Raw genomic sequence first — 57,671 nt, 5'->3', positions numbered from 1 at the left:
GGTGTTGCTGTTTGCTGAATTTCCGTCATTGGCTCTCCTGTGTTAACTGCTGCTGCCCGGACATTGATAGCAACTGGGCGAGCGCGGGCAACTGCCGCCCCGGGCGCAAATCAGCTGTGCTGGCTTATTCATACTGCGGCTAACCCAATTAATATTCAGAATATTTGCCACTCGCTTTAGCGTGGTCTGAATACTTTGCGGTACAGTAGCAGCGCCACCGTAACTGATACAACGTGCCTTCATCTCCTGCGCCAGCGCATCGGCATCCAGCCCCTGAGCCGCCAAAGCCGGATTCAAATCAATACCAGCACATAATACATGGTCATTACCGGCCAAATCTTTGACCTTGGTCGACTCACAGCAATAAATTCTCGGTTGTCCCTGCACATCCAGTAAAGATAGTTGCGCCGCACTACCCGACTCTTTTACTTCAAACATCCGGAATACCGCCCAGTGTTGGCAAGGATCCTGGACTTGCCGCATATTGCCCCAGGGCAGCGGGATACCATTACCGCGATACACTGCCTTTAATTTACCGGGGCTGTACGCATCAAAATAGTGCCAGTGCGGATAAGGTGATACTGCCGTCATCCGCCGCATCGCCACCGAAGCCGACACTTCAGCCTGCAAGTGACTGGCAATCTCGTAGCCACGTCGCTCCAGCAACTGCCGGAATGGCTGTTTCGGGCACAGCAGCGCACCGGCAAAAAAACTCGACTCAAAGTCGCGCCAGGCATGCAAAATGTCCTGCGGTGCCATGCTACTGCTGTCAGCAAACACATCGTCATGCGCCCCGCCGACTGCCATTGAACTTTTCACGCCATCTTTGTTATGCAGTACTGCATGGCCGATATGTACCGCCAATTCATATTTCAGGCGGGTTGGCCATTGCTGCAAGATACGGTGCAAATGCAAACTCTGCGGTGGCACAAAAAACGAGGTCTGAATATTATTCGAGCGCACACCCAATTCGTCGATTAACTCGCGCGGTGCTTCATCAAACCAGTGAATACTCAGCCCCAGTTGTTGCACGATGGCCAATAATTCCTCAACCGATAACGGCAACCGTTTTAAGCCGACTTCCTCGGCCGCCCGCTCCAGCTCAGGAAAATGATTCTGGTGATGCTCCTGATGCGCACGGATCAGTAGTTGCGCAAACTGCCGGCCGCTGGTGCCGGTTTGCGACAGCAGCTCCGGAATGGCAATTTGCAGAATATCGCCACTAAACAAAAAGCCCGGCTCCAGCGGCATACCATTTAAGCCGCCTTTGGTTTGTTTTGGCAGCACCAAATCCTGCTCTTCCGCTTCGCCATCTAAAAACCAGTCCAGTTCTTTTTGAAATACCTGCGCAATCACTGCCAACATTTCGACGGCCGGCACCCTTTTTCCGCGTTCAATCATCGACAGATACGACACCGAAGGTGCCGCTTCCGGATTCAGCCGCACACAACGGGTCGACAAATCTTCAATGGTTAAGTTATTGCGTTTACGCAAATTTCTTATTTTAGTGCCCAAAAAATGGGACTTTCGTAGCAGACTTTTGTTCACTTTCATTTTGTAAAATTCACACTGTAAAATTTTTATTGTGAAATTATGCTTAAAACTAATCTAGACTAGTTTTCAAGCAATAGCAAAAGCTGGCGCGAAAACCAGGATTAAGCCTTATCAGAGGCCAAGTACCGACCCTACCCGATGAGGAACAGAAGATGACAACTTTAGCTAACCCAATGCAGCAGGAGCTGCAAATCCAGCAACAGATCCAATTGATCACCGAACTGAATCAACAGCATGTGCGTCAGGTGATGGATTACTCAAAAGGTTTTCTGGATAAAACCTTTCCACTGGCCCGGGGTTCGCATAAAGACGTGGCAAGTTATGTTGTCTACTACCAGCAACTACTGGCGTTCTTTCAGGATGGCAGCACCAGTGGTTTACAAGAGCCGGCGCAATTTATCGCGCTGATTGGTCATCGTGAGACACCAGAAGCCTTACTGTTACAAAATGATGGCCGCCATGTCGAGTTAGTCCTGAATCGCCGCGGTATGCAGGGTAGTCAGGATCCGGCAGGTATTGACGATATTCAGCTGCAAACAACGGTACCCGAGTGTCATTGGTTCAGCCTAATCAGTGGCCGGCAAATCAGTTGTCGCAGCCGGGCAGAAAAAAGCTTTACTGCCAAAGATGGCAGTGACTATTTGCTGTAGTGCCCAGATCGTTAGAAGTGATAGCATCTGCCCAGGGTTGCTGGGCAGACTGTCTTCTTATCGGTTAAAGCGTAAAATATCTTTTAGAATAATAGCGGTTTCAGAGGCCAGACTATCGCGGTCAAATGCGACGGAACAGAGTCCGGTACCACGACCACATAAATTTCCGGGGATACGCGAAGAGGTGTTTGCCCCAGGTTGGTACAAGCCCGATGCCGCGAGTTGCTGCCTGACATTACTCAGCTCACTTTCGGTATTAAACTGTTGACCATAGATTCGAATTACCTCGATATCGCCGGCTGTTTTAAGCTCGCTAACAACAGACAACAATTGCGGATCGGCAATCGCATCTTGTTGACTCACCGCTTCCAGTACTTGCAAAAGCTCACTAAAATGCTGACGCGAATCTTCATAATCCTGCAGTGCCAACTTTTTAAACAACTGAGCGGCCTGCACTAAATCCGATTCTACACCTATACCCGCGACGTACAACTTAGCCAACAGATAACGGGCTGGCAGGTAAAAACCTTGCTCTGCAGTTTGTAACAAAGCGATCGCTTGCTGGTCGGCTTGCGGATTATTTTGCTGTAACAGCAATTTCGCCTTATCGTAAGCCGCCGGCAAATAGCCTGCCCGAATCGCACGTTCCAACCAGACATCTGCCTTATCTATGTCTTGCTCCAATATGAAGCCGGCACGCAACCAGTTGGACATGACGTGCATCCCCATAGGTTCACGCCAGCGTGCTGCCTGCTTAATATGGCGGCGCGCTTTTTTAACGTCCTGAGGTACGCCCTCACCGGTAGCATAAGCAGTCGCAACAATGGTGGCAGCCATGCCACTGCCATACCATGCCATTTTTTCTAACTTCACAAAATCTGTTTGACATAACTCAGATGTGCAAAAAGAGTCGGCTGGCTCAGATGTCGCGCCAACGAGCGGCAAGGCGCTGACTAGCAGCAGTATCGAAAATATCACAGGGGATTTCATCAGCTTTAGTCCGGTTTTTATCCAGAACACAAGCATAGATTTCATGTAAATAATTTACAAATTTATTGCAAAAATAGTTGAAAGCCGAAAGGCTAACTCCTGGCCGTAAGGTATGGGTAATTAACGCAGCAGCCTGCAATCGCAGGCTGCTTTGACTAAACCGATACGACTTACTCGGCAGCTTGCAAGGCTAATTGTGGCGCTTCAACACCATTGATGCTCTGCGTCAGGCGCTGCAGGTTTGCCAGCATCAGCTCTGCATTATCCAGGCGCACGGCTTGCATCAGATCCTGCAACGCAGCGACTTTGTCGCCTGCTAACAGATTCATTACTGCTCTGTTGTTCAATGCCAGCGCGCGCATTTCACGTTTCGCCGAACGCGGTACCGCTTGTAAAGCGCCAGCGCGTTGTACCGCATCGTTACAGGCAGTGGCTGCCGCTGTAAAATCAGCAGTCCGGCTATAGGCAACGCACAAACTCAGCTGCCGGAAAAACGGATCGGTATCCGCTTGCTGTGGGCTCTGCGCCTGTGCAATTCCCGCCTGGAACTGACCGGCTTTGATCAGCTCAGCACCCGGCGCGTCCTCCGGCAAGCCCATTTGGTAAGCATTACCCGCGGCAGAAGCGAGCAATGGACTTGACGACAACATTAGTACCGTCAAACCGGCGCATAATTTTGATGTTGAAAAAGTCATCTCTGGTCTCTCCTGCAAAAATTTATTTGGCGTGCCTAGTGTGTGGCACGTAATAAATTTACAAAAACCATCAATAACTGACAAACGAGAAGATCTAAAGAGATAGGTTAGAAAAATTAACCTGTACGTACCTCGAATTGAATTACACACCTAAAATAAAATAATAGTTTGATTTTTAACGCTTATTAATTAAATGGCAAATTAAATTGCTAGCATCAGTACTTATTAATCCGCACAAGTTATCTTGTAATTTAATTACAATATTCGCGAAATTTGCATACCGCACAGTGATAACACTGGCTACGGGCCCTCACAATGAGCAGGGCCCGGTAACCCGGCTTGCATTTACCGGCAACTTTGCTATGGTATGTCGCGGCCCGCTTATCGCTGCCACCCCAAGATTTACCGGAGTACGTCTGTGCTTACGACCCTGTGGTCTACCAAACTGAGTTTCGCTACCGCCTTCCAGCTCTAAGCCGGGTGCGCTTTGTCGCGCCCGGAGTACACCTTTCCCTGTTTACTGCTTTTACGTTTTTACGCTGAACTTTGCGGAGGATGCCTGTGCTGCATCGTAGTTCTTTACAAGATTTGCCGTTATCGGCAATTGAGCGCTATTTGCTGCGCGCCAGTTGGCTGCCGCTACAACCAACCCGACTGGCACAAATACTTCGCTTTCTGGAGGATTGCCCACAACGACGGGCCAGAGCTGGCAAGCCGTTACGGGCCGCGCCAGGCTGCACGGTACGTTTAATTGCATTACCGGATGGCGATGCCTGCTGGGTTACGCTAAGTGCCGATCCCAAAGCGGATAGCAGTGGTTCAGTCATCTCAATCTGGTCGCCACTGGGGCAAGCATTGCTTGGTAAAACGACCGGCGAGCAAGTACAGGTGAAGATCTTAAGACGCACCTTGCGCTTTGTTATAGGCGACTTACTCAAAGTAAGTCAGCACGGATAATTTCTTTCTCTTGGTTATTCTGAGGCTGCCTGCTGGCAGCCTCATCTGGCGCTAATCCAGCAGCAACTGTAACTCAGGCGGTAAAAAGGGTTTACCCGCTTCATTCAGCGCAGTACCCGTGATCAGCGCCTCTAACATCAACTTTTGGTCAGCACTGCGCCAGACCTGTTGTTTAAAGCCAAAGCGCAAGCGGGAAACCGGCTGATACTGCGTTGTGACGTAAAACTGGTCACCACTGGTTAGTGAGGCTTTATAATCCATCTCCGCCCGGACGACGACCAGATTGACCTTCGCTCTGGCCAACGCCGCGAAGTCGATCTGCCGGCTATGCAAAAACTCATGCCGCGCATGTTCCAGGTAATTGAAATACACCGCGTTATTGACGATACCTTGCATATCGCACTCATAATCACGCACTTTAAACTCAGTTCGATGCATCAACGGCTTCCTGTCAGCAAAAAGTTGCATGCTAACAGTCTGAGCGACGCCCGCCTAGTCAGGTCAGGCCAGTTCTGCTTCAGGCCCTAGCCACCGGCGACAGCAGGCAAAAATAACTGGGGTAATTTACGTGGCACGATATCCAACGCCGTCTTATAACCTTGCTGATACAACGTTTGCTTTTGCGCCACCGTTAATTCAAAGTTGACTGCCGACACCTCCCCGGTATTTACCACCACTGTATTGTGCCAGTACTCTGCATGCACATATTCGCGCGATACCGCGTTCATAAAGGTTTGAATCAACATCTGCATATAGGACAAAACAGGTAAATAGCGGCTGGTACGAATGGGCCGGGTTTCACTCTCACTTTTCAGGCGAAAGCAAACCAATGGCAGCCCCTGCCCTGACCAATCATAGTGCAGCGCATCTTCCGACAAAATCACGCCATCTGTCAGTACTTTATTGCGATAGCTTTTAAACGAAAAAAACAGCGGGATCGACATCGAATAGCGGATGGCGGCAGAAACCGGTAAATCCGGCGTCAGTTGCCGGCTGAATACCACCGGCCCGCCACCACTGATATCGGTGGCCAGAACGTGCAGATCCAACTGCAGATCGGCAAAAGTCCGCCCCTCCAGTTTCTCATCCAGCCATTGCTCAAAACGGTTACCATTACAGAGGCCACCCGTTCGTAATAAGGTGGTTAACGAAATGCCTTTAAACCGCCGAAAGTCGGTATTTAGCGCAAGTTGTTCAATGCGGGATAATGGCCAACCCGCGGCACAAAAGGCGGCGACAATACTGCCCCCAGATACCCCAACCAAATGCCGGTAGCGTAATCCCAGCTCTGCCAGCGCCTGCAGAATACCAATATGACAACTAAGGCGGGTACCGCCACCCGACAAAATAGGCACAATTTCCGGAAAGTTTTGTAGCGGCATTATTGCGGCTTGCAATTGGCAGGACATAATCCAAGTATGGTGAAAGCCGGCAGACTGTCCAGTGGCAAATAATTTTAATCCCTTTTAAACCTTTTCGCCTGCCGGTGCGACTAAGCCTGAAACAACAGATTAGAACACGGCATGTTACAACTTGAACCCCAGATTTTGCAGCAAGCGGCCAGCGGCGACCGCCATGCCTTTGCCCGGCTGTATCAGCACTTTGTGGGGCGGGTTTATGCTATTGCCTGGCGCTTACTGGCAAATCGCAGTCGGGCTGAAGATGCGGTGCAGGAAACCTTTTTAAAAGTATGGCAGCAATTACCGGCCTTTCGTGGCGACAGTGAATTCAGCACCTGGCTGCACCGGCTGGCGGTTAACACCACTATTGATTTGTGGCGCAAGGACAAAGGTTTACGACTGGAGGATGGCGACGCCATACCGGAAACGGTCTGCTGCCCGCAGCATAGTGACGAACAACAGCAGAAGCTGGAGCAAGCTATCCAACGCTTGCCAGCTCAGGCCAGGGCGGTATTTGTACTGTTTGCGCTGGAGGGCTATCAGCACCGGGAGATTGCGACACTGCTGCAAATTGCCGAGGGCAGTAGCAAAGCCCAGTACCACCGGGCCCGTCAACTATTGCAGGAGTATCTGAATGAACGAGACTAAACTGGATGAGTTGATTGCAACCCTGCCGCGGGACCTGGCTCCGGCGCGTGATCTGTGGCCGGCACTCGAGGCACAATTACCGCATCCGAAGCCAAAGCGCTGGCCGCTTGCCAGCGCCGCCTCCTTACTGCTGGCGTCGTTACTGTACTGGTACTGGCCGGCGACACCAGCGTTACAACTTTCTGCTCTGCAACAAGAGTTACAGTATCAACAGGCACTTACCGAACGTTTGGCGACCTTGCAACAGGTTGATAGCGCCTTTGGCGACTGGCAATGGCAGTTGCAACTGTGGCAACAGGCAGTCAGCCAGGTTAGGCAAGCCCTTAGTTTTTACCCGGATGATCCGGGGTTACAACAACAATTGGCGTCGTTATATCAACAACAATTGTCTTATGTTGATCAACTCGCCATGACATCCCCCTAACAGGAGCTCAAGATGAAACTAATCCAATATAGTACCGGCCTCTGGCTGCTCTGCTGCGCCAGCCTGGCGTTGGCCGACAACCGGCAGAGCATTGATGAAGTGCGCAGTGTCGCCGCGAACGAGCGGGTCACGCTTGAAGTACAACGTGGCAAAGTCACCATCCGCGGTAGCCAGCAAAATCAGTTTAAGGTCTCAGGTAAGCTCGACGAGCAAGCGGAAGGCTTTACGTTAGACTCCAATGCCGGTTTTACCCAGTTTGTGATGAAAATGCCAAGACAAATGCACAGTGACCGCAATCAACAAGGCGCTGAACTGGTGTTTGAGGTGCCACAGGGCGCCAGCCTGGAGTTTAAAGGTGTGAACAGTAGCATCGTAGTCGAAAATATATCGGGTGGCAGCCTGATCAGCACAGTCAATGGCGATATCAAAGCCAACAACCTCAGCGAAACTGTCGAGCTGGCAACCGTAAATGGCGCTATCGACAGCCAGGGGCTGAGCGGTCAGCTACGCCTAAAAACGGTGAACGGAAAAATTGAGGATAAAGGTGCCACAGGTCGCTTACAGGTGGAATCGATTAATGGCGAAATCGATCTGGAGAGTCAGCCCGATGAACTGATGTTGACCGTTGTTAATGGCGAAGTCGATCTGGATCTGACCCGCACCGCCAAAATTGAGATTTCCAGTGTTAATGGCAGTGTTGAGGTCGAGTTAAAGCAGCAAAATGCTCCCCGGATTAAAGGCTCTTCGGTCAGCGGTAAGTTTGAATTAAAACTCGACCCTAATCTGGATGCTTCAGTCAGCATGAAAACCTCTGCCGGCGGCAGCATCAAAAATAGCTTAACCAATGATCAGCCAAGCCGCGATAAATATGGCCCGGCCAGTAACCTGCAATTTAGCAGCGGAAATGGCAGCGGCAGTATCGACATTAGCACAGTCAGTGGCCGGCTGGAGCTGTCCAAAAACTAAGCGTTACGGCGCCAACCCGGTTATTCCACGTTGGCGCTATTAATCCTTCCTGCACACAACTAGTCCAAATAGATTATTTAATTCAGCTGCTTACACACCATTCCAGCATGATTTTAAAAACGTTTTAGCAATAAGTTATAGCGATTAGTTATAACCGTCACGCGTAAAATAAAAGCAACAACGCAGATGTCATCAGGGCTAGCGAGTAACCCAGCTTTTACTAAAATAACTGAGAAAAACCTTTTTCGGGAACTTTGTCCCCATTCTGGTGTAACCCAGATTTTTTTGTCCATATTTTGCAGATTTACAGCACTCAGTCTTTACCTTAAAACCTATTACAGATGTTACTGTGGTGTAACAGTAAGTAGTCATCTTTCCAGGGAATCCATAACAATAAATTAGGTATCACTATGCCGAATAATAATTTTAAACTCCGGACGCTGGCGTTGCTGTGCGTACCGGCGGCGTTCTTAGCGCAAACGGCTCAGGCCGATGACAGTAACGATTATCAACAGGGTCCAGTAACCCGCGTAATTGTAAAATACAAAGAAAACCAAACAGATAACCTGACTCGCGCCCTACCCGCTGTTGTCGCGCAGCAACGACGGGCAGAACGCATGCAGGCTAAAGCCGAGCGCTTTAGTCAACGCGCCGGCGAGCGGGTTAAATTTGTCCGAGAAACAGCGCTTGAGCGGCATGCGGTGTTCAGTGCCGAGCGGCGTTTATCTGCACAAGAGACTGCAGACTTGCTGAGCCAGCTGGCAGCCGATGACGAAGTTGAATTCGTTGAAGAAGATCAACTGTTGCAGGTTGCGTTAACACCAAACGATACGCAATACGCTAATCAGTGGCATTACTACGAGAGCACCGGCGGCATCCGGGCACCAGCAGCCTGGGACAGAGCAACCGGCCAGGGTGTGGTAGTCGCGGTATTAGACACAGGTTACCGGCCACACGCTGACCTTAACGCCAATATCCTACCCGGTTACGACATGATTTCTGATACCTTTATCGGTAATGATGGGAATGGCCGTGACAGCGATGCCCGAGATCCGGGCGATTGGACTAACGTTGGTGAATGTGGTGGCGGCCAACCCACGTCATTCCGCGCCTCCAGCTGGCATGGTACCCATGTCGCCGGCACCATTGCGGCTGTTAGCAATAACAATAACGGTGTGGCTGGTGTTGCCTTCAACGCCAAAGTCGTTCCGGTGCGGGTATTAGGCAAATGTGGTGGTTACACCTCTGACATCGCTGACGGTATTATCTGGGCAGCAGGTGGCACAGTATCCGGCGTACCAGCTAATGCTAACCCAGCCAGCGTAATTAATATGAGTCTTGGCGGCTCGGGTACTTGTTCAAGCACCACTCAAAACGCTATCAATCAGGCTCGCAGCCGCGGTGCTGTTGTTGTAGTGGCTGCCGGCAATAGTAATGCCAATGCCAATAACTTTAACCCGGGCAACTGTGCCGGTGTGATAAACGTTGCTGCCACCAATCGTCAGGGTGGCCGGGCTTATTACTCTAACTATGGCACCAGTATCGATGTAGCAGCACCGGGTGGCGCCATGAACTCGGCAAATGATCCCGCCGGTGTACTGTCGACTTATAACAGCGGTTCTACAACGCCAAGTACCGATAGTTACGGCTATAGTCAGGGCACCTCGATGGCAGCACCACATGTTGCCGGTGTTGCGGCACTGATCAAACAGGTTAAGCCCGCTGCCACCCCGGATGAAATTGAAACCATCCTGAAGAATACTGCGCGCAGTTTCCCTGCCAGCTGCAGCGGCTGCGGCACCGGTATTATTGATGCCAATGCTGCGGTGCAGGCTGCTCAAGGCACAAGTGGTGGCAGCGGCGGCGGTGGTACCGTGTCAAACTTATCCGCAACTACGAATAACTGGCTGCACTACACCGTGACGGTACCTGCAGGTATGAGTACCTTGACGGCAAGTATCTCCGGCGGTACCGGCGATGCGGATCTCTACGTTCGTCGCGGCGCCAGACCGACCACCACCACCTTTGATTGCCGGCCTTATCTGCAGGGCAATAATGAGAGCTGTAATTTCAGCAACCCGGCAGCAGATGTATGGCACGTTAGTATCCGCGCTTACAGCAGCTTTAGCGGTGTAACGCTGACTGTTAGCTACAATCCATAAAGCAGTCGATTTAAACAGAGCGGTGGTTTAACTACCGCTCTGTTAATCTGCAAAGCTGATTTTTCCCATCGTCACCGCTGGCATACCAGTACTGAGATGATTGAAGGTCGTCGTGGTTCCGGCTACGCACTCATTCGCCAACAGCGCAAATAATACCGCTTCTTTAGCATCCGGCAGTATTGCCAGCTCCGCTGTCGTTGTTAAACTCAGCTGTGGTAAACCCTGTTTTAGTTGCTGCATTAACAGTGGGTTGTGAATACCCCCACCACTGGCATAGAGCACGGTTGGCCGCTCAGGCTGCAACAGCTGTTGCACCAACTTGATAATGGCCTGCGCACTAAAGGCATTTAAGGTAGCCAGTACATCAACCGCCGGCAGATCCTGACACCCACTCTGTTGTTGCGCGCGCGCCAGATAAGCCAGATTAAACACCTCTGGCCCGGTAGTTTTTGGCAGACTTAGCTGAAAAAATTCCGCCGCCAACAAAGCAGCTAATAACTTTTGCTGGACGGTGCCCGTTGTTGCCAGGCGGGCATCCGCATCATACTGTAACCCCGGAAAATGTTGCCGCACATAGGCATCCATCAAGGTGTTACCAGGTCCGATATCAGTACTAAATACGCCACTCAACGTCTCACCGGCAGGCAAATACGTCAGGTTGGCAATGCCGCCGATATTTAGCAGGATCCGGTGCTCCGTCGCTGAACCAAACAGCAGATAATCACCATAAGCAGCCAGTGGCGCGCCCTCGCCGCCTGCCGCGATATGTTTTTGCCGGAAGTCACTGACAGTAATAATGCCGGTATGCACCGCCAGATGATCGCCATCGCCCAGCTGCAAGGTAGCATTACCCCATGCTGGATCCTGATGCTGCCGTTTCGGGCAGTGATAAACGGTCTGGCCATGGCTGGCAATCAGATCCACCTCTGACGCCGGCACTTGCCAGTCGTGAAGCGCCTGATTAATCATCTGCGCATGCTGCTCAGCAATCCATGGATGCAACAAGGTTAGTTGCTGCAAATCGACCTGACGTTTAGCAAATACCGCTTGCACCCGGCTGCGAAACTCATCCGAATATGGCACTGTAATAAACTGCTCGACCTTAACCGAGCTCTGCTGCCCACTGCCGTGAATGTGACAGAGCGCAATATCCAGGCCATCCAGCGAAGTACCACTCATTAAGCCGATAATCCGGCGGCTGGGTTTAGCTGCCAGCTGATATAACTTGGTAATGTGGCTGTGCATGGCTGAAGCATCCTTAATTTTTTTCTAAAATAACAACACCAAGCAGCGGTTTCGTTCGTATACTTAGGCCGTGCGCTGTTATCACTCAGTGCCAGCCCATACTACCCCAGAACCGTGAACGGAGAAAATGATGATTAGTTATGTAACCTTAGGTGTCAGTGATATTGCTGCAGCCCGGAAGTTTTATGGTGACTTGCTAGGTGAACTTGGCGCCAAAACCTTGTTAAATATGGATCGTATTACCTTTTTCGGTAAAAGCATGAAAGAACCGATGCTGGCAGTGTGCATTCCATTCAATCAGGAAGCTGCGGCACCGGGTAACGGCAATATGGTGTCAATGGCACCGGGCTCCAAAGAAGCGGTTGACGCGCTCTATCACAAAGCCATTGCACTGGGTGCCACCTGCGATGGTGCACCGGGGCAACGCATTCCGAACACCTTTTATGGCGCTTACGTGCGCGATGCCGATGGTAATAAACTCTGCTTCTGTCATTTCGGTTAAGCATGCAAATTCACGCTGATTTTAGTGCCCGCGTTGTGCTGCTGCCGGGGCAACAACAATTTGTCCCCTCACCTCTACCCGGCGTCAGCCGGGTGATGTTAGATCGGGCTGGTGAAGAAGTTGCGCGGGCAACCAGCCTGGTACGCTATGAGCCAGGTTCAGGTTTCAGTGCGCATCGCCATGATGGTGGCGAAGAAATCCTGGTGTTGGAAGGCGTGTTTTCAGATGAACATGGCCATTACCCTGCCGGCACCTACCTGCGTAATCCGCCTGGGACCACGCATCAGCCCTACTCAGAGCAGGGTTGTCTGTTACTGGTCAAACTGTGGCAATTCGCTGCTAATGATAACAGTCCGTTAGTACTCAATACTAAAGACGGTAACTGGTATCAGGGCTTAGTTCCGGGGCTGTCGGTGCAGCCTCTGCACGAGCATAATGGCGTTAATACCGCCTTAGTGCGCTGGGCGCCGAATACCCGGTTTAACCGCCATACCCATCCGGGAGGCGAGGAAATCCTGGTACTGGAAGGCCTGTTTTGTGATGAGTTTGGCGAATATCCGGCCGGTAGTTGGCTGCGTAACCCGCGTTATAGCAATCACGCGCCCTACACTGGCGCTGAAGGGGCGTTAATTTACGTAAAAACCGGCCATCTGGGCGCAAACCTGCTTGGCGACCAGTTTATTCAAACGCCACTCTAGCTGCGCTGACCAGCAGGCTAAACGGTGAGCAGCGGCTATACTTAACCACTGTTTGGCTTTGCTCCGGCAATCTATCATGCAACCCATGTTTCACCACATTCTGATTATTCTGCGGCAAACCGCCGAAGACCAATATACGCTGCAAAAAGCGCAACGTCTGGCTGCCTGCCAACCTTGTCATTTTTCTATTTTTATCGCTAACCCAGTGAAACTGCCGCGTCCGGATCCGCAACTGGTCGGGAGCTTAACAAAGCAGCAACTGAGCGAGCTATCCGCAGTAACCAGCGACTATTTGATCTCTGAAAATAAAGGTAATGCCGAAATCCACTGGTTACGTAATTATCTGAATGAGTCAGATATCAGTTTAGTGATTACGGCGCCACTTAGCGGCAGCGGCTTACTGCCAGGCTTATACGACAAACTGTGTCACTTTCTGATCAATGACTGCGAGTTACCAGTTTGGTTGGTGAAAACACCCCTACCACTCACGGAAGACAGCATCCTGGCATGTTTAGATATTGAAGATGCTTCGCTACGCAACCAACATCTAAATGAAGTGATACTGCAGGTCGCGGCGGAGCTTGCCAATGCGTTGGGAGAGCCGCTCCACCTGTTAAACTGTTTTCAGGACGAGTTAATGACGATGGATTTGAGCTATGACACTGCGCATGGTTTCAAAAAACACCCTGATGAGCTGGGTAATCATCAACGGCTGTTGCAGTCTTATCTGCTACAGGGCAATGTAGTTTCGCCCTGCCAAATTCACATCAAAGAGGGCTGCCCGGATAATGAAGTTCCGTTAGTCGCAGCCCAGTTACAAGCGGGCTTAACTTTAATTGGCAATAACCACTGCCACAGTCGTTTGTCGGCGGTATTGGGTAATACAGCACATTATCTATGTCAGCAAACACCGACCGATATGCTGGTGTTAAAACCCGGCACTGTAATTGCGGGACGACAGGTGTCCTGACCCCCCTCAGACAGCATCCTTTATAACGTTCAAAAGTGTCAGCTTTTTTTACAGTCACCGACAACAGCTGTTGTTAAATCCGGCCTCATATCGCGTGGCATCTGTCCTGCCACCACCACCACGTTCCCGGCATTGATTATGCATGATAAGTCGCCGGCACAACGCTGGCAAAAACCCACTCTAATTCAGCTCGATAATTAAACCAACAAAACTAAAAACCAGAATAAAATCGGAGCAAATAAATCTATGTCTTATCAAAAACATTTCAAGGTCGCCAGAAACCGGCTGACCCTAGCCTGTATGCTGGCACTCGGGCTACCCTGTGCGGCGGCCGAACAACTAAATATCAGCGACAGCGAGAGCACTAACCTGTGGTTTATCGAATTGAGTGATAAACCGGTAGCGGGCGGCAATAGCAAAAGTAACGTGCGCGCAGCACAAAACAAATTCAAAGATGCGGCAAGAGATGCAGATCTGAGCTTTGTTGAAAAACGCCGTTTTGAAACACTGTTTAACGGTTTCTCGGTCGAAATTTCTGCAGCAAACCGGGCTAAACTGATGCAGATCCCTGGTGTCAAAGCGATTTACCCGGTAGAGGTATTTCATGCTCCCGCAGTAGAGAGTAGCGAAGGCGGCTCAGCCGCTGATATGGCCGTTGCACTGGGCATGACGGGCGCTAATTTTGCCCAGAATAGTATGAATCTGGACGGTACTGGTATTAAGGTCGCGATTATCGACTCTGGTATTGATATCGACCATCCGGATTTCGGGGGCTCCGGTAGCAACGGTTCAACGTCTTTCCCTACTACACGAATTGCCTACGGTTATGATTTTGTTGGCGATGCCTTCAACGCCGACCCAAGCAGTGCGACTTATAATCCCGTTCCTACCCCGGATTTCAACCCAGATGACTGTGGTGGTCACGGTACCCACGTTGCGGGTATTGTTGGTGCCAACGGTCGGGTAAAGGGTGTCGCGCCCAACGTTACCCTCGGCGCCTACCGGGTATTTGGCTGTGCCGGTAGCACGTCGGCTGATATTATCATCGAGGCAATGGAGAAAGCCTATAACGATGGTATGCATATCGTAAATATGAGCCTGGGCGCGGCGTTTCAGTGGCCGCAATATCCAACCGCTCAGGCAGCAGACCGACTGGTAGAAAAAGGTGTTGTTGTTGTGGCCTCTATCGGCAACAGTGGGGCTAATGGCTTATATTCAGCCGGAGTGCCTGGTCTTGGTGAACATGTTATCGGTGTCGCTTCCTACGATAACCTTGGCTCAGCGCAACAAATTGCCACCGTCAACAACCGGGATATCCCATACAATATCATGACCTTTAGTGGCATGGCGCCAACCACAGGTTCGTCGGATGTCGTCTTTATCGGACAAGCCTGTAACACCGACCCGCTACTGGCAAACCCAGCCGGTAAAACTGCGTTAGCGGTGCGCGGGGTTTGCCCATTTGGTGAAAAGGCTGCTAATGCAATCGCGGCCGGAGCTACCTCGGTGGTTATTCACAATAATGCCGCGGGTACTTTCAGTGGCACTTTGGGCGCACCATTAGGTAACGGTTCGGTACCGGTGGTTGCCATAACGCAACAAGACGGTCTCTTTATTCGTAGCCAGGAAAACCCGGTTTTAAACTGGACTAACCGTATGGTCGTAACGCCATCTGCGACAGGCGGCCGGATTTCCAGCTTTAGTTCGTACGGTTTGTCACCGGATTTGCAACTAAAACCAGATTTAGGTGCACCTGGCGGGAGCATTTTCTCTACTTATCCGATGGAGGCTGGTGGTTTTGCTACCTTGGGCGGCACATCAATGTCATCGCCGCATGTCGCCGGTGCAGCGGCACTGTTGCTGCAAAACAATCCACAGATCCCAGCCATGTCGATGCGCAATATTCTGCAAAATAGCGCCGAACCCAAACTGTGGTCAGGCAACCCTGCACTAGGCTTCCTGGATATGGTGCATCGTCAGGGAGCTGGGATGATTAATGTTGCCTCCAGTGCCAATGCGACCACCTATATTACGCCAGGGAAAATTGCTGCCGGTGAAGGCGAAGCGGGTCCCTTTACGCAACGTTTGACAGTCAGTAACAGCGGTAGCGAAGCGGTGACCTACCAGTTATCGTCAGTTAACGCGCTGAGTACTGGCGGTGTGATTACGCCAAGCTTCTTCCAAGGCAATGCCAGTGTCAGCTTTAGTTCAGATACGCTAACCGTACCTGCAGGCGGCAGCACCACTGTGGATGTCACTATCAATCCCGCTACGACGCCAGTAAATGGTCAGTACGGCGGTTATATCGTTTTTACACCGCAAGCAGCCGGCCAGGTATATCGCGTGCCGTTCGCAGGCTTTGTTGGCGACTATCAGGGGATTCAAATCCTGACCCCTACGGCAAATGGTTTCCCCTGGCTAGCAACCTTAAACGGCAATACCTTCAGCCGCTGCCTCGAAAGCTGTACTTACTCGATGCAAGGTACTGATATGCCATGGTTCTTAATGCATTTTGATCATCACGCCCGCTATATGGAGATGAACATTCTGCATGCCGCAACTAAGCGTCCGGTCCATCCGGTATTCCACAAAACGAACGTGATGGAATATTTACCGCGGAACAGTACGGCAACCGGTTTCTTTAACTATACCTGGGACGGTACTCGCCTCCACAGCAATGGTGGCAAGGGTAAAACCATGGAAGTGCCAAACGGTGATTATGTGCTTGAGATCCGTGTCCTGAAAGCGCTCGGTGATAAAAACAACCCGGCGCATTGGGAAGTGTGGATGTCTCCGGTCATTAGTATTCAACGTTAATACGCTCGCCATACCGGGAGCCCTTGCTCCCGGTATTTTTATGCCTTTCTGGTATCGGGAGATACCCAAGACCAAGGTAACTTGTTGCTGTGTCTGAGAATAAAAATAACGCTCTAATGCCAATTGCTTGCTGTTGCTTTTTTGTGCTAGATTCTGCGCCCTTTTCCGACGAAGCTAGCCTGTGATGGATTTGTTAACTCTGACAATCGTCAATGCCTTTATCGCACTGGTGGCGACCGCTGTACTGGTATTGCAAGATAGTGCAGACCGGCAATTTCGTTATCAACGCTATTTTGTCCTGGCCGGCCTGTGCATGCTGCTAAACGCCAGTTTCAGCGCCTTAAGGTATGCCGGTTATCCTTTACCATACTGGTTGTTTCCTGCCCTTACCAACAGCTTGAGTGTCGGAGCAAGTCTGGCGTTGGCCGCTGGCATTCACCGGCATCTACAAAAACCCGGCAAACGGCTCGGCTTGCTACTGGTATTCTTACTGATTTTTGCACTACATTTTGTCGATGCCATCAGTAGCAATCTGGGATACCGGATGCTGCTCAATATCCCGATAGTACTGATAGTTAATTTATGGTGTATTGCTATGCTTTGGCAGGCCCGCCACTCGGAGCTCGGTAAAGTCTATCTGGCCTTTATGGCGACCTTTATCTTTAACATCCTGCAATTTAGTGCTCGTTCAATCTATCTGTTGTTGGAGCAAACCCAGGTTGTTACGGCGAATTACAGCAGTCTGGTACACAGTATTGGTTTTTTTTGTCTTACCGTGTTCGCCATTCTGGTCTTCTGCTGCATTATCATGCTGAGCCATCGCCAACAAAAGCTAATGCTGCAGCAGCTGTCTGAGCGGGATGCCTTGACTGGTGCCCTGAATCGCCGCACCCTGGACCTGCGACTGGCTGCTGAATTTAATCGTTGTCGGCGCAAGGGCAGCAGCCTGAGTTTGCTGCTACTGGATGCCGACCACTTCAAGAAGATTAATGATACGCTGGGGCACGCTGCAGGCGACCAAGCTGTGCAGCATATCGCCCATATCGCTGAACAACAGCTACGCGACTACGATTTACTATTCCGTTTTGGTGGCGAAGAGTTTTTACTGTGTTTACCCGATACCGAGCATCATATTGCACTGCAAATCGCCGAGCGACTACGTCAGAGTATCGAAAAACAAAGGGTACAACACACTGATCAATTTACACTGACCGTGAGCATAGGGGTAGCCAGCACTCCCGGAGCCACAGACTGGCAAAGTCTACTGACACAAGCCGACCAGGCGCTTTACATAGCAAAATCTTTGGGCCGCAATCAGGTGCAAAGCTTTTCCGCCGTGAAATCAACCCAGGTGGCGACTATCCCAAGCTAGCTAATCACAACCTAGATCCGCTATTGGTTTGGCGCATCATGCTGCCAGCATTTTCAGACAGCAAATTGTGATTAATTTTCATTATATTGGCGTAAAAGCCTATTTGAAGTTGACCGCAAGGTTATTTAGGTTATTAATTAAACAATACACTCTGTGCTGTGACGCTCATAGCTGGAGGACAACTATGCGTAAATACGCCTTATTGGCGCTGCTACTTGTGTGTCAGCCGGTCGCTGCACATTCCCCGTTACTGTTCTGTTATGAGCTACAAGAAAAATCGACTTTAAAAAACAGTCTGGGGGTTGGTTTAGAGCAGATTTTTGAGTTCCAGGCCAGGGTTGTTAGCGATGCTTTAGATAGCCTGGCAATGCCGTATCAACTGCAGCGACTACCCTGGCGTCGTTGTTTGGCAGCGGTAAGCCGGGGCGAGCTGGATGGGGCCATTGGGGTTGGCTGGACTGCTGAGCGCGATAGCGCATATCACTTTCCCAGATCACAATTGGAACTGGACCCAAGTAAGCGATTATTGCATCTGAATTATTCTATCTATACCCGATATGACAGCACATTGCAGTGGGATGGTCAGCAGTTAACCGGTATACAACATGGTTTAGCGGCACCCAAGGGCTACGTAGCAGAGCAGCGTCTACAACAACTGGGCGTATGGCGTGAACTGGATACAGCTCTCGACTCTGGTATTGATTTGGTTTTAAAGCACCGCCTTGATGGTTACGTGTTGCCGGATGAAGTGGCGGCAGCGCAACTCAAAGGCCACTCCGAGGCTGATAAGATCCGCAAGCTCGAACCGCGGTTTATGGCGCAGCCACTGTACCTGGTTTTAAGCCGGAAAAGTAGCAAGCTTGACGACGAGCGGCGGGCTCAGCTCTGGCAACAAATTGAATTATCTCGAGAAAAGTTACTAGGTCAGCACTCGCAACAATCCACTCCCGAGCAACACTAATGTCTACTACTAGCGACTGCGCAACCAAAGTCCAAGCGCCGTACTATATCCCAGCGACTTAGCACTAATCTGCCCTTCTGCATTGATAACATAATAAGTCGGAAAAGCCTGAATCTGATAATCAGTGGCCAGCTGCTGGTTACCCAAGAGTACCGGAACCTCTAGATCTAAATCAGCAACAAAGTCCGCTACCTGCTGCGCTGAATCATACTGTAGCGCAATAGCGTACACCGCCAGCCCCTCGTTATCAGCCTGCAAATACTTCAAATTCGGCATACTTAAGCGACAGATACCGCACCAGGGCGCAAAAAAATACAGTAAGGTTTGTCTGCCCTGCAGCTCCGTCGAACGAAATAGATCCCCCTCGGCAGTCATAGCGATAAAAGCCGGCGCAGTACTGGCGCTCTTCAGCAAAGTCTGCTCTTTATACCAACTGATACCAAAGAACATGCAGCCTGCCAGCAATAGCGTTAACAGCCAGGATTTCATGACTTGCCCTCGAATAGTTTTAACTCGCGACTCTAGCTTGTTTAGCAGTGACGATCCAGTGCAGCTTGCGACTAAGCTGACTTCTGTTAATGTAATGCTTAAATGATGGTCTCGGGTCTCACTAAGATGCAAACACTAAGGATTTGGCAGCAGGCGCCTCATAATGCTTTTACCGATTTGATTTATTTTCACTATACCCTCTGGTGTGTATTTCGCGAAGGTAGCGCTCATGTCTCCCCTGATGGTCAGTTTCGGATCTTACGCTCCCTGGACGGTATTCACTGGCTCAGCTCTGCCGTGATCAGTATGGCGGGCGCAGATTTACGTGATGCAAAATTTAGTCTGCTACCTGATGGCCGCTTGATGCTTTATGGCGCCGGCGCTTTGCATGACAAAAGCCAGCAGAGCCATCAGAGTTTCGCCTGGTTTTCTGATAATGGTCTGGAGTGGTCAGCACCGGTCGCGATTGGTGAACCAAATTTTTGGTTATGGCGCCTGGCATGGTTCGGGCAGCAAGCCCTTGCCGTTAGCTATCATTGTGGCCAGCCACGTCTGGTAAGGACGTATCAAACCCGGGATGCGAGGCACTTTGTACCCCTTGGTCAGGCGATTTATCAGGGCAGCTACGCTAACGAAAGCGCTATCTGCTTTGAGCCTGACGGTACCGCACTTTGTTTACTGCGTCGGGATCCCGAAAACGGCTTATTGGGTGTTGCGCGGCCACCCTATCATGACTGGCAGTGGACAGATATCGGCTGTCGGATTGGAGGTCCGGCGATGCTCCGGTTAGCGGATGGCCAGCTTCTGGTCTGTGTACGCTTATATGATCAACAGGTTCGCACCAGTCTGTGCAAGCTGGACCGGTTAACCGGAAAACTGACCGAATTACAAGTTCTGCCATCCGGTGGTGATTGCAGTTACGCCGGTATGGTCTTACGGGAAAATTGCCTCTATATCAGTTATTACTCGTCGCACGAGCAGCGCAGTGCGATCTACGTCACTCGATTGGAGCTTCGGGTCCCCGGTGGCGCCAACTTTTTACCGCAATAACTTTTTACCTGAAAGCCAGAGCCTTGAGTCAGCTTCGCTCTGAGCTTAATATAGCGGCTTTAAACTTAATAGAGTGATGTTATGACCGACGCGACTATCCGCCCCGAGTTACCAGATCGTTTATCAGTAAATCCACGCAGCAAATTTTACAACGCGGCTATCTTTGAGCACGAAGTAGGCATTAAGCTCAACGGCAAAGAGCGTTTTGACGTGGAAGAATATTGCATCAGCGAAGGCTGGGTAAAGGTCGCCTCCGCCAAGGCACTGGATCGCCGTGGCCAGCCATTATTACTGACCGTAAAAGGTACCGTAGAAGCCTTTTACCGCTAACCAGCCGTTGCTAACTGCTGCGCCAGCTCCTCCGGGCGCAGCGTTAATACCTCTACCCCGTTTTCTGTTACTGCCACGGTGTGCTCCCACTGTGCCGATAATTTCTTATCGCGGGTGACCACAGTCCAGCCATCTTTTTTGGTTTTCACCTTGGCGCTGCCCTGATTAAGCATCGGCTCAATCGTAAATACCATGCCGGGCTTTAACAGCATACCGCTGCCGGCGGCACCATAATGCAGCACCTGCGGCGCTTCGTGCATCTCACGGCCAATGCCATGCCCACAGTATTCCCGCACCACACTGTAGCCGCGGCTTAAGGCAAACTGCTCAATGGCAAAACCAATATCGCCCAGCCGGGCGCCGGGTTTAACCGCTTTAATACCCAGCCACAACGCCTGATAACAGTCGGCCACCAACTGCCGGGCTGCCGGTGCCACCTCGCCAATCAGATACATCTTGCTGGAATCGGCAATAAAGCCATGTTTTTCCAGCGTAATATCGACGTTGATAATATCGCCGTTTTTTAAGCGTTGACTGGCCGACGGCACGCCGTGACACACCACCTCATTCACCGAGGTATTTAGCACATAGGCAAAGCCATACTGGCCCTTGCTGGCCGGGCGGGCCTGTAACTCATCGACGATATAGCGCTCAGCCAGTTCATTAATTTGCAGGGTTGAAATTCCGGCCGTGATCGCAGTATCCAGCATCGCAAACACCCGGGTTAACAACCGGCCAGCCTCGCGCTGTAATGCCAGCTCGGCTGCCGTTTTAAGCTGAACGCCGCTCATCCAGGCCCCCCGCCCATTTCACATCAGCCTGCTGTAACAACATCACTACCAATTGCTGATAATTAAGGGTCGGATGCAGCTCAGCCAGCATGCCCATTTTTAGCCAAAACTCCGCCTGCGCATTAATCGAGCGCGACATAGCGCCACTGGCTTTGCGAATTTCTTCGTGTAGCTCATCAGCAATTTTTACAATACCCAAGTTCCTGACTCCTGCAGTTCGCAATATACGAATTATATATGAAGTGTATATTCATTCCTAGCGCAATAATCGCAAGCGCCTTAAGCCGCGATCCAACCGGATGCAGATCCGCGCTGCCTGCGCCAAAAGTCGCTATTATGATGTAAAGGCCGCTCTGACATCGCGCGGTCAGCCTGGGCCAGAAAAATCGTCGCCGTTATAGTAAAAGACTAAGGAGCCAGGATGCGGCCACTAAAGCGCAAAGTAATTATGCGCAAAGTAGTTATGCATAAAATAGTTATGCACAAAATACTTATGGGGAGAGCATTGATGCAGAACGTTTTGATACCAAGAGTGTTGATACTGTTAATTTGCTTACCCTTGCTGCTAGTAAGCGGCTGCAGCGCCACCATTAGCTTGCCGGCACAGGTGGCAGAGCCGCGTGAAGTGCAGTTACTGCTGCATGGTCGCCACAGCTCTATTCTGCTAACCGCTGCCGATCACAGCCGGCTGCGTTATTCCTTTGGTGACTGGGCCTGGTATGTTGCAAACGAGCAAAGCCTGGCCAGCGGCAGCCGGGCGTTATTTCTGGACAGTAAAGGCGCACTGGGCCGGCAACAGATCGCCCCAGCCAGCACCGGAGAAAACCTCGAAGCGCAAATTGGCGTTGGTATTGGTCAGCGCTGGCAATTTCAAGTTGAAGCCGCCAAAGTCGATGCCCTGATCGAAACACTGGAGCAACAATTTCAGCATAGTCAGATCGCGCCTTTTTATAGCCCTGAGCGCCATCTTAGTTTTATCCCCAGCGATAAGCCCTATACCATGCACTATAACTCCAACCATCAGGCCGCCGACTGGTTAAGAGCGCTGGGGCTTAAGGTAGAGGGTAACCCGGTATGGGGTAATTGGCAGGTTAAGAATGCGGAACCTACACAGCGTTAGCCGTTATCGTAACGCTGCACTGGCGAGCTGAATAAACTGAAAGACCTGTAAAAATTGCCGCTGCACTAATACCCGCTGCAATACGTCGACGCTAAAATTTAAATAATCGTGCACCAGCGCATTACGCAACCCAATAATTTTTCGCCATTGTAGCAGTTCATTACCGCTTAGCTTACCGAGTTGACTGAGTTTTTCAAAACTACCATAGGCATCAGCAGGTGCTGAACCACTAACGGCTTTGACCCACTGTTTAGCGACACCAATTGCCGCTTCAACCAACACTTGCAGCTGGCGTTCTGCAGCACTTTGCTCAATACGGGATAAAGGTTGCTGACTGGCGATTGTTGCCAGTTGCTCCAGCAACTCCAGGCTGGCACTACAATGTTCTTCGATATGGTCTAAATAGGCATTAAGCATAGTGCGCCTTATGGTAAAGGTGATCAATTTCCCACTTTGACAGCGTGCGGCGTTCAAACTCCAGCCGGGCAAAATCATCGCGGCAATACAGTAAGGTATTGTCGCTTACTACAGTAAAAGCCAGTGGTAGTGGCACTTGCTGCACATCAAGCACAGATAATTGAATATCCGGTAGCTCGCTTTGCCAATCCAACGCCAGTAACTCCGGCGCCAAACGACGCTCAACCGGATCGTTTTGATAGTCAGCAAACAGTACCGCCAAATCGTAGTCACTGGCGTCACCAGCAGTGCCCCGCGCACGCGAGCCGTATAGCCACAATGCCGCTATCTGAGGATTGGCGGCTGCCAGCGATACTAAACGATTAAGCACAGCGGCTTGCTGCATAAAAACACCTTAAAAATCACGCATCAGGTTTATGTATAAGTTAACATACTTTCAGCAAAATGGTGAGCAAGGCCCCAGCGAGCTAAGGCAAGGACAACCGCTATGAAATATCTGATTAAACAAAAACTGCTTAGTCTAAGCGATAGCTTTAGCATTGAAGATGAGCACGGCCGTGCGGCCTACATGGTAAAAGGTAAAGTCTTTAGTTTTAGCAGTAGCCAAACGCTGTTTAATGCCAGCGCCCAGCCACTACTAAAGATCCGCCGCAAATACCTGACGCTGTTACCCGCCTGCAGGATTGTTAATAACGATGGCAGCGAATGGCTGGTGCGCAAGCGGTTCTGGGCGTTGTTAAAAAGCCGCTTTGTGGTGGAAACGCCGCACGGGCAACTAGAGATGACCGGCAATTTCTGGCAACACGAATATGAAATCCGCCAACAGGGCCAGCTGATTGCCAGCATCTCAAAAAAATGGTTTAGCTGGTCTGATACCTATGCGGTGCAGATCCTAAAACCGGAGTGGACAGCGCAACTTTTGGCGGTAGTAATAGTGATTGACCGCTTGCAGCATAGTGATCGTAATTCGGGTGTGGGGGATTAGCGATTTAACACTAATCCAAATCCCATAACTCATCATCAGCCGCCCACAGCGCCAACAACTGCGCCTGACGACTAAGTTGTTTTGCTTTGGCGGCCAAATCGCCGCTAAGCTCCGGGCTGCCTTGCCAGGCTATACCTTTATTGGCGGCTGCGGCAAGCGTGGTCCATTTATGCGCAAAGGCGGCCATAGCATCACGGGGCTCGGGTAAATCGGTGGCGCTAAGGTGGTCAAATGGTACGGGTTGAGGCTGTGCGCCGGTGCTATCGCCGGCCAGGATCCAGTGCCCAACAAACCCCGGATCCTCCGGGTTTTCTACTGCCCATAACCCAACGTAAGGCGCGGTATACCATTCCGGCCAGTCGCAAATCATACCATGCGGGATTTGCTGGGTTTTTACGTAAGTTTCAATGGCCGCAAACTGGCTGTCACACCAGGCCCAGTCTTGTGCGTCGTCTAAATCCATCTTTAAGCTCCAGCATTGCATGAAGTTGTTACCTCTGGCTATGGTAGCAACTTCTGCTGAAATTTACTGTGCAAGCTAACGACTTTCAGAGCAGTGTTCGCTTAATTGGGCAAGTCACTCTGGGTTACAGCTGTTCCAGCATTTTGCTGTGGGTTTCTTGGATGTATGATCTCTACTAGACGCCTTGGTATCTGACCCCGAAGGTCAATACCTATGCGGTGCAGATCCTAAAACCGGAGTGGACAGCGCAACTTTTGGCAGTGGTAATATTGATCGACCGCATGCAGCATAGTGACCGTAATTCTGGTGTCAGGAACTAGCCGAAGGATAACTTAGTGGTGAAAGCCCGAATCACTCGCTAAACTCACCTAACTTTGCAGTATCTGCCCCTAAGAACAACTGCTCGCTATGACGGCTAATCTCTTTTAGCCTCGCCGCACCAGGCAGAAATAAACCGGGCTCCGTCACTTTTCTATACCTCACTTTAATAAAAGTCAAAAAAATCTTGACCAGTGAATTTAATTGAGGTAATTCTATTTTAGTGTAAACATAAATTGATTAATTATTATAGTGCTTGTTGGTTTATAGAAAAACTTAACAATTACAGATACGAAGTAGTAAAAGGCTGACGGTATCAAAATGAAATTAAAGATTGATTTTGAAAACACCTTAAAAAAGCATTTATCTTCAGGTATTAATTTATTTATAGGCTCAGGGTTTTCCGTTCATGCATCTTCAGAATTAGGCTCTCTCCCTGCTGGTAATGCGCTAAAAGGAGAATTGCTGATTGAATTTCCAAACTCCCCATCAAGTTTAGAGCTACCACAGTTATGCACTTACCTGAGCCGAAGCAAGAAAGAAGAGCTAGATTCATACTTAAGAAAAAGGTTTAACGTTACTTCCTTCGAACGTGAATACGAAAAAATTGAAAATATACAGATAAAGAATATTTTCACAACAAACATAGACAACCTGATACAGAAAATATTTAATAGCTCGAAAAAAAAATACATCAACGATGTAGATTACAATGGTGCATCCTATAATAAAAACTCTGCTATAGATCTGTACCACTTGCACGGTTCAATTTCAAATCCGGACTCAGAGCTAATATTCAGAGATCTAGACATATCAAAAATAGTAAGTTCAGAACCAGCTAGATGGACTCATCTAAGCAGGAAGATGATAGAGTTCCCCACCATATTCTGGGGATACTCCATGAATGATGCTGGAACTCTTGCAACTTTATCTGATGTATTGAAAGATAGCGGCAGGAAAGATTCTTGGATAGTCGTAAAACCTGAGCCAGGAAATGATGATCAGATATCATATTTTAAATCTCTTGGCCTGAGCATCATTGAATCAAACACATTAGATTTTCTTCGTTACTTTGACAAAATTTATCCAGAAAATACTGATGTCAAAAGTCTAGATTTAGATGAATTTAAGAATATTTTAGTCCCAAGCAACGCACAAGTTACTCATCGAGAAATCAAGGAGTTTTTTCAAGGTGCAACTCCTGTCTGGAGTGATGCGTATTCTAAAAGAGTAATTAAAACGACTTATTTTAGAAAAATTAAGGATATGCTTGATGGTGATAAGAATGTATTAATAACTGGGGCTGCTGCAACCGGAAAATCGACGCTGTTAATGCAGATGGCAACTGACTACGAAACACCCGCGTTTAAATTCTTTGTTAAAGACCTTACAAAGGAGCAGCTACATCAAATAGAAAATAAAATTGGAAGTAACGGAGCAATATTCTTCATAGATGATAGTCAGTCATCATTAGAAGCAATTTCTTTGATATCTAACAATAGTAGCTATAAATTTATAGCCGCAGAAAGAGATTATGCTTACCTATCTTCCTCAAATCATGCCTTTTTCCATAGAAACATAGACATAATAGATATAACAGATATATCTGAAGAAGATGTTCAAAGCATATATGATAGTATTCCTTATGATATAAGAAGAGTTCCCTTAATTCAGAAAAAGGAAGGGGAATCCATATTCGAATTGATTGAACAAAACTGCACGTCATCTAATATAAGAGACCGATTCACTAGTGTAATAAAGCAGTTAGATAGGATTGATAGCAAGCTAGTTGAATTGTTCGTTCTTATTTGTTATCTACATCGTTCAAGAAGTGTCGCTTCAATGGACATTCTTATTTCATATTTCCAAGATAACCAATTAAGTTACAAGGAAATTTATAGTTTAGTCGAAGGACTTGGCAGAAATTTAGCGGAACACGATGGTAGCTTATTAACTTACAATCAAGATGCGTATCTTGTCAGGTCAAATATATTGGCAGATTTAATTTCTAACCTGGCACCTGTAAACGTGCTTGCCCAAGTTTTAAGACGTTTCCATACGAATGTGAGCAGATACAGCATTCCTGTCTACGATATTTTTAAACGCAAAGCGTACGACGCACGATTATTTGAAAAAGCGTTCCCAAATATAAAAGATGGCATTGCGATCTACGATGTGATTTATAAGAAACACCCCTCGCCATTTAATCTCCAACAAAAAGCTTTATACTTAAGTAGGAGAGGTGATCATCAAGAGGCATTTAAAGTTATTGATGAAGCAGTCGCTCACTCAGGATCAAAGAACTGGGCAATTAAAAATTCGTACGCCATTATTAAATTTCGAGCCAACATTGATAGAGACATGTCTGACGAAGTAAGGCTCGTTCTAGATGATAGTTTAAATACTCTAAAAGAATGTTACTCCTCTGATATACGAAAGGTATTCCATGCAATGACGTTCGCAGATCATGCTCTTAGGTATTTTGATAAGTATGCAGATGATACAGCTTTTAGATATCTTGTTCAGGCTAAAGAATGGTTGGAAGATGAAATCAATCCTTCGAATAAGGTTCACGATGTAAAGAGATTACTAAAAAGATGCAAATCTGCGATTTTCAGATATGGGTAAGTAATGTTGCTTGAAAGCATATTCTTAAGATAGATGTAATTATATATTTCTTAACAAAACAAAGGCCGCATTCGCGGCCTTTGTCTTCTCAAAAACTTAGAAAAATTACTTCTTCTTCGCTTTTGGATTTGGCAGGTCGGTGATAGAACCTTCGTAGATCTCTGCTGCTAAGCCGATAGACTCGTTTAGCGTTGGGTGAGCGTGGATGGTTAACGCGATATCTTCGGCGTCGGCACCCATTTCTACTGCTAAGCAGATTTCACCCAGCATTTCACCGGCGTTGATACCGACAATGGCGCCACCCAGGATACGGTGGGTTTCTTTGTCGAAAATTAACTTAGTGAAGCCTTCAGTACGGGCTGAAGCAATAGCGCGGCCAGAGGCTGCCCATGGGAAGGTGGCGGTTTCTACTGCGATGCCCTTCTCTTTTGCTTCTTTCTCGGTGACACCTACCCAAGCCATTTCCGGATCGGTATAGGCGACTGATGGAATGCAGCGTGGATCGAAGAAGTGCTTTAAGCCAGAGATCACTTCAGCCGCTACGTGGCCTTCGTGTACCGCTTTGTGCGCTAACATTGGCTGGCCAATAACGTCACCGATAGCATAGATGTGTGGCACGTTGGTGCGCAGTTGCTTATCAACATTGATAAAGCCACGCTCATCGACGTTAACACCGGCTTTGGCCGCGTCTAACAGGTTGCCGTTTGGCTTACGGCCAACCGCAACTAAGATCTTGTCGTAACGTACCGGGTTAGCCGGGGCGTTTTTGCCTTCAAAGGTCACGTATAAACCATCTTTCTTGGCTTCTACTGCTGTTACCTTGGTTGACAGCATAATGTTGAAGTTTTTGCTGTTGTACTTGGTGTAGGCTTTAACGATATCGGCATCAGCGGCTGGTACTAACTGATCAGCAAATTCTACTACTGATACTTTAGAACCCAGCGCACGGTATACAGTACCCATTTCCAGGCCGATAATACCGCCACCTAATACCAGCATTTCGCCTGGGATATCTTTTAATTCCAGCGCGCCGGTAGAGTCGATTACGCGGTCATCTTTTGGAATAAATGGCAGCGCCACTGGCTCTGAACCGGCTGCAATAATAGCGTGTTCGAAGGTAATGGTAGTATCGCCAACCTGTAAGGTGTTCGCGCCGGTAAATTTACCGTAGCCGTTAACTACCTTAACTTTGCGCATTTTCGCCATGCCGCCCAGGCCGTTGGTCAGCTGACCAATGACCTTGTCTTTCCAGGCACGGATTTTATCTAAATCAATTTCCGGTGCGCCAAAGGTCACGCCGTGTGAGGCCATTTCTTTGGCATCGTCGATCACTTTTGCAACGTGCAGCAGTGCTTTAGATGGGATACAACCCACGTTTAAGCACACGCCACCTAAGGTGCTGCGTGCTTCAACCAGTGTGACTTCTAAGCCTAAGTCTGCGGCACGGAAGGCTGCAGAGTAACCGCCAGGGCCTGCGCCCAGCACTACCACTTGGGTTTTAATTTCGTTGCTCATCATTTTACCTTTTATCATCAGTAAATTTTTCCAACAGCCAAGTGTAGGGCAAGGGCTGTCAGGCGAAAAAATTGGCGGAATTTTAACATCAGAGCCGCCGCTCTGTAACCATAGATTGCATGGCTGAGTGAAAATTACGCCACTTTTCGTGGCGTAATGGCTTTTTTACATAATAATTTGCCGGATATCGGCCAGATAACTGGCTAAGGTGGCAGTAAAGCGCGCCGCCAGGGCACCGTCAATTACCCTATGGTCGTAGGATACCGATAATGGCAGCATCAGCTTAGGCTCAAACTCTTTGCCATTCCATTTTGGTTTGATGTCGGATTTCGAGACACCCAAAATGGCCACTTCCGGCGCGTTAACGATAGGGGTAAAGGCGGTACCGCCAATGCCACCCAGGCTGGAGATAGTAAAACAGCCGCCCTGCATATCGCTGGCCGTCAGTTTACCTTCGCGCGCCTTCACCGAAATGTCCTGCAGCTCGCGGGATAATTCGATAATGCCTTTTTTGTTAACATCCCGTACCACCGGCACCACCAGGCCATTTGGCGTATCAACAGCGATGCCTAAATGCACATACTTTTTCAGGATCAGGCTGGCGCCATCTTCTGATAAAGAGCTGTTAAAAGTTGGGAACTCTTCCAGCGCCTTGGCCACCGCTTTCATAATAAAGACCAGCGGGGTGTATTTAACGCCCATCTTTTTCTTATCCGCCAGCGCATTCTGCTCTTTGCGGAATTCTTCCAGGCCAGTGATATCGGCTTCGTCAAACTGGGTTACATGCGGAATGCGTACCCAGTTGCGATGCAGGTTAGCACCAGAGATTTTCTGGATCCGCGACAGCGGTTTCTCTTCTACGGCACCAAACTTGGCAAAATCGACTTTTGGCCAGGCCAGTAAGTCAAAGCCCATATTGTTACCGCCGGCAGAGGTTGCCGCAGCAGCCGGTGCAGCACCGCTTTCTACCTGCTTCACTAACTGCTTCACGTAGTTCTGCACGTCTTCTTTCACGACGCGGCCTTTACGGCCAGTGCCTGTTACCTTGGCCAGGTTAATGCCAAACTCGCGCGCTAAGCGGCGGATCACTGGCGAAGCATGGGCATAGGCACTATTAGCCACAAAGCCGTCAGCCGCTGCCGTTGTTGCTGGCGCAGCCGCTGGGCTGGCGCTAGCCGTTGGCGCGGTAGCAGTGGTAGCAGCTGCAGTGGTAGCAGCTCTACTGGCAGCGGCAGGCGCGGCCGCTTTGGCAGCACCAGCCACTTCGAACACCATAATCAGGCTGCCGGTTTTCACCTTGCTACCGGTTTGTACCTTAATTTCTTTTACCACACCGGCGAACGGCGCTGGCACTTCCATCGAGGCCTTGTCACCTTCAACGCTAAGCAGTGACTGATCGGCCGCAACGGTATCGCCAACCTTGACCATAATCTCAGTCACTTCGACTTCATCGCCACCGATATCCGGTACCTTAACGTCTTTTTGCTCTGTGCTGGCAGCAGCCGGCGCAGCCGCAGCCGGAGCACTGGCTGGAGCCGCAGCGGCCGGCGCTTTGCCGCTGCCGGCAACTTCAAACAGCATAATCAGGCTGCCGGTTTTCACCTTACTGCCGGCCTGTACTTTGATTTCTTTTACCACACCGGCGAACGGCGCTGGCACTTCCATCGAGGCCTTGTCACCTTCGACGCTGAGCAGTGACTGATCGGCTGTGACGCTATCGCCAACCTTCACCATAATCTCGGTGACTTCGACTTCATCGCCACCGATATCCGGCACCTGCACTTCTTTTACTTCTGCGCTTGTTACCTCGGCGCTGGCCGCTGCTGCGGGTGCCGGGGCGGCTGGCGTTTCGGCTGGCGCTGGCGCAGCCTTGGCTTCGGTTTTGGCTTCGGCGCCGGCACCGGCACCGGCAAACACCATAATCAGGCTACCGGTTTTAACTTTATCGCCTACCTTAACCTTAATTTCCTGTACCGTGCCGGCCACGGCAGCAGGTACTTCCATTGAAGCCTTGTCACCTTCTACGCTTAACAGCGACTGGTCGGCAGCAACAACGTCACCCACCTTTACCAGGATCTCGGTCACTTCTACTTCATCGGTACCAATATCTGGTACTTTAATTTCAATCGTCATGACAAATCCTCTTATGCGTACAGCGGGTTGGTTTTGTCGGCGTCAATGCCAAATTTCTTGATCGCTTCGGCCACTACCGCTTTTTTCAGCTCGCCTTGCTTCGCCAGTTCGTTTAGCGCTGCTACCACGATATAGCCGGCGTTAACTTCAAAATGGCGACGCAGGTTTTCGCGGCTATCCGAGCGACCGTAACCGTCGGTACCCAGTACCTTGTAGCTATTGGCCGGGATAAAGGCACGGATCTGTTCGGCGTAGTTTTTCATATAGTCGGTGGCGGCAATCGCCGGCGCCTTGTTCAGCACCTGCGCCACAAATGGCACCTTCTCGGCCGCTTCCGGATGCAGCATATTGAAACGCTCGCAATCCTGACCATCCCGCGCCAGCTCGTTAAAGGAAGTCACAGAGTACACATCTGAAGCGACATCGTAGTCTTTACTCAGAATGTCGGCCGCTTTACGCACTTCGTTCAGGATGGTACCTGAGCCCAGTAATTGCACCTTACCGCGACCACCGTTGTACGACTCCAGCTTATAGATACCCTTGCGGATACCCTCTTCGGCGCCTTTTGGCATCGCCGGATGATGGTAGCTTTCGTTCATTACGGTAATGTAGTAATAGATATTCTCCTGCTCCGGACCATACATGCGACGGATGCCGTCTTGCAGAATAACCGCCAGCTCGTAGGCATAGGTCGGATCATAAGAAATACAGTTCGGTACTGTGCCGGCCAGAATATGGCTGTGACCATCTTCGTGCTGTAAGCCTTCACCGTTTAACGTAGTACGACCGGCAGTGGCACCTAACAGGAAACCACGCGCCTGCTGATCACCGGCCAGCCAGGCCATATCGCCAACGCGCTGGAAGCCGAACATCGAATAGTAGATATAGAACGGGATCATCGGCAGATCATTGGTGCTGTAAGACGTTGCCGCCGCTACCCACGACGACATGGCACCCAGTTCGTTAATACCCTCTTGCAGTACCTGACCCGCGGTATCTTCTTTGTAGTAAGACACTACTGAGCGGTCTTCCGGCGTATAGTTCTGACCGTGCGGGTTATAGATACCAATCTGACGGAATAAGCCTTCCATACCAAAGGTACGGGCTTCGTCGGCAATAATTGGCACGATGCGCTGACCAATATGCTGATCTTTCAGCAGGATATTCAGCGCCCGCACATAAGCCAGCGTAGTGGAGATTTCGCGCTTTTGCTCTTCCAGCAGCGAATCAAAGGCCGACAGCTCTGGCAGTGTCAGAGTTTCGCTGAACTTCGGTAACCGCACCGGCGTATAGCCATGTAAGGCTTTACGGCGATCGTGCAGGTATTGCAATTCCGGCGAGCCTTCCGGCAGCTTGATATAAGGTAAATCGGCAACCTGCTCTTCGCTGATATAGTCTTCTAAACCCAGGCGGGTACGCAGTTGTTTAACATGCGTCAGGTCCATCTTCTTGACCTGGTGCGCAATGTTTTTACCTTCGGCGGCGTCACCCATGCCGTAACCTTTAACGGTTTTCGCCAGAATAACCGTTGGCTTATCGGTACAGGCCTGGGCTGCTTTAAAGGCCGCATACAGCTTCGATGGTTCATGACCGCCGCGTTTTAAGGCGAAGATCTCTTCGTCAGTCATGTCGGCAACCAGTGCCGCCGTTTCCGGGTAACGGCCAAAGAAATGCTCGCGTACATAGGCGCCATCTTTGGCTTTGTAAGTTTGGTAGTCACCGTCTACTGTTTCATTCATCAGCTGCAGCAACTTACCGGTGGTATCCTTGGCCAGCAGCTTGTCCCAACCACGGCCCCACACCACTTTGATCACGTTCCAGCCGGCGCCGCGGAATAACCCTTCCAGCTCCTGGATAATCTTACCGTTACCCATTACCGGACCATCCAGGCGCTGCAGGTTACAGTTGACCAGGAAGCACAGGTTGCCCAGTTTTTCACGGGCAGCAAACGAAATGGCGCCGCGTGATTCCGGCTCGTCCATCTCACCGTCACCGAGGAAGGCATAAACGCGCTGCGCGCTGGTGTCTTTTAAACCACGGCCATTTAAGTACTTTAAGAAACGCGCCTGATAAATGGCGGTAATTGGGCCTAAACCCATCGATACGGTCGGAAATTGCCAGAATTCCGGCATCAGTTTCGGGTGCGGGTAGCTCGACAGGCCCTTGCCATCCACTTCCTGACGGAAGTTATCCAGCTGCTCTGCGGTTAAACGGCCTTCAACAAAGGCACGGGCATAGATACCCGGTGAAATATGGCCCTGATAGTACACCAAGTCGCCGCCGTCTTTTTCGTTCGGCGCGCGGAAGAAGTGGTTAAAGCAGGTTTCATAGAAGGCGGCTGAAGACTGGAACGACGCCATATGGCCACCCAGTTCCAGATCTTTTTTCGAGCCACGCAGCACGATCATAATGGCGTTCCAGCGGATCACCGAGCGAATACGCCGCTCCAGGTTCACATCGCCCGGATAGGCCGGCTCTTGTTGCGGTGGAATGGTATTGATGTAGTTGGTGGTGACACCGGTCGGCATATCGACGCCTTCCAGCCGGGCCTGCTCCAGTACCTGCTCCAGCAAAAACTGCGCCCGCTCTACCCCTTCGGTACGCACCACCGACTCCAACGCTTCCAGCCACTCTTTGGTTTCCAGAGCGTCGATGTCAACCTTACTGACTTCAGACATATCGAGGTTTCCTTTGGTTAATCACGCCGAGGCGTGCTGCAAAAATAATTATGCCTGCTGCGACCGTCGCAACGAGCGCTCAATACGGGAGCGCTCTTTGCTCACTTCCAGCAAAGCTTCTTCTATATAAGCTAAATGCCCGTTACTGGCCTGACGGGCCAGTTCGGGCTCCCTGCTAATTACCGCCTGCATTAACCGGCGCCGATGCTCATTTAATTTGTCGGCGTAGCCGTCACGCTGTTGCAAGGCGGCTAAGTTTAAGCGGATATTCTGTTCGGTCAGCGGCGTCAGGCTTCTGACCAGATGTAACAACACGATATTGTGTGACGCTTCCGCCACCGCCAGATAAAACTGGGTCACGGCTTTGGCTTCGGCATCACTGTCCTGCAACTGCTGCTGCAGGCAGATATCCTCATACGAGGCTTTAATCTTTTTATGATCGGCTTCAGTGCCACGTAGCGCCGCGTAATAGGCGCAAATACCTTCCAGCGCGTGGCGAAATTCCAGAAAGTCGAACTGCGAGTCCGGATATTGTGCCAGCAACATAAACAGCGGATCAGTCAGCTGTTTGACCATATTGTCGCAGACGTAAGTACCACCGCCCTGGCGCCGGTTGACCAGGCCCTTGGCTTCCAGCTTTTGGATAGCTTCACGCAGCGATGGACGCGATACCGCAAAGCGCTCAGCCAGCTCGCGCTCTGAAGGTAGCTTCTGGCCGGGCTTAAAGCTGCCCTCCAGTAGTAAATGTTCCAGCTGCGCCACTATCTGATCGGATAATTTGGCAGGCTTAATTTTTAAATCAGCCATAATGGGTGGCAGAGATCCTTTATTTGCTCGCCAGGCTAGCTGCAATTTCGCGCCCGGTAAATTGGTCTTACCAATTTTCAACATTTGGGCAGCAGGCTAGCATTTTCTGCACAGCTTGTAAATAAAGCAGAATTTTTCGGGGCTGGCAAGCCCGATTTCGTTAGAGTAATTACTCAATAATTGACAAATGTTTCAATACTGAAATAAATTGGTCTGACCAATTATGTAAAATATTGCTGCGCCAACTGAGGCTAACCAAGATACTGCTTTACGTCAGCGGCAATAAAAAAGGCGCCAAACGGCGCCTTAGTATGAGAAAATTCCCGCGGCCTGTTCTAACCCAACCAACCGGTTAACGTTAAAATCGCGGTAAAGGCCAGGAAGAACAGCATATTACGTTTAGATAACTGCACCATGCTGCTGGTATCTTCAATACCATTCAGTGCTTCTTCCGGTAAAGGTTCAGCGGCACGCGCCACATCCTTTACCACCTGTTCGTTGCTGGCAGTAAAATCCAGGAAATAGCCAAGCAAGGCATTCGAGGCGCGCGAGAAATGCCCCACCAGCGCAAAACCCAAACCAAATAACCGTGCCGGGAACCAATCGGCCCAGTGCAGCATACAACTTAAGGCATCTTTTTTCGCAACTGCTGCGCTGCTGTCAGGTGTATCGGCGGCGGTTTCGGCAAAGACAACAGGCTCATCAACCGTCACCGCATCTGCTGTGCTGGCGGCACCGGTTTCAGTCTCTGCCAGCGCATCATCAGTGGCGGCAAAAGTATCACTGCTGGCAGCGACCGGTTCTGCACCTTCGGTTTGGGTCTGCTCATTCAGATGCCGTAATAAGGCATAGGTAATCACACCAAAAGCGCCTAACACCAGGAACCAGAACACCACGGCAGCGTAATAGCGGAAATTCAACCACACCAGGGTTAAACCGTTACTGCTATCGATATCGCTGCGGCTATCGTGGCGGATCTGCTGCATCGCCAGATAAGCGGCTTCTTCATCACCGCGTTCCTGCGCATTTAAATACTGCTTATACAGCTGCCGGTAATGCCAGCAACCAATCCCCACCAGTAACACTAGCGTATTCACCACCAGTGTCAGTAAACGGTTATCCAGCAGGTGCAGCAGTAATGCGACCAGTAAGCCGGGTAACAGGATCCAAAGATAACGGCCAAGCTGATGCTCAGCCAGTTTAGTCAGGCCGGAACCTGCGGTCAGTTTCAGATACGCCTGGCAATAAGGGCGGGCTTGCCAGGCGTCGCTACGCACTGCCAGCCGCTCAATAATTAATGCCAGTAACATACTTATCAGGGTCATGCCTTGTTCTCCTTTAGCGCCGTTTTATAGCGGGCCCAATCAAAAGCCGGGCCGGGGTCCGTTTTGCGACCGGGCGCGATATCGCAATGGCCAACAATCCGCTCCGCGGTGATGGCAGGGTACTGCGCCAACAAATAACGGCTTAGCTGAAGCAAGCTGCTATATTGTTGTTCAGTATAGGGTATATTGTCGGTGCCCTCTAACTCAATACCGATCGAAAAGTCATTACAGCGTTCGCGACCAGCAAACTGGCTGACACCGGCATGCCAGGCGCGTTTTTCAAACGGCACATACTGGAAGATTTGACCATCGCGCCAGATCACACAATGCGCCGCGACTCTGAGGTTGGCTAAGTCACTAAAACTCGGATGCGCGCTGCAATCCAGCTGGCCGCAAAAGAGCGCATCGACATAACTCTGCTCCGGGCGGGCAGCAAATTCACCAGCGGGTAAACTGATATTGTGGATCACCAGTAAACTGATATCGGTGGGGTCAGGGCGCTCATCAAAATGCGCGCTGGGGCGAAGGATCAGCGGTGGCTTGGCTGCAATCATCGGGAATTTTGCCGTAGCGCTCTGGTCTTAGTACACTGTAAGCCTATTGTCGATGCTGGGGATCTTTTATGCAAGCACCTGAAGTCAGTTCTTCCTTTGGTCGGATCTTTCATATCCTGGCCTGGACAGTGCTGCTGGTTGTGCTGTTCTGGTTCTTCCAGGATTATCTGGGCAAGCAACAAAACCCGAATCAGCAACTGCAAAGTAGCCGCGGTAATGGCGAAATTATTACCCAGCTAACCCGTAATCGTGCCGGCCATTATCTCGGCGTAGCGCTGATTAATGGTCAGCGCGCCGAGTTTTTACTGGATACCGGCGCAACCACAGTCGCAGTCTCAGAGCGCAGTGCGGCCTTACTCGGCATGCAAAAGGGCCAGCCAATTCGGGTCGCCACTGCCAATGGCATCAGTAACGCCTGGCGCAATGAAATTGCCGAGTTACAGCTTGGCGATATAGTGTTGTATCAGGTCCCGGCCAGCATAGTGCCCAATTTAGGCGGCACTGAGATTTTGTTAGGTATGAGTGCCCTAAAACAGTTAGAATTTCGCCAGCAAGGTAATCAACTAACCCTGATCCAACCTTTGTAGCCGTGTCGCCTTGCTCAAGTCACCTTGTTCAAGGCGCATTCAGCTTTGGCGTTGTATACCCTTTTTAAACCGGATAGTGACCATCACCATGAGTAGCTCTGTAAGCCATTTTCAGCACCCTTTGTTAGCCGACGAACTGCGCCGCGCTGTTACTGCCGCCCTGGCTGAAGATCTTGGCCAGCAAAACGCCGAGCTTGGCGATATTACCGCCTCGCTGATCCCTGCGACCCAGCAAGCCGTTGCAACCATAATCACTCGCGAAGACTGTGTGCTGTGCGGCAGCGGCTTTGTTAATGAAGTCTTTCTGCAGCTGGGTAATCAGGTCAGTATTCAGTGGCACGCCACTGATGGCGATCGCTTAAGCGCGAATAGTCTGATCTGTACCTTGCAAGGACCGGCAAGAGCACTGCTTACCGGCGAGCGTACCGCACTGAATTTTCTGCAACTATTAAGCGGCACAGCTACCACCACCGCCCATTATGTGCGCTACCTGGAAGGCAGCAACACCCGGCTGCTGGATACCCGTAAAACCCTGCCCGGCTTACGCTTTGCCCAGAAATATGCTGTCAGCTGTGGCGGTGGCCTGAATCATCGTTTTGGGCTGTTTGACGCTTTTTTAATTAAAGAAAATCATATCGCAGCGGCCGGCTCAATCAGTCAGGCAGTGCAACAGGCGCGGCAAAACTTCCCCGGCAAGCCGGTCGAAGTGGAAGTGGAAAACCTGGACGAGCTGAAACAGGCACTGACTGCCGGCGCCGATATTATTATGCTGGATAATTTCTCGACGCCGGAAATCCGCCAGGCAGTACTGCTAAATCAGGGTCGGGCCAAGCTGGAAGTATCAGGCAATATTACCAGTGAGCGGCTAGGCGAACTGGCAGCAACCGGCGTCGATTTTATCTCCAGTGGCGCTCTGACCAAACATGTCCAGGCCATCGATTTATCGATGCGCTTGCAGCAAAGAGGCTAAGGATGGGCCCGCGCTCTGCTACACTTAAACCTTGGGTGCACCGGGAGTATGGCAGATGCAGCTGACGGGTAAGGTAGTATTCTGGCAAGATAAAAAGGGCTTTGGCTTTTTGCTGTGTCAGCAAACTGAGCAGAAGCTGTTTTTTCACATCCGGGATTTTACCGACAGTAAAAGCCGCCCGGCCGAAGGCGATGAGCTGCAGTTTAGTCTTGGCACCGATAAACAGGGCCGGCCTATTGCCACTGAGCTGAGCATCCTAAGCGCCAACCCGGCGGCCCGGCAGCCTCCTTTACCACGGCTTAGCAGCGTTGATTTGGATTATACCCAGGATATGGCGCTGTATTTTCGCGCCGCCTTTTTGATGCTGGTGATTATTGCGCTGCTGTTCGGAACCCTGCCCTACCTGTTACCTATCTTGTATCTGGAAGCCAGCCTCTTTACCTATTGGTTGTATCAGGCCGATAAAAATGCTGCTGTTGCCCGGCAAACCCAACGCCTGCCGGAAGAAAGCCTGCAAATGTTTAGCCTGATTGGCGGCTGGCCCGGCGCGCTGGTGGCGCAGCAAAAACTGGCGCATAAGCGCAGCAAACCTTTGTTTCAACGGGAATTCTGGTTAGTGGTACTGGGAAACTGCCTGTTATTGTTATGGCTGATGTCGCAACATGGCCAGCAGTTCTTAAGCCGGCTGGCCTTATTCAGCTAGCTGCTACACCTTAAAAATCCAGCCGCGACGATAGCAATAAAGCATACCGATATAAGACAACAGCAAAAAGCAGATGGCGTAGGCTAACGAGCCGTTGTAGTCACCAAACAGTGGCTGAAAAGCACTGCGGTAAAGCCAGTTACCCAGCGTGGTGCCGGCAACCGGCACCATCGATAACACCCGCGCCGCCACCCCGGCCAACATAAAGAATAAAATGGCATTTACGCCAAATACCAACAGCGGCGCCGTCCAGAGCCGGTAACGTTTCATTTCTGTGAGCCACAAAAACAACCCAAGGATTAGCGCAGTGAAGCCACTACTTAGCAGCACAAAGGTTGGCGTCCACAGCATCTTATTAATTGGCAAGGCCGGATGTGCCAGCTCAGCAACCCAGATTGCCGCTAAACCCGCTAAAAATAATACCCGCAGCTTAAATGCCAGCTCCGCCTTACTCTGTAGCAGCTGCGCCATTAATACCCCGCTCAAACAGCTGGCAATGGCCGGCAGGGTGCTTAAAATCCCTTCAGGGTCAAAGGCAAAGGGGGTGGCGCTACGAAAGAACACATGGTTTGGACCCAGCACATGGTGATCGAGCCAGGCCGCCAGATTATTGCCATGCTCCCACAAGCCAACAAAGGTATGGCCGTAGTTGTCGCGGTAGGGCACGAACTGCATCAGCAAAAAATATAACAGGCATAACCCGCTTAACCACAGCACACGGCCGCGGGTCCCGCTGTATAGCACGATCAGTAAAGTACAAAAATAGACAATACCAATGCGTTGTAATACGCCGGACCAGCGCACTGTCAGCAGTTTTTGTTGCAGATAGCTGTAATTGGGATCGCGGAAATTATAGTAAAACAGCACCAGAAACAGCCCCAGTAAATACAGCTTTAGTGCCCGGATGGCGCCCTGGCGGAGCAGCTCCGCTTTGGGTAGCATTTGCCGGCCAGCCAGGCTATAGGGGATCGCCATCCCCACCATTACCAGAAAGGCCGGGAAAATCAGATCGGTGGGCGTCCAGCCATGCCACTCGGCATGTAACAACGGCGGGTAGACATACTGCCAGCTGCCCGGATTATTCACCAGTATCATCGCCAGGATCGCCAGCCCGCGCAGCGCATCCAGCGCCAGCATGCGGTTGGCCGGTTGTTTGGCTAAGATCTGCTGACAGTGTCGCAATAGCATCTTAGTTTTCCGGTTGCGCCACTAGCGTCACCGGCAAGCGGCCGGTTGCTTTGCTATGCCCCAATAACACCTCGGCTAATGCCTGATACACCGGGCTAACCCAGTTACCTTTTTCATCCTGCCAGCCGTGATAGGCATAGGTTGCCAGGGTGCGTTCGGCATAAGGGGCATACAGGCTAATTTCATAAGGCGAGCGCAGGCTGACGAAGGTTTGCGGCTTTTTCAGCGCGGCACCGTATTGCAGTAGTTGTAAAAAATACTGCTGCTGTTGTTGATAGGCTTCACCGAGATTGCGAATGCCGGATAAGTCATCCATGCCACCGATTTCCGCTAACGACTGCATTGGCGAGATAAAGCCAGCGATTACCTGATCAGCCGCAGCAATTTGCCGCTTGGCAAGATCCAGGTCCAGCCGTTGCAGGCTAATCAGTTCAATCTTGCCGGCCTCCGGTGCCAGCTGCTGCAGGTAGGTTTTTAGCAAGGTGCCTTTGCTCAGGTCAGGCATCAGCAGCACAGTGGTTTTATTGTTTAAGGTCAGCGGCAAGCTGGCCTCACCTTTTACTACCGTGACCGCAGCGCGTGCCAACGCCAATTCACTGGCGCGATGCAATGGATTCGCCAGCACACTTTGCGCCAGAGTTGTATCAGCTTTGGGCAGTTCCTTTAAACGCTGCTTGGCGGCAACGATACGTTGGTAGGATGCCAGCAGTTCCTGCTGTTGTAATTTACCGCTTTGTACTGCAGCTTCCAGCTCGTTCAGCAACGCCGCCAAATTTGCCAGCTCAGCCGGGCTTTGCAGCTTAACCGGCATCAGCGCAATGTCAGCGCCAGCGGCAAAGGTTTCAATCACCGCCTGCGGCACAGTAAAGAAATGGCTGATCCCCGCCATGTCCAGTGCATCAGTAACAATCAGGCCACGGAACTTCAGCTGCTCGCGCAGTACACCGGTCAGAATACTGCGCGATAAGGTCGCAGGCTTGATCATCTGTTCACCGGTTTTGCTGCTAAAGGTGCTACTGTCTAATGCCGGAAACTGAATATGCGCCGTCATAATCATCGCCGGCGCGGCCTGCTCAATAATTTGCGCAAACGGCAATAAATCGACACGGGCGATCTGCTCTTTACTGTGATCAACCCGCGGCATGCCAAGGTGACTATCTACATGGGTGTCGCCATGGCCAGGGAAATGTTTTAGCGACACCAGCATACCCTGCTGCTGCATCGCCTCAGTCATCGCCTTACCCAGCAGGGCGACCTGCTGCGGATCCTCACCGAAGGATCGCACATTAATCACCGGATTTTGCGGATTCACGTTCACGTCGACCGTCGGGGCAAAATTAACATTGATTCCCAGGCTCAGCAGCTCTTTTGCCATAATTTCGCCAACTTCGGTGGCGAAACGGTTACCATGCTCAGCAAAGGTGGCACCAATCGCCATATTGCCGCTAAAGGAGGTTGATTGCTGGCGCGGTAGCCGGGCAACCCGACCACCCTCCTGATCGATACCAATAAATAGTGGCAAGCCCGTACCCTGGGCAGCAGCAGCCTGTTGTAACTGCTGATTCAGCGTCACGATCTGCTCTGGATGCTGCAGGTTTTCTGCAAACAGGATCACCCCACCAATATGATGTTTGCTAATTAGCTCTGCCAGCGCCGGTGGCAATTGCGTTAAGGGGGTGCGGCAGGCACCTGGCGCTACCGGCTGCTCACAGTAGTAGCGCAGATCCAGCATTAACTTCTGTCCCAGCACCTGCTGTAATGAGGGCGTTGTTTTACTGGCGGCGGCAGTAACCAAGCCAGAGGCTGCCATACTACACATGACGATTACACTCCCGAGCCATCCGCAGATGGCAGATCTCTTGCGTTGTGACACACCCTGGTCCTTTTGCTGATTTTGTGGCCATGGCAAACATAAATTATTCATAGAAATTTCGCAAACAAGAATAGTTTAGTCTGTTCAACCAATTCGAGTTATGCTTTACTGCTGCTTAAAATAACAGCCGGCATCTGATGCCGCGCAGTTTACCTGATTCGGAACCGGCTTATGCAGCTCACCTTAGTAGATTGGCTGGTCTTTTGCAGCTATTTTTTTATCCTGGCCCTGCTTGCCTGGTGGGTTAATCAAAAGCGCGCCAGTAACAGCAGCGACTACTTTCTTGGCGCTAATACTATGCCGGCAGCCTTAGTCGCGATCTCAGTGCTGGCGACCTCTCAGTCTGCGGCCACCTTTCTTGGCGGGCCCGATATGGGGTTTCGTGGCAATCTGAGTTATCTGGCCTCTAATCTTGGCGCGATACTGGCCGCGTTTTTTGTGATCCGGTTTTTAATCCCGCGCTATTACGCCCTGAAAGTCACCACCGTCTACGAACTGCTGGAGCAGCGCTTTAGCGCCAGTGCCAAAAACCATGCTGGTCAGATGTATCTGTTTGGCCGGGTTTTTGCCAGTGGCGCCCGGCTCTTTATGGCAGCCCTCGCTGTTTCAATGTTGCTGTTTAATCATATCAACGCCGATGGCATCATTCTGTCGGTGCTACTGTTAGCCGTGATTGGTTTGTTAAGTACCATGGCCGGCGGCATCCGCTCGGTGATCTATACCGATGCGCTGCAGTGTGCGGTCTATGTTACTGCCGCACTGGTGGTGCTGGTGTATCTGTACAGTAGTTTAAACCTGCCGTGGCCAGTATTGCTGGAAGCATTACGCCATCCGATTGATCAAGACGGGTCGAAATTATTGCTGTTGGACTTTTCGGTCGATTTTAGCAGTAACGGCGTCTTTAATATCTGGTCGGCACTAACCGGCTTTGTACTGCTGAATATCGCCGCCTTTGGTATGGATCAGGATATGACGCAGCGGGTGCTGACCTGCAAAACACCACGGGAAGGCGCCAAAGCACTGCTATCTTCGGCATTACTGGTGATTCCGGTAATGCTGGTGTTTATTGTAATTGGCTTTTTGCTCTACATCTTTTACCAACGCGGCGATTTGTATCAGGGCAGTGCGCTGTTAGCCGATAGCTTTCAGGGCGAGAAGGTCACGGTCTTTATGTACTATGTATTAAACGAACTGCCCTCTGGCCTGCGTGGCTTGGTGGTGGTGGGTGTGATCGCGGCAGCGTTATCAACCATTACCTCAGGTCTGAATTCTATGGCGTCGGTGCTGGTGGCGGATCTCTATGCCCCCTGGCGGCGCAAACGGCAGCCGGCAACCAGCGAGCGGCATTTTGTGCGGGCCGGCCAACTGGCGATGTTAGGCACCGCTATAGCATTAGCGCTGATGGCGATTCTCTGCTACTACTGGCAACAGTATTCCGATATGCCACTGCTGGCCTTTGCTCTAAGTGTGATGGTGTTCTCCTATAGCGGCTTGCTGGGTGTGTTCTTTACCGCGCTCTTTACCCGGCGCGGCAACAGCCGTAGCGTGACAGCGGCATTGCTCACGGGTTTTGTCATCACCTTGCTGCTGCAACCTTATGTACTACAAAAAATCAGCCCAACGCTGGCGGCGCTGGATCTTGGCTTTACCTGGCAGCTTTGTCTGGGTAGTCTGATTGCCTTTTTAGTCTGTGTTAGTGGTGCCCCGGCCAGGCCGGTGCCAGGCACCCCCGCCCATGGCGGGTAAGAGGAAGCGTTATGTCATACCTTCTGGCCATCGATGGTGGCGGAACCAAAACGGCGGCGGTGCTGTATCACCAGCCGACAGGTCAACGCTGGCAAGCCGTGAACGGCCCGGCGCAGTTAACTAACGACTTGCAGCAGGCCCTGCTAAATGTGCGCGCCTTGATTCAGGACCTCTGCCAGCAAGCCGTCATTGCTCCGCATCAACTGACCGCGGTGATCGGTCTGGCCGGCGCCGGTAATCCGGTTTTGCACCAAGCTTTTAGTCAACAGTTAGCATTACCCTTTGCCCGCTGGCAGCTGACAACAGATGCGCGTACCTCTTTATATGGGGCCAATCACGGCCAGCCCGTTGCCGTAGTCGCTATTGGTACCGGCTCAGTCGGTATGCGGCTGCAGGCAGATGGAACTGAGCAACAAGTCGGCGGCTGGGGTTTTAATATTGGTGATGAAGGCGGTGGCGCCTGGCTGGGACGCGAGTTAGTGCGGCAGTTACTATGGTATCTGGATTGGCAAAAGCCGCTAACCCCGCTCTTGGTCGCCGTTGCCACACAATGTGGCCGCGATGCTGCTGCGCTTCTACCCTGGCTGAAGCAGGCCACGGCCAGCGACTTTGCGGCGCTGGCGCCGTTAGTTTATCAACATGCAGCTGATCCAACCGCCTTACAGCTGTTACAACGTCAGGCTACCGCCATCAACGAGCTGGCGGCTTGTTGCCTCGCCGGGCAGCCGTTACCGCTGGTACTGTTGGGTGGCTTAGCTGAGGCCTGCCGCCCTTATCTGACAGCTGAACTACAACAACGTATTCAACCGGCGGCGGGCGATGCGCTGTCGGGCGGCCTGGTGTTAGCGCAAGCGCTGGCCAACGGCACAAAAATTTGAGGACCCTATGAGTACTACCGCATTACTACAACAATTGGCCAGCCTGAGTACCGAAGCGCGTAACGCCGCCAGTTTACAGCTTGACCGGCTAAACAGCCTGGAGCTGGTGCAATTAATTAATCAGGCTGATCAGCAAGTTGCCAATAGTATTACGCCTGCTCTGCCCCAAATTGCGCTGGCGATTGATGAAATTGTTAAAGCCTTCGCCAACGGCGGGCGTTTAATTTATCTGGGAGCCGGCACCAGTGGCCGGCTCGGGATCCTGGATGCGGTGGAATGTCCACCGACTTACAGCGTACCGGATACCCAGGTCATGGGCCTGATTGCCGGTGGTGCCAATGCAATCTATAAAGCGGTAGAAGGCGCTGAAGATAATCCACAGTTAGCGGAGCAGGACTTACAGGCCATCGGCTTTAGTGCCAGAGATATTCTGGTCGGTATCGCCGCCAGTGGTCGCACGCCTTATGTGTTAGGTGGTCTGGCGTACGCGCGGCAACAAGGTGCCGTCACTGTGGCCATTAGCTGTAATGCCAGCGCGCCGATTCTGGAGCAGGCCGATATTGCGATTTGTGCCGAAGTGGGACCGGAAGTGGTCACCGGCTCAACCCGGATGAAAGCCGGCTCAGCGCAAAAAATGATTCTGAATATGCTGAGCACCGGCGCCATGGTACGCAGTGGTAAGGTCTATCAGAATTTGATGGTCGACTTGCATGCCAGTAACCAGAAATTGGTGGCCCGCGCCATCCGGATTGTGATGCAGGCCACAGACTGCGATCAACAGACGGCCGAACAGGCGCTGGCGCAGTGCCAGCAAAGCGCTAAACTGGCCATTCTGCATCTGTTAAGCGGACAGCCGGTAGCGACATGTCAGGCGCAACTGGCGGCGCAGGGAGGTTTTGTCCGTCTGGCATTGGAGGCAATGTTATGAAATGGCTACTGACGCTACTACTGCTTATCATGGCGCCGTTACTGGCGGCCAGAGATCCGATCCTCACCGGAGCGGAGCAACCTGAACGTTATTTACCGCTGCTAGCCGGTAAGAAAGTGGGTTTACTGGTTAATCAGACCTCGCGCGTCGGTGAGCAACATCTGGTCGATTTCCTGTTGCAGCAACAAGTGCAGGTGGTTGGCATCTTTGCACCGGAACATGGCTTTCGTGGCGATGCCGATGCCGGCGCTAAAGTCGAAGATAGCCGGGATGCCCGTACCGGTCTGCCGATCTGGTCGATGTATGGCGCCAGTAAAAAGCCCGATCTGAGTTTGCTGCAACAATTGGATGTGGTGATCTTCGATATTCAGGATGTCGGAGTGCGCTATTACACCTATATCAGCTCGATGCACTATATGATGGAGGCCGCCGCTGCCGCAGGTGTTGCGATGCTGGTATTGGATCGGCCTAATCCAAATGGTGCTTATCTGGATGGCCCGGTACTGGAGTTAAAATTTCAGTCTTTTGTTGGTATGCACCCCATTCCGCTGCTGCATGGCATGACAGTGGGCGAGCTGGCACAAATGATTAAAGGCGAAGCCTGGATTGCCAATGCCGATAAGCTGCAACTGACCGTGATCCCCAATGCCAATTACCAGCGCGAGCTGCCCTATGAGCTGCCCGTTCCGCCCAGCCCGAATTTACCTAACAGCCAGGCCATAAAGTTGTATCCGTCACTGGGCTTTTTTGAAGCCACGCCGATGTCGGTGGGGCGCGGTACGCCCTTCCCGTTTCAGGTGCTGGGTTATGATCAGTTTGCAACGGATGAATTTAGCTTTATGCCGGTAAGTACCCCGGGGGCAGCATTAAATCCACCGCTAAAAGATAAGCAACTCTATGGTGAAGACTTACGCCAGGTGGCGACCGATGGCCTGACGTTGGCGTATCTGATGCGCTGGCAGCAACTGTTTGCCAGCCATGCCAAGGTGTTATTCACGGCACCCGATTTTATGGATAAGCTGGCTGGCACCGATAAGCTTAGGTTACAAATCGAGCGCGGTGACAGCGAGCAACAAATCCGCGATAGCTGGCAAGGGGCGCTGCAGCGGTTTAAGCAACAGCGCCAGCCATACTTGCTTTATCCGGAATAAGCAGCGCCGGTTTATTCCGGGTCAGCTTTAAGTTTAAAGCGTGCCAATGGTGCCATTCGTGCTTTATTCAGGCTGAGTTGGCCATCGCCGAGACTGTAGTTGTCTGCCAGCGCGAGCTGAGCCAGCATCGCTTGTTCCAGCTGCATTTTCTCTTCGTTACACGCCATCATGGTGCTGGCCAGCTGACCTAAAGCCAGCCGGTAAGCCGCCGGTTGCCAGCTACCGCTAAAGCGGTTGCAGCCGGCACTACCCCAGACTTTGCCATCGGCGCTAAAATGAATAAAGGCGCCACTGTCTGCAGCAACGGCCTGCCCCGCTAATTCGATTAATTGCCAGTCACGATCAATCAAAGCTGCCACTACCGGATCCGGCGCTGTACTGGCCGCAACGTCTGTACTGACTTTTGCCAGCCGGTAATGCTCTGCCAGCTCACCGCTAATCAGTTCCGCCTCTAAATCCAGCTGCCGTAACGCATTTTCTTCAACCCGAAACCAACGCGCTTCATTGCTTTCTGAGTTGAGCCGGATTTTCCCACCACTGTCATCCCAGCTAAAGCTGCCGCTTTCGTCAAATTGATTAGCCGGCTCTTCACCCAGATAAATACTTTGCAGTTGATACTGGCCGTCTGCCGTCAGCGTAATAGTGGTTTTAATACCCTCACAACTGGCGCAAGGCAATACTCCCTGATAGGTGCCGGCCCAATCCAGGGCATTGCGGCTATTACTGCTCATTGCCGCTGCCGTGCTGGTTGAAGCTGGTCCGGCGTTGCCTGCTGGCTCAGGCGAACAGCCACTTAACAACATCGCAGTCGTAGCGACAAATAATGGTAGATAAAGCGCGCGTTTTAACATGCTCAGTTCCTTATGTCTCAGGTTCCCAGAGGATTAAGTACCTCTAACCTGGCTAAGTCTAGCAGCTGGCCGTTTAACAGTACCTGAATCACCTCGCCCTGAGCATTCACCAGTAAAAAGGTGGCCCCCTGGCGCAGTTGCGGCGAACTTTGCGTCGGGCGCAGCGGATTAACCAGTACCGGCAGATTAGTCTGGCGCTGCAACAACTTGGCGTCACCACTAAAGTGGGTATAACCGAGCCGTAACAACTGCTGGTAGCGCTGGTCATCCAGTAGTAGCGCTTCAGTTAACGGATAAGCCCGCCCCTGTTGATAGCGTAGACCACTGACATCAAACTGATGATAAGCGCCATACCCGGTCAGATCGCCCAACTCGTGGATCCGCGCATAGCGGTCGCCTTCGGTATGAAAGTTTACGCCGATATCCAATGTCGCCTCAGTATCCGCCACCCTGACTTGTAACTTGCTTAAAATCAGATCTTTTAAGCCGCCACTGTTATTAAACGGAATCGCCTCGTAATCACTCAGCGCGGCGTCACGATAACTGCCGCTGACAATGGCGTTGATCCAGGCAACATAGAGTTGAAAGTTCAGGCGTCTGGCGACCTGACGATTGTCATCATTGCGATGGCCACCCGCTTCTACCAGAACAGTGCTGATACCCATACCGGCGAAGGTATCGCCGAAGGAGCGTGGCGACCAGCTGTCGTTATAACGGCCAAGATGGTCAGGGATCTGCCGATCGAGCCAGGGTTTAACGTGCGCGATTAGCTGCATTGCACGACGACGGCTGTCGTTAATTTCCCGCGCCGCGTTATAAGCCGGTGCCAGTAAGGATATGGTCGCAGGATTGGGGGCATCACCGGCAGCATGAAAACGGTTTTGATCATGTAAATTAAAGCCATAGTGCGGCTGAATTCGACGTGCCAGTTGCATCAGCAGACGGCCCTCCGGGCTTTGCAGCGCCAGCGCATCACGATTGATATCTATGCCCTGGGCATTAACCCGGCTATTACGGGCAGCACCATCCGGGTTTAACATCGGCACGATATAAAGCGTAATCTCAGAGAACCACTGCTCGCGCCAGGCTTGCTGCTCAGGCGCTAATGTGTAGTTAAGAAAGTCGAATAGGGCCGCTGTCGCGGTATGTTCATCACCGTGCATTTGTGACCAGGCCATCACGCGCTTCTCGCCTTGTCCCAGTTGCAGCAGATAGATAGGGCGATTTTCCACCGAGCGCCCTAACTCGGTTACCTTGAGTGCCGGATCCGCCGCATACTGTTTAATTAAGGGTTCAATATCGGCAAGTTGCAGCCGTGCTTTATCCAGGCCGGGCTGCAAGTAGGGTTGATAATTTTCTATGGTCGTTGCCTGTGCCAACATCATACTCCCCAGCCAAAGTAAGATTAGTATAAATTTATTCATAAAAAACCCCTTGCTGCTGCAATACTTATTCAGACACAAATACAAAAGGTTGTAAAGACACTAGAAAATGTCACTCCGACAAGCCTTGCAGCGCTGTCGTTTCCCCTGTATAAAATCTTAACAGAAGAAACTGCTATTGCTACGGCGGCAAGCCTGTTATCGGCTCAGCACCCTGACAAATAAGGCAGACCGAACCTAATGGAGAATCCCGTGACAGACTGGCTCACCCTGTTACCGGCAATAGTCGCTATTGCTGTCGTACTGTGGCGCAAGGAAGTGATCCTGGCGTTATTGTTATCGCTTTGTACCGCTGAATTATTGATCTTTATCCAGCAAGGTCAGGGACTGGGCGCTAGTTTATTGTTAAACGGCAGTATCCAGACGTTGGAGCGAATTATTGAGGTCACCGCCGACGCCGGCAATGCCCGCATTCTGATGTTCTCATTGTTGGTGGGGGGCTTACTGGCCTATCTGCGTTACTCCGGTGGCGTGACGGCCATGGTCGATTTACTGGTCCGCAAAGGCGTCGCCCGCACCGGGCGTCAGGCTGGCTTGCTAACCTTTGGCATCAGCTTTTTTACCTTTATTGAATCGAATTTAAGCTCGCTGACTAAAGGCATCAGTACCCGCGGTCTGTTCGATAAATTCGGCATGAGCCGGGCGCGGCTGGCCTATATCATCGATAGTACCAGTTCGCCGATCTGCATTATTATTCTGCTTAATGGCTGGGGCGCTTATGTGCTGGGACTGCTTAGCACCTACGAATTATCCGTACCTGCAGTGTCGGTGCTGCTCGGCACCATTCCACTGAACTTCTATGCCCTCTTCACGCTGGCCGTGGTGCTGTACACCATTATTAGCGGTAAGGTCTATGGCCCCTTACGCCGTGCCGAACAACAGCAAAACCGGTTGGCTGATCATACTGAAATTGATACCCCGGCCAGCCATCCGTCTTATATGCTGGTACCGCTACTGACACTGGTGTTTTCGATGGTTGCCTTTATGTTGATGACCGGTAACGGCAATCTGGTGCAGGGATCAGGTTCAAAATCCGTGCTGTATGCCACTGTACTCGCTTGTCTGGTTGCCTACAGTATGATGCTGTTTAGCCGGCGTTTTCAGCACCAGCAACTGGTCAATATTGGCTTTAAAGGTATCTCGGAATTATTACCGGTGGTGACTATAGTGCTGCTGTCGATGGCACTGGGCACCAGCTTAAAAGTGCTGGGCACCGGTGCCGTGATTGCCGGCATCGTCGATCAAAACGTGCCGCATTTTTTAATCCCGGCACTGCTGTTTTTGGCGGGTTCGCTGATCTCTGTTACCACCGGTACCAGTTGGGGTACTTTTGCGATTCTGGTACCCATTGGTATGCCGATGGTGACGCTACTCGACTTACCGCCACAACTGGTGCTGGCAGCCATCCTTAGCGGTGGTATTTTTGGCGATCACTGCTCGCCAATTTCTGATAGTACTGCGGTAAGCTCGGTCGCAGCGGGCTGTGATCTGCTGGAGCATGTGAAAACTCAGCTGCCCTATGCGCTGTTTTGTGGCGTTCTGGCCTTGCTAGCCTTTGTCTTGACCGGATTTTTGATGATTTAACTCTGGCTTAGCATGATATTTCAGATCGTAGTGTCAGTTGCAAGAGCGTGCTACACTGCCCAGACCTTGAATAACCGGTAACCCGGATGGCACGAAAAACGAAAGCAGAAGCCGAGGCGACCCGAGAACAGATCCTGGATGCAGCTGAGCAGATGTTTTTTCAGTACGGTGTATCACGCACCACGCTGGAAAAAATTGCCGTTGCCGCGGGGGTCACCCGGGGCGCCATTTACTGGCATTTTGATAACAAATCGGCGCTGTTTAGCGCCATGTTAGATCGGATCCGCCTGCCATTTCAGCAAATGCTCGGCCAGCTGGATAGCGAGCAGCAAGCCGACCCTTTGGCGCAATTGCGGGATTTTCTAATTCAATCCTTAATCCTGATCACCAGCAGTGAACGGCACTTCCGGGTGCTGTCGATTGTCTTTCTGCGCTGTGAATATATTGACGAACTTAACCCGGCGGTTTCACGGCAGGAAGAGCTGGATAAAACGGCCAATGACATTATCAGTCGGGCCCTGCAACGTGCCCGCGCTGCCGGTACGCTGCAAGCTGGCGTAGAGCCGGATCAGGCAGCCTGCGCTATTCATGCGTATCTGGGTGGTTTGATCCGTAAATACTTACTGAAACCTGATTTTTGCGATTTGCAGCAAGCCGCAGCCTATATCGATTTGATGTTAAACGGCATAAAAAAGCCAGTCTGAAACCGAAGTTAACAGACTGGCAAAAGGTACAACCTTTACCAAAAGTGGCTTACGCCACTTTTGGTTTCGCAGCAAAGAACCGCATCACCACATAGTAGAAAATTGGCACTAAAAACACCGCCAGTACTGTTGCCGAGATCATCCCGCCTAATACCCCGGTACCAATCGCATTACGGCTGGCCGAACCGGCACCGCTACTGATCACCAGTGGCAACACCCCTAATGAGAATGCCATTGATGTCATAATAATCGGCCGCAACCGTAAGCGAACCGCTTCGATAATGGCGGCAGTTAACTCACGCCCCTGCTGCTGCAACTCGCGGGCAAACTCGACAATCAGAATGGCGTTTTTCGATGCCAGCCCCATGGTGGTCAGCAACCCCACCTGGAAATAGACATCATTACCCAGGCCACGCATATAGGCGGCACAGAGGGCGCCGAAAATCCCCAGCGGTACCACTAAGATCACGGCAAAAGGTACCGACCAGCTCTCATACAGTGCGGCCAGACAGAGGAAGACCACCAAAATAGACAGTGCATACAGCGCCGGCGCCTGCGAGCCGGACAGCTTTTCCTGATATGAGGTTGCCGTCCACTCAAAATCGATACCGGCAGGTAACTGACTGACCAAACGCTCCATCGTCGCCATCGCATCACCCGAGCTCACGCCCGGCGCCGGCTCACCCTGAATTTCCATCGCACCTACGCCGTTATAGCGCTCTAAGCGCAAGGGCCCATATTCCCAGCGACTGCTGGCAAAGGAGCTGAAATTCACCATCTCGCCGCTATTATTGCGCACATACCATTTGTTCAGATCTTCTGGTGTCATCCGGAACTCCGGTTCAGCCTGCACATAAACCTTTTTTACCCGGCCGCGATCAACGAAATCATTGATATAAGCCGAGCCCCAGCCAATGGCCAGTGTCTGGTTAATTTCGCTTAAGGATACCCCCAGTGCCTGAGCTTTTAGCTGATCCACCTCAATTTTTAGCTGAGCAGCATCTTCCATACCATTGGGCCGCACCTGCATTAATGTCGGTTCCTGTGCCGCCATGCCCAATAACTGATTACGGGCGTTAAGCAGGGCTTCATGGCCAAAGCCACCACGGTCCTGCAGGTACAGGTTAAAGCCGGTTGCCCGTCCCAGTTCGGCAATAGGTGGCAGGTTAAAGGCAAATACCTGCGCTTCTTTAATCGTACTAAAGAAACCATAGGCCCGGCCAATCACCGCCTGCACGCTGTCCTCCGGACCACGCTCTGACCAATCTTTCAGCCGCACAAAAGCCAAACCGACATTCTGCCCACGGCCAGCGAAGCTAAAGCCACTAACGGTGAACGCTGAAATGACTGCCGGATCCTGCTGATAGTGGGCACTGATTTTGTCCATGACCGCTTCAGTGCGCTCTAAACTGGCGCCAGCAGGTAATTGTACGATCGACAAGAAAATACCCTGGTCTTCTTCCGGCAGAAACGAGGTAGGCAGCCGTATAAACATCACCGCCATAATGGCAACAATAGCTCCGTACACTAGCATGGAGCGGCCGGGCCGCTTTAACATGGCAGCCACACCGCGCTGATAGCCTTTATTGCTGCGATCGAAGTTACGGTTAAACCAACCGAAGAAGCCCTTGTTAGATGGTGCATGACCGGCTTTCAACATGGTGGCACATAGCGCTGGAGTAAAAATTAATGCTACCAGCACCGACAGCGCCATCGCTGTCACGATAGTGATGGAGAACTGTTTATAGATGGCACCGGTCGCGCCACCAAAGAATGCCATCGGTACAAAGACAGCCGACAACACCAGACCTATACCAATCAGTGCACCGGTGATCTGCCCCATCGACTTACGGGTTGCTTCCTCCGGTGGCAAACCTTCTTCGGTCATTACCCGCTCAACGTTTTCCACCACCACGATCGCATCGTCAACCAATAAACCTATGGCCAGTACCATACCAAACATCGTCAGGGTATTAATCGAAAAGCCAAAGGCAGCCATCACGCCAAAGGTACCCAGTAACACCACTGGCACTGCCAGGGTTGGGATCAGGGTCGCGCGGAAATTCTGCAAGAACAGATACATCACCAGGAATACCAGGATCACCGCTTCAATCAGCGTTTGTACCACTGAGGTAATCGAGATTTCGACAAAGGGCGTGGTGTCATACGGAATTTCCGTCGCCAGACCTGCCGGAAAGTAAGGTTTTAACTCTTCCAACCGCTGCCGTACTGCCGCTGCCGTATCCAGAGCATTAGCACCAGTCGCTAACTCAATCGCAATACCGGTCGCTTCCTGACCGTTAAAACGGCCCATAATGGAGTAGTTTTCCCCGCCTAGCTCAACCCGGGCTACATCAGCCAATTTTACGGTGGAACCGTCGGCATTAACCCGCAGCAGAATATCGGCAAATTCTTCGGCTGAGGTTAAGCGGGTTTGCGCCAGTATCGGCGCATTAAACTGCTGACCGGGCAATGCCGGTGCGCCGCCTAACTGACCGGCGGTGACCTGATTATTCTGCACCCTAACCGCCGCCGTAACATCGGCCGGCGTCAGATTAAACTGGTTTAATTTGGCAGCATCGAGCCAAATCCGCATCGCATACTGACTACCAAACACCGTGACATTACCGACGCCCGGGGTACGGCTGAGCGGATCCCGCACGTTCGCTACCACATAGTCGGCAATATCATCGCGGCTTAAACTGCCGTCAGCCGAGATAAAGGCGACTACCATCAAGAAGGCACCATTGGATTTAGCGACCCGCACCCCTTGTTGCTGTACTTCCTGTGGCAGTAACGGAATGGCCTGCTGTAACTTGTTTTGTACCTGCACCTGCGCGATATCGGCGTTGGTGCCGGTTTCAAAGGTCAGGGTTAAACTGATATTGCCGGACGAATCACTTTGCGCCGACATATACATCAGGTTATCTAAACCGGTCATCGACTGCTCGATGACCTGGGTCACCGCATCTTCTGCTGTTTGTGCCGAAGCACCTGGATAGCTGGCAGAAATCGTGACCGCAGGCGGCGCAATACGCGGGTATTGCTCTACCGGCAGCTGCATAATCGACAAGGCACCGGCCAGCATAATAACGATGGCGATAACCCAGGCAAAAATCGGCCGGCTGATAAAGAAATTCGCCATCTGTTACTCCTGTACTGCTACAGCATTAACCTGAGCACCCGGCTGCACTTTTTGCAGGCCGGCAACGATTACCCGTTCACCCGCGGCCAGCCCATCCTGTACTACCCAGTACTGTTGATAACTGCGACCGAGCGTGATTTGCCGGGCTTCAACCTGTTGCTCGTTATTCACCACCAGGACCTGAGTCGCGCCTTTCGGCAAACGCTGTACTGCGGCTTGTGGTACCAGTACAACATTGGACTGTTCAGCCTGCGCCAGACTGGCACGGACAAACATACCAGGTAATAACAGCCTATCCGGATTCGGGAACACCGCCCTTAAAGTCACCATACCGGTGCTGGGATCAACACTGGCTTCTGAGAACTGTAACTCACCCGCAGCCGGATACTGACTGCCATCTTCCAGCGCCAACTTGACGCTGACAGCCTGTTGCTGCGTACCGGTTAATTGCCGCCGTAATTGCAGCAATTCGCTACTGGATTGCGTTAAATCAACGTAGATAGGATCAAGTTGCCGGATAGTGGCTAATACTTCGCCCTGATTCGCTGTTAACAGTGCACCTTCGGTGACCATTGAACGGCCAATCTGACCGGCGATGGGTGCGCTAATGCGGGTGTAATCCAAATTGATGCGAGCGACCTGCCGCTGTGCCGCAGCAGCTTGCACTTCCGCTTCGGCTTGCAGTAAGGTGGCGCGGGCATCGTCAACATCTTGCTGGCTGACCACTTGCGACGCTATCAGACCTTGTAACCGCTTCAGACGCTGCTCAGCGTTGGTTGCTGCCGCCTGTGCCCGGCTTAAATTAGCCTCCGCGGTGGCGAGTGCCGCCTGATAAGGCGCCGGGTCTATCTGATATAACAGTTCACCGGCAGTCACCTGCTGGCCTTCAGTAAAATGCCGTTTTTGCAAAATACCGCTGACCTGCGGCCGGATTTCTGCCTGTCTGAAATCGGTGGTCCGGCCGGGTAATTCGGTGACCAGTGCTAACGACTGAGACTGGATTTGATAGACCCCGACTTCCGGTAAACCCGGCGCGGCTTGCGCTTGCGGAGCCGGTTCACTGCAGCCACTTAACAGCCCGATTAGGATCGCGAAAACGCTGCTCTTGCGCAGAATAACTTGAAATTGCTGCATGCTTGCCCCTGAAGATTGAAGAAATTATGTCAGGCGGACTTTGCCAATCCTACCTTGCCTAACAATATACATACACGACTGTATGTTATCAAGCGCAAAAATTCTGGCATGCGTTTAATGGCGTCAGACATGGGATAAAGTGTAGCAGCGAGTCTGCTGACCCGCTGTACGACGTTTTGGTGAATTAACCTACCTGGCGGCGCTGCTCCGGTAGCCCCATACTAAGTACAAAGGGGGATGCTGCCTGCTGCGCCTGACTAAAATCGGCTTTGCTTTGCCAGTTGTGCCAGTTAACCGCAATCAGACTTTGTGCGACGGCGCCACCGAGGCTGCTGCCAGGGCCGAGTAAGATCAGATGGTCCGGCGCAAACTCTTTTACTGCTACCTCGATAGCCTTACTAAAGTGATAGGTTTGACAGACCTGATCGCCAAGGGTATAGGCTTTTAGTGCCGTGGCCTGGGCTAAACCGGCAGGCCAAATCTGGCCGCGGCCATCAATCAGCGGGAGTTGCGGCGGGTGAAACAGTTGCTCAGAAAAACGACTCATCGCCTGATCTGAGGCCGGCTGCATTAGTGGGCTATGAAAGGCGGCATGGCCGGGTAACAATAGCGGAAAACGCTCATCACAGGGCGGCAGGGCCTGCATCGCGGCTTGCACAGCCTGCTGCGCCCCCGCCAGTACCGCGTAACCACCATACACAATCGACATAAAGAGCGCACCCTGATGTTGCCATAGCTGCTCTGCTACGGCGCGTTGCTTTACGGCATCGGGCTGCCAGTCGCTATTAACCAGCGGATAGATAAACTGCGCCCCGGCCGCCTCCGCCGTCAGCTGCGCCATACCGGTGACCAGCTGCATCTGACTGTCGCCCTGCCAGACACCGGCACAGCCGAGCGCAGTATACCAACCCATCGAATTGCCGGTTACCGCCACGATCTTTACCTGTTCGCGATCAATGGCCGCAAAATCGGCGATGCCACAGCTATAAATCAGTGCTGCCGCATTCTCGGCTTTTAAATGCTCGCGACTACTAAAGGCCGGCGCCTGATCCAGTGCCGTTACCGTGCTTAACCCGAGCTGCTCCCGCACAGTATCAAATTGCTTAAGCCAGCTACGGTCGGCGGCGACCTGCTTCAGATAGCCCAGCTCAGTGCGGTTATAGCTGCCACGACCGGGGCAAACGACGACGGCGGTTTTTTTACCACTCATACTAATACCTCCGCAGTCAGTAACTGCTGCATGGCACTGCTGATTTGCGCTTTCGATGGCAGCACCTGATAGGCGGCCGCCCCCAGTGGAATAAAGCTGTCTTCAGCGGTAATACGCTGGATCTGATAAAACCCGGGCCGCGCTTCATGCAGCAGTGTAAACAGTTCTTCGCTGAGTGAACCGCGACGGCGGCATTCATCCACCAGCAGAATTTTGCGACAAGGGCCCAGCGCCTGAATAATGGCATCGATATGCAGCGGCACCAGACAGCGCAGGTCAAGTAAGCGGATGTCCGCTGCCTGCTGCGGCAATTCCGCTAACGCCTGGCGACTTAAATAATAACCATTAGCGTAGCTAATGACCGCCAGCTGCTCACCCTCGCCATAAACCGCCGGCTCGCCGAGCGCTGGCAACGGTTGCTCCGGCTCTGGGTACTGACAAAGCCATAAGCCATCGCCAGGGTGTAGCAGATCCCGCGTCATATAGAGCGCGATCGGCTCGAGCAGGATCACCAGCCGCTTTTGCTGATAGGCCAGCTCAACCGCCTGGCGTAATAGCAACACCGCATCAGCACCGTTAGACGGACAGAGCAGAATAATGCCCGGAATATCGCGAAACACCGCAAAGGAATTATCATTGTGAAAGTGGCCACCAAAGCCGCGCTGATAGGCCAGACCCGCTATACGGATCACCATCGCATTATGGTACTGGCCATTGGAGAAAAACGGCAGCGTTGCCGCTTCACCACGGATCTGATCCTCGGCATTATGCACATAGGCCAGAAACTGAATTTCCGGAATAGGCAAAAAGCCCTGCTGCGCCAGTCCAATCGCCAGCCCGAGAATACTTTGCTCATCGAGCAAGGTATTAATCACTCTGTTGGCGCCAAAAGCATGGACCAAATGCTGCGATACGCCATAAACGCCGCCTTTTTTGCCGACATCTTCGCCAAATAGCAGGGTT

Annotated in this window: 53 protein-coding genes (2 of these 53 only partly in view); 26 read left to right on the top strand and 27 right to left on the bottom strand. The window is 51.4% G+C overall.

Annotated features, from left to right (window positions below):
* Together ppk2 and AGRI_RS13330 are read right to left on the bottom strand one after the other, a co-directional pair.
* Nucleotides 1-29: the beginning of a polyphosphate kinase 2 gene (gene ppk2 / locus AGRI_RS13335; RefSeq protein WP_008985429.1), read on the bottom strand. Its footprint begins 1,078 nt before the window's first position; 29 of the gene's 1,107 nt are visible here — the first part of the coding sequence; its start codon is at nt 27-29; the stop codon falls past the left edge of the window.
* 13 nt (nt 30-42) lie between these two features.
* Complete coding sequence (locus tag AGRI_RS13330; RefSeq protein WP_040291980.1) at nt 43-1,554, bottom strand: DUF3612 domain-containing protein; 1,512 nt, start codon at nt 1,552-1,554, stop codon at nt 43-45.
* 152 nt (nt 1,555-1,706) lie between these two features.
* Between AGRI_RS13330 and AGRI_RS13325 the strand changes: the two genes are divergently transcribed.
* A complete protein-coding gene (locus tag AGRI_RS13325; protein ID WP_008985427.1) occupies nt 1,707-2,204 on the top strand; it encodes an aldolase/citrate lyase/malate synthase family protein in 498 nt (165 codons plus the stop codon).
* A 57-nt stretch (nt 2,205-2,261) separates the two neighbouring features.
* Here the strand turns inward: AGRI_RS13325 and AGRI_RS13320 are convergent, their stop codons facing one another.
* Together AGRI_RS13320 and AGRI_RS13315 are read right to left on the bottom strand one after the other, a co-directional pair.
* Entirely contained in the window at nt 2,262-3,077 is an 816-nt protein-coding gene (locus AGRI_RS13320) for a tetratricopeptide repeat protein (protein WP_162098371.1), read from the bottom strand.
* A 287-nt stretch (nt 3,078-3,364) separates the two neighbouring features.
* Nucleotides 3,365-3,889, bottom strand: coding sequence for a hypothetical protein (locus AGRI_RS13315; RefSeq protein WP_008985424.1), 525 nt, complete (start codon nt 3,887-3,889; stop codon nt 3,365-3,367).
* A 555-nt stretch (nt 3,890-4,444) separates the two neighbouring features.
* Here AGRI_RS13315 and AGRI_RS13310 point away from each other — a divergent pair.
* Nucleotides 4,445-4,846: a GreA/GreB family elongation factor gene (locus AGRI_RS13310; RefSeq protein ID WP_008985423.1), complete on the top strand. Its 402-nt coding sequence runs from the start codon at nt 4,445-4,447 to the stop codon at nt 4,844-4,846.
* A gap of 51 nt (nt 4,847-4,897) precedes the next feature.
* Here AGRI_RS13310 and AGRI_RS13305 read toward each other — a convergent pair whose 3' ends face one another.
* Nucleotides 4,898-5,284: an acyl-CoA thioesterase gene (locus tag AGRI_RS13305; protein ID WP_008985422.1), complete on the bottom strand. Its 387-nt coding sequence runs from the start codon at nt 5,282-5,284 to the stop codon at nt 4,898-4,900.
* 86 nt (nt 5,285-5,370) lie between these two features.
* Nucleotides 5,371-6,228 (bottom strand): patatin-like phospholipase family protein, encoded by an 858-nt coding sequence (locus AGRI_RS13300; protein WP_008985421.1) that lies wholly within the window; start codon nt 6,226-6,228, stop codon nt 5,371-5,373.
* Between the two features lie 141 nt (nt 6,229-6,369).
* Between AGRI_RS13300 and AGRI_RS13295 the strand changes: the two genes are divergently transcribed.
* From AGRI_RS13295 to AGRI_RS13280, 4 genes are all read left to right on the top strand, one after another.
* Complete coding sequence (locus AGRI_RS13295) at nt 6,370-6,894, top strand: RNA polymerase sigma factor (RefSeq protein ID WP_008985420.1); 525 nt, start codon at nt 6,370-6,372, stop codon at nt 6,892-6,894.
* Nucleotides 6,881-7,318, top strand: coding sequence for a hypothetical protein (locus AGRI_RS13290; protein ID WP_008985419.1), 438 nt, complete (start codon nt 6,881-6,883; stop codon nt 7,316-7,318). Before AGRI_RS13295 ends, AGRI_RS13290 begins: the two co-directional genes overlap by 14 nt.
* A gap of 12 nt (nt 7,319-7,330) precedes the next feature.
* The gene (locus AGRI_RS13285) at nt 7,331-8,284 is read left to right on the top strand and encodes a DUF4097 family beta strand repeat-containing protein (protein WP_008985418.1); all 954 of its coding nucleotides are present in this window, start codon (nt 7,331-7,333) and stop codon (nt 8,282-8,284) included.
* A gap of 410 nt (nt 8,285-8,694) precedes the next feature.
* Nucleotides 8,695-10,446 carry a S8 family peptidase gene (locus AGRI_RS13280; RefSeq protein ID WP_008985417.1) on the top strand — a complete coding sequence of 584 codons (1,752 nt, stop codon included), beginning with the start codon at nt 8,695-8,697 and terminating at the stop codon, nt 10,444-10,446.
* Between the two features lie 42 nt (nt 10,447-10,488).
* Here the strand turns inward: AGRI_RS13280 and AGRI_RS13275 are convergent, their stop codons facing one another.
* Nucleotides 10,489-11,691, bottom strand: coding sequence for an anhydro-N-acetylmuramic acid kinase (locus AGRI_RS13275; protein WP_008985416.1), 1,203 nt, complete (start codon nt 11,689-11,691; stop codon nt 10,489-10,491).
* 130 nt (nt 11,692-11,821) lie between these two features.
* Between AGRI_RS13275 and AGRI_RS13270 the strand changes: the two genes are divergently transcribed.
* From AGRI_RS13270 to AGRI_RS13245, 6 genes are all read left to right on the top strand, one after another.
* On the top strand, nt 11,822-12,193 hold the full coding sequence (locus AGRI_RS13270; RefSeq protein WP_008985415.1) for a VOC family protein: 372 nt from the start codon (nt 11,822-11,824) through the stop codon (nt 12,191-12,193).
* A 2-nt stretch (nt 12,194-12,195) separates the two neighbouring features.
* On the top strand, nt 12,196-12,891 hold the full coding sequence (locus AGRI_RS13265; protein WP_008985414.1) for a cupin domain-containing protein: 696 nt from the start codon (nt 12,196-12,198) through the stop codon (nt 12,889-12,891).
* Between the two features lie 76 nt (nt 12,892-12,967).
* Complete coding sequence (locus AGRI_RS13260; protein WP_008985413.1) at nt 12,968-13,861, top strand: universal stress protein; 894 nt, start codon at nt 12,968-12,970, stop codon at nt 13,859-13,861.
* A gap of 246 nt (nt 13,862-14,107) precedes the next feature.
* Complete coding sequence (locus AGRI_RS16730; RefSeq protein ID WP_008985412.1) at nt 14,108-16,678, top strand: S8 family serine peptidase; 2,571 nt, start codon at nt 14,108-14,110, stop codon at nt 16,676-16,678.
* A 184-nt stretch (nt 16,679-16,862) separates the two neighbouring features.
* On the top strand, nt 16,863-18,050 hold the full coding sequence (locus AGRI_RS13250) for a GGDEF domain-containing protein (RefSeq protein WP_008985411.1): 1,188 nt from the start codon (nt 16,863-16,865) through the stop codon (nt 18,048-18,050).
* A 184-nt stretch (nt 18,051-18,234) separates the two neighbouring features.
* On the top strand, nt 18,235-19,011 hold the full coding sequence (locus AGRI_RS13245) for a type 2 periplasmic-binding domain-containing protein (RefSeq protein WP_008985410.1): 777 nt from the start codon (nt 18,235-18,237) through the stop codon (nt 19,009-19,011).
* Between the two features lie 9 nt (nt 19,012-19,020).
* Here AGRI_RS13245 and AGRI_RS13240 read toward each other — a convergent pair whose 3' ends face one another.
* Nucleotides 19,021-19,500, bottom strand: coding sequence for a TlpA family protein disulfide reductase (locus tag AGRI_RS13240; protein WP_008985409.1), 480 nt, complete (start codon nt 19,498-19,500; stop codon nt 19,021-19,023).
* A gap of 126 nt (nt 19,501-19,626) precedes the next feature.
* Between AGRI_RS13240 and AGRI_RS13235 the strand changes: the two genes are divergently transcribed.
* Entirely contained in the window at nt 19,627-20,550 is a 924-nt protein-coding gene (locus tag AGRI_RS13235; protein ID WP_008985408.1) for a sialidase family protein, read from the top strand.
* An 81-nt stretch (nt 20,551-20,631) separates the two neighbouring features.
* The gene (locus AGRI_RS13230; RefSeq protein WP_008985407.1) at nt 20,632-20,880 is read left to right on the top strand and encodes a DUF3297 family protein; all 249 of its coding nucleotides are present in this window, start codon (nt 20,632-20,634) and stop codon (nt 20,878-20,880) included.
* On the opposite strand, the gene map is transcribed toward AGRI_RS13230, so the two are convergent.
* Together map and AGRI_RS13220 are read right to left on the bottom strand one after the other, a co-directional pair.
* Nucleotides 20,877-21,671, bottom strand: coding sequence for a type I methionyl aminopeptidase (gene map / locus AGRI_RS13225; RefSeq protein WP_008985406.1), 795 nt, complete (start codon nt 21,669-21,671; stop codon nt 20,877-20,879). The two genes, AGRI_RS13230 and map, sit on opposite strands and share 4 nt — an antisense overlap.
* Entirely contained in the window at nt 21,652-21,870 is a 219-nt protein-coding gene (locus AGRI_RS13220; protein ID WP_008609322.1) for a ParD-like family protein, read from the bottom strand. The genes map and AGRI_RS13220 overlap by 20 nt, the downstream gene beginning before the upstream one ends.
* Nucleotides 21,871-22,179: 309 nt before the next feature.
* Between AGRI_RS13220 and AGRI_RS13215 the strand changes: the two genes are divergently transcribed.
* Complete coding sequence (locus tag AGRI_RS13215; protein WP_008985405.1) at nt 22,180-22,791, top strand: DUF2459 domain-containing protein; 612 nt, start codon at nt 22,180-22,182, stop codon at nt 22,789-22,791.
* A 3-nt stretch (nt 22,792-22,794) separates the two neighbouring features.
* Here the strand turns inward: AGRI_RS13215 and hepT are convergent, their stop codons facing one another.
* A complete protein-coding gene (hepT, locus tag AGRI_RS13210) occupies nt 22,795-23,208 on the bottom strand; it encodes a type VII toxin-antitoxin system HepT family RNase toxin (RefSeq protein WP_040291976.1) in 414 nt (137 codons plus the stop codon).
* The gene (gene mntA / locus AGRI_RS13205) at nt 23,201-23,593 is read right to left on the bottom strand and encodes a type VII toxin-antitoxin system MntA family adenylyltransferase antitoxin (protein ID WP_040291974.1); all 393 of its coding nucleotides are present in this window, start codon (nt 23,591-23,593) and stop codon (nt 23,201-23,203) included. The genes hepT and mntA overlap by 8 nt, the downstream gene beginning before the upstream one ends.
* A gap of 102 nt (nt 23,594-23,695) precedes the next feature.
* Between mntA and AGRI_RS13200 the strand changes: the two genes are divergently transcribed.
* Nucleotides 23,696-24,193: an LURP-one-related/scramblase family protein gene (locus AGRI_RS13200; RefSeq protein ID WP_008985404.1), complete on the top strand. Its 498-nt coding sequence runs from the start codon at nt 23,696-23,698 to the stop codon at nt 24,191-24,193.
* A gap of 10 nt (nt 24,194-24,203) precedes the next feature.
* Here AGRI_RS13200 and AGRI_RS13195 read toward each other — a convergent pair whose 3' ends face one another.
* Nucleotides 24,204-24,656 carry a DUF4826 family protein gene (locus AGRI_RS13195; protein WP_008985403.1) on the bottom strand — a complete coding sequence of 151 codons (453 nt, stop codon included), beginning with the start codon at nt 24,654-24,656 and terminating at the stop codon, nt 24,204-24,206.
* A 639-nt stretch (nt 24,657-25,295) separates the two neighbouring features.
* Between AGRI_RS13195 and AGRI_RS13190 the strand changes: the two genes are divergently transcribed.
* A complete protein-coding gene (locus tag AGRI_RS13190; RefSeq protein WP_008985402.1) occupies nt 25,296-27,602 on the top strand; it encodes an SIR2 family NAD-dependent protein deacylase in 2,307 nt (768 codons plus the stop codon).
* A gap of 105 nt (nt 27,603-27,707) precedes the next feature.
* On the opposite strand, the gene lpdA is transcribed toward AGRI_RS13190, so the two are convergent.
* The 6 genes from lpdA to ampD form a co-directional block, all read right to left on the bottom strand.
* Nucleotides 27,708-29,117 (bottom strand): dihydrolipoyl dehydrogenase, encoded by a 1,410-nt coding sequence (lpdA, locus tag AGRI_RS13185; protein WP_008985401.1) that lies wholly within the window; start codon nt 29,115-29,117, stop codon nt 27,708-27,710.
* Nucleotides 29,118-29,282: 165 nt separating this feature from the next.
* Nucleotides 29,283-31,250 carry a pyruvate dehydrogenase complex dihydrolipoyllysine-residue acetyltransferase gene (gene aceF / locus AGRI_RS13180; RefSeq protein ID WP_008985400.1) on the bottom strand — a complete coding sequence of 656 codons (1,968 nt, stop codon included), beginning with the start codon at nt 31,248-31,250 and terminating at the stop codon, nt 29,283-29,285.
* Between the two features lie 11 nt (nt 31,251-31,261).
* Nucleotides 31,262-33,928 carry a pyruvate dehydrogenase (acetyl-transferring), homodimeric type gene (gene aceE / locus AGRI_RS13175; RefSeq protein ID WP_008985399.1) on the bottom strand — a complete coding sequence of 889 codons (2,667 nt, stop codon included), beginning with the start codon at nt 33,926-33,928 and terminating at the stop codon, nt 31,262-31,264.
* A 48-nt stretch (nt 33,929-33,976) separates the two neighbouring features.
* The gene (gene pdhR, locus AGRI_RS13170) at nt 33,977-34,735 is read right to left on the bottom strand and encodes a pyruvate dehydrogenase complex transcriptional repressor PdhR (RefSeq protein ID WP_008609336.1); all 759 of its coding nucleotides are present in this window, start codon (nt 34,733-34,735) and stop codon (nt 33,977-33,979) included.
* 335 nt (nt 34,736-35,070) lie between these two features.
* The gene (gene ampE, locus AGRI_RS13165; RefSeq protein ID WP_008985397.1) at nt 35,071-36,060 is read right to left on the bottom strand and encodes a regulatory signaling modulator protein AmpE; all 990 of its coding nucleotides are present in this window, start codon (nt 36,058-36,060) and stop codon (nt 35,071-35,073) included.
* A complete protein-coding gene (gene ampD / locus AGRI_RS13160) occupies nt 36,057-36,614 on the bottom strand; it encodes a 1,6-anhydro-N-acetylmuramyl-L-alanine amidase AmpD (RefSeq protein ID WP_008950961.1) in 558 nt (185 codons plus the stop codon). The genes ampE and ampD overlap by 4 nt, the downstream gene beginning before the upstream one ends.
* A 68-nt stretch (nt 36,615-36,682) precedes the next feature.
* Here ampD and AGRI_RS13155 point away from each other — a divergent pair, with 68 nt between their 5' ends.
* The 3 genes from AGRI_RS13155 to AGRI_RS13145 all read left to right on the top strand — a co-directional run bounded on the left by AGRI_RS13155 (nt 36,683) and on the right by AGRI_RS13145 (nt 38,874).
* Nucleotides 36,683-37,201 carry a retropepsin-like aspartic protease family protein gene (locus AGRI_RS13155; RefSeq protein WP_008985396.1) on the top strand — a complete coding sequence of 173 codons (519 nt, stop codon included), beginning with the start codon at nt 36,683-36,685 and terminating at the stop codon, nt 37,199-37,201.
* A gap of 88 nt (nt 37,202-37,289) precedes the next feature.
* A complete protein-coding gene (gene nadC / locus AGRI_RS13150; protein ID WP_008985395.1) occupies nt 37,290-38,171 on the top strand; it encodes a carboxylating nicotinate-nucleotide diphosphorylase in 882 nt (293 codons plus the stop codon).
* Between the two features lie 55 nt (nt 38,172-38,226).
* A complete protein-coding gene (locus AGRI_RS13145) occupies nt 38,227-38,874 on the top strand; it encodes a DUF1294 domain-containing protein (RefSeq protein WP_008985394.1) in 648 nt (215 codons plus the stop codon).
* Between the two features lie 3 nt (nt 38,875-38,877).
* On the opposite strand, the gene AGRI_RS13140 is transcribed toward AGRI_RS13145, so the two are convergent.
* The gene (locus AGRI_RS13140; protein WP_008985393.1) at nt 38,878-40,062 is read right to left on the bottom strand and encodes an acyltransferase family protein; all 1,185 of its coding nucleotides are present in this window, start codon (nt 40,060-40,062) and stop codon (nt 38,878-38,880) included.
* Nucleotide 40,063: 1 nt separating this feature from the next.
* Complete coding sequence (gene nagZ, locus AGRI_RS13135) at nt 40,064-41,881, bottom strand: beta-N-acetylhexosaminidase (protein WP_008985392.1); 1,818 nt, start codon at nt 41,879-41,881, stop codon at nt 40,064-40,066.
* Nucleotides 41,882-42,106: 225 nt separating this feature from the next.
* Between nagZ and AGRI_RS13130 the strand changes: the two genes are divergently transcribed.
* The 4 genes from AGRI_RS13130 to AGRI_RS13115 are packed head-to-tail and all read left to right on the top strand — an operon-like array spanning nt 42,107 to nt 46,638.
* On the top strand, nt 42,107-43,681 hold the full coding sequence (locus AGRI_RS13130) for a sodium:solute symporter (RefSeq protein ID WP_008985391.1): 1,575 nt from the start codon (nt 42,107-42,109) through the stop codon (nt 43,679-43,681).
* A gap of 11 nt (nt 43,682-43,692) precedes the next feature.
* A complete protein-coding gene (locus AGRI_RS13125; RefSeq protein ID WP_008985390.1) occupies nt 43,693-44,559 on the top strand; it encodes a glucosamine kinase nucleotide-binding domain-containing protein in 867 nt (288 codons plus the stop codon).
* Between the two features lie 7 nt (nt 44,560-44,566).
* Nucleotides 44,567-45,487, top strand: a complete 921-nt coding sequence (gene murQ / locus AGRI_RS13120) for an N-acetylmuramic acid 6-phosphate etherase (RefSeq protein WP_008985389.1) — start codon at nt 44,567-44,569, stop codon at nt 45,485-45,487.
* Nucleotides 45,484-46,638, top strand: a complete 1,155-nt coding sequence (locus AGRI_RS13115; RefSeq protein ID WP_008985388.1) for an exo-beta-N-acetylmuramidase NamZ family protein — start codon at nt 45,484-45,486, stop codon at nt 46,636-46,638. The genes murQ and AGRI_RS13115 overlap by 4 nt, the downstream gene beginning before the upstream one ends.
* Before the next feature lie 11 nt (nt 46,639-46,649).
* Here the strand turns inward: AGRI_RS13115 and AGRI_RS13110 are convergent, their stop codons facing one another.
* Nucleotides 46,650-47,489, bottom strand: coding sequence for an META domain-containing protein (locus AGRI_RS13110; protein WP_008985387.1), 840 nt, complete (start codon nt 47,487-47,489; stop codon nt 46,650-46,652).
* Nucleotides 47,490-47,506: 17 nt separating this feature from the next.
* Complete coding sequence (locus AGRI_RS13105; protein WP_008985386.1) at nt 47,507-48,913, bottom strand: M14 family zinc carboxypeptidase; 1,407 nt, start codon at nt 48,911-48,913, stop codon at nt 47,507-47,509.
* Nucleotides 48,914-49,123: 210 nt separating this feature from the next.
* Between AGRI_RS13105 and AGRI_RS13100 the strand changes: the two genes are divergently transcribed.
* Together AGRI_RS13100 and AGRI_RS13095 are read left to right on the top strand one after the other, a co-directional pair.
* On the top strand, nt 49,124-50,515 hold the full coding sequence (locus tag AGRI_RS13100; RefSeq protein ID WP_008985385.1) for a Na+/H+ antiporter NhaC family protein: 1,392 nt from the start codon (nt 49,124-49,126) through the stop codon (nt 50,513-50,515).
* A gap of 86 nt (nt 50,516-50,601) precedes the next feature.
* The gene (locus AGRI_RS13095) at nt 50,602-51,219 is read left to right on the top strand and encodes a TetR family transcriptional regulator (protein WP_008985384.1); all 618 of its coding nucleotides are present in this window, start codon (nt 50,602-50,604) and stop codon (nt 51,217-51,219) included.
* A 49-nt stretch (nt 51,220-51,268) separates the two neighbouring features.
* On the opposite strand, the gene AGRI_RS13090 is transcribed toward AGRI_RS13095, so the two are convergent.
* The 4 genes from AGRI_RS13090 to AGRI_RS13075 form a co-directional block, all read right to left on the bottom strand.
* Nucleotides 51,269-54,364 carry an efflux RND transporter permease subunit gene (locus AGRI_RS13090; protein ID WP_008985383.1) on the bottom strand — a complete coding sequence of 1,032 codons (3,096 nt, stop codon included), beginning with the start codon at nt 54,362-54,364 and terminating at the stop codon, nt 51,269-51,271.
* 3 nt (nt 54,365-54,367) lie between these two features.
* A complete protein-coding gene (locus AGRI_RS13085; RefSeq protein ID WP_008985382.1) occupies nt 54,368-55,498 on the bottom strand; it encodes an efflux RND transporter periplasmic adaptor subunit in 1,131 nt (376 codons plus the stop codon).
* A 184-nt stretch (nt 55,499-55,682) separates the two neighbouring features.
* Entirely contained in the window at nt 55,683-56,708 is a 1,026-nt protein-coding gene (locus tag AGRI_RS13080) for a malonyl CoA-ACP transacylase (RefSeq protein ID WP_008985381.1), read from the bottom strand.
* On the bottom strand, nt 56,705-57,671 hold the 3' portion of the coding sequence (locus tag AGRI_RS13075; protein WP_008985380.1) for a thiamine pyrophosphate-dependent enzyme. It continues 1,235 nt past the right edge of the window; only the last 967 of its 2,202 coding nucleotides appear in the window; the start codon falls outside the window, past its right edge; it ends in the stop codon at nt 56,705-56,707. Before AGRI_RS13075 ends, AGRI_RS13080 begins: the two co-directional genes overlap by 4 nt.

Source organism: Alishewanella agri BL06 (assembly GCF_000272005.1).
Classification (GTDB): domain Bacteria; phylum Pseudomonadota; class Gammaproteobacteria; order Enterobacterales; family Alteromonadaceae; genus Alishewanella; species Alishewanella agri.
Note: the sequence above shows the minus strand (reverse complement) of the source record. Positions and strands in the feature narration are given on the sequence as shown.

Coding starts and splice junctions, on each gene's coding strand:
- AGRI_RS13105 (WP_008985386.1), bottom strand. CDS start 48,913: ATGAATAAATTTATACTAATCTTACTTTGGCTGGGGAGTATGATGTTG.
- AGRI_RS13200 (WP_008985404.1), top strand. CDS start 23,696: ATGAAATATCTGATTAAACAAAAACTGCTTAGTCTAAGCGATAGCTTT.
- AGRI_RS13195 (WP_008985403.1), bottom strand. CDS start 24,656: ATGGATTTAGACGACGCACAAGACTGGGCCTGGTGTGACAGCCAGTTT.
- AGRI_RS13285 (WP_008985418.1), top strand. CDS start 7,331: ATGAAACTAATCCAATATAGTACCGGCCTCTGGCTGCTCTGCTGCGCC.
- AGRI_RS13085 (WP_008985382.1), bottom strand. CDS start 55,498: ATGCAGCAATTTCAAGTTATTCTGCGCAAGAGCAGCGTTTTCGCGATC.
- AGRI_RS13275 (WP_008985416.1), bottom strand. CDS start 11,691: ATGCACAGCCACATTACCAAGTTATATCAGCTGGCAGCTAAACCCAGC.
- AGRI_RS13270 (WP_008985415.1), top strand. CDS start 11,822: ATGATTAGTTATGTAACCTTAGGTGTCAGTGATATTGCTGCAGCCCGG.
- AGRI_RS13325 (WP_008985427.1), top strand. CDS start 1,707: ATGACAACTTTAGCTAACCCAATGCAGCAGGAGCTGCAAATCCAGCAA.
- nadC (WP_008985395.1), top strand. CDS start 37,290: ATGAGTAGCTCTGTAAGCCATTTTCAGCACCCTTTGTTAGCCGACGAA.
- AGRI_RS13300 (WP_008985421.1), bottom strand. CDS start 6,228: ATGCCGCTACAAAACTTTCCGGAAATTGTGCCTATTTTGTCGGGTGGC.
- AGRI_RS13315 (WP_008985424.1), bottom strand. CDS start 3,889: ATGACTTTTTCAACATCAAAATTATGCGCCGGTTTGACGGTACTAATG.
- AGRI_RS13155 (WP_008985396.1), top strand. CDS start 36,683: ATGCAAGCACCTGAAGTCAGTTCTTCCTTTGGTCGGATCTTTCATATC.
- ampD (WP_008950961.1), bottom strand. CDS start 36,614: ATGATTGCAGCCAAGCCACCGCTGATCCTTCGCCCCAGCGCGCATTTT.
- AGRI_RS13235 (WP_008985408.1), top strand. CDS start 19,627: ATGCAAACACTAAGGATTTGGCAGCAGGCGCCTCATAATGCTTTTACC.
- AGRI_RS13260 (WP_008985413.1), top strand. CDS start 12,968: ATGCAACCCATGTTTCACCACATTCTGATTATTCTGCGGCAAACCGCC.
- AGRI_RS13125 (WP_008985390.1), top strand. CDS start 43,693: ATGTCATACCTTCTGGCCATCGATGGTGGCGGAACCAAAACGGCGGCG.
- ampE (WP_008985397.1), bottom strand. CDS start 36,060: ATGACCCTGATAAGTATGTTACTGGCATTAATTATTGAGCGGCTGGCA.
- AGRI_RS13305 (WP_008985422.1), bottom strand. CDS start 5,284: ATGCATCGAACTGAGTTTAAAGTGCGTGATTATGAGTGCGATATGCAA.
- AGRI_RS13330 (WP_040291980.1), bottom strand. CDS start 1,554: ATGAAAGTGAACAAAAGTCTGCTACGAAAGTCCCATTTTTTGGGCACT.
- AGRI_RS13295 (WP_008985420.1), top strand. CDS start 6,370: ATGTTACAACTTGAACCCCAGATTTTGCAGCAAGCGGCCAGCGGCGAC.
- AGRI_RS13230 (WP_008985407.1), top strand. CDS start 20,632: ATGACCGACGCGACTATCCGCCCCGAGTTACCAGATCGTTTATCAGTA.
- AGRI_RS13115 (WP_008985388.1), top strand. CDS start 45,484: ATGAAATGGCTACTGACGCTACTACTGCTTATCATGGCGCCGTTACTG.
- AGRI_RS13190 (WP_008985402.1), top strand. CDS start 25,296: ATGAAATTAAAGATTGATTTTGAAAACACCTTAAAAAAGCATTTATCT.
- nagZ (WP_008985392.1), bottom strand. CDS start 41,881: ATGTGTAGTATGGCAGCCTCTGGCTTGGTTACTGCCGCCGCCAGTAAA.
- murQ (WP_008985389.1), top strand. CDS start 44,567: ATGAGTACTACCGCATTACTACAACAATTGGCCAGCCTGAGTACCGAA.
- AGRI_RS13140 (WP_008985393.1), bottom strand. CDS start 40,062: ATGCTATTGCGACACTGTCAGCAGATCTTAGCCAAACAACCGGCCAAC.
- AGRI_RS13265 (WP_008985414.1), top strand. CDS start 12,196: ATGCAAATTCACGCTGATTTTAGTGCCCGCGTTGTGCTGCTGCCGGGG.
- AGRI_RS13080 (WP_008985381.1), bottom strand. CDS start 56,708: ATGAGTGGTAAAAAAACCGCCGTCGTCGTTTGCCCCGGTCGTGGCAGC.
- mntA (WP_040291974.1), bottom strand. CDS start 23,593: ATGCAGCAAGCCGCTGTGCTTAATCGTTTAGTATCGCTGGCAGCCGCC.
- AGRI_RS13240 (WP_008985409.1), bottom strand. CDS start 19,500: ATGAAATCCTGGCTGTTAACGCTATTGCTGGCAGGCTGCATGTTCTTT.
- AGRI_RS13095 (WP_008985384.1), top strand. CDS start 50,602: ATGGCACGAAAAACGAAAGCAGAAGCCGAGGCGACCCGAGAACAGATC.
- aceF (WP_008985400.1), bottom strand. CDS start 31,250: ATGACGATTGAAATTAAAGTACCAGATATTGGTACCGATGAAGTAGAA.
- AGRI_RS13245 (WP_008985410.1), top strand. CDS start 18,235: ATGCGTAAATACGCCTTATTGGCGCTGCTACTTGTGTGTCAGCCGGTC.
- AGRI_RS13290 (WP_008985419.1), top strand. CDS start 6,881: ATGAACGAGACTAAACTGGATGAGTTGATTGCAACCCTGCCGCGGGAC.
- AGRI_RS13250 (WP_008985411.1), top strand. CDS start 16,863: ATGGATTTGTTAACTCTGACAATCGTCAATGCCTTTATCGCACTGGTG.
- AGRI_RS13310 (WP_008985423.1), top strand. CDS start 4,445: ATGCCTGTGCTGCATCGTAGTTCTTTACAAGATTTGCCGTTATCGGCA.
- aceE (WP_008985399.1), bottom strand. CDS start 33,928: ATGTCTGAAGTCAGTAAGGTTGACATCGACGCTCTGGAAACCAAAGAG.
- lpdA (WP_008985401.1), bottom strand. CDS start 29,117: ATGAGCAACGAAATTAAAACCCAAGTGGTAGTGCTGGGCGCAGGCCCT.
- pdhR (WP_008609336.1), bottom strand. CDS start 34,735: ATGGCTGATTTAAAAATTAAGCCTGCCAAATTATCCGATCAGATAGTG.
- AGRI_RS13215 (WP_008985405.1), top strand. CDS start 22,180: ATGCAGAACGTTTTGATACCAAGAGTGTTGATACTGTTAATTTGCTTA.
- map (WP_008985406.1), bottom strand. CDS start 21,671: ATGAGCGGCGTTCAGCTTAAAACGGCAGCCGAGCTGGCATTACAGCGC.
- AGRI_RS13110 (WP_008985387.1), bottom strand. CDS start 47,489: ATGTTAAAACGCGCGCTTTATCTACCATTATTTGTCGCTACGACTGCG.
- AGRI_RS13280 (WP_008985417.1), top strand. CDS start 8,695: ATGCCGAATAATAATTTTAAACTCCGGACGCTGGCGTTGCTGTGCGTA.
- AGRI_RS13130 (WP_008985391.1), top strand. CDS start 42,107: ATGCAGCTCACCTTAGTAGATTGGCTGGTCTTTTGCAGCTATTTTTTT.
- AGRI_RS16730 (WP_008985412.1), top strand. CDS start 14,108: ATGTCTTATCAAAAACATTTCAAGGTCGCCAGAAACCGGCTGACCCTA.
- hepT (WP_040291976.1), bottom strand. CDS start 23,208: ATGCTTAATGCCTATTTAGACCATATCGAAGAACATTGTAGTGCCAGC.
- AGRI_RS13090 (WP_008985383.1), bottom strand. CDS start 54,364: ATGGCGAATTTCTTTATCAGCCGGCCGATTTTTGCCTGGGTTATCGCC.
- AGRI_RS13145 (WP_008985394.1), top strand. CDS start 38,227: ATGCAGCTGACGGGTAAGGTAGTATTCTGGCAAGATAAAAAGGGCTTT.